Origin of the sequence: Sporanaerobium hydrogeniformans, from assembly GCF_002735925.1 — a bacterium.
GTDB lineage: Bacteria > Bacillota > Clostridia > Lachnospirales > Cellulosilyticaceae > Sporanaerobium > Sporanaerobium hydrogeniformans.
The window spans coordinates 57,672-115,342 of sequence record NZ_PEDL01000002.1 but is presented as its reverse complement, the minus strand read 5'-3'; the positions used below and the strand labels follow the sequence as shown (position 1 = coordinate 115,342).

Sequence of the window (57,671 nt, the reverse complement as noted above, 5' to 3'; positions counted from 1 at the left end):
GGTAGTCATAATGCTGTCTTTGTTAAGTTTAATCGTATCTTGCAACAAAGAAGTAAAAGCATTTGTAAATGCTATAATTTCTGTTGCCTCCACTTTTTGTGCCATGTAAACAATGTTATTTAACGTATTATAGATAAAATGTGGATTAATCTGAAGCATCAATCTATTAAGCTCCATCTCTTTTAAAATACGTTCTTTCTCTACCGATTCTTTCATTAAATTCTCTATGTTATTTACCATGTTGTTAAATGCATGCCCTAATACTTCCCACTCATCACAGGTATGAATATTTACTTGAAAACTAAAATTACCTTTTCCTACCTCTATTGCAGCCTGATGTAATTGCTCTACTGGATTCATGAGCTTCTTAATAAAGTAATAGAGGATGATATACACCAAGACTAACCCAATAATTCCTACCCCAACAAAAAAATATTGAAGATACTTTAGTTTGTCTACTAATAATGCCTTTGATATCTCACTAACAAATAGCCATCCATCTTTTAAATCAGTGTTAACCAATAGTATATTGCCATTTTCTAATAGTAACTCTTGCTGTTTGGTCGATAGACACTCTTCTATCGTGGCTGTAATAGTTCCCTTTTCTACTAATGCATCTCCCCATTTATCATATAGGGCATATCCACTTAATAGGGTGTCCTCTAATTTTACAAGACTCTCCAGTTCTTTATGTCCTACGTTTATAATAATGTCTCCTATAATATCTTGTGGAACATTCATATTACGATAGGTAATCAAATAACTTATTACCTGTTGTGGTATTTTTTCTTGCTCTAATCGATAACCATGAAGCCTAGAAAATCCTCCCTTTGGGTGTTTCTCCTTTAACTCGCCGTACCATGCTTCTTCTGCTGGATCAAATACAATCTCTTGTTGATTACTCGATAAAATTTCTGTATAAGGTGTTATAACAGACACGCTGTATAAATAATCTCTTACATTGATATAACTCATTAATTTCTTTTTTATATTTCCTTTAATAACAAGTTTATCAAATATATCCTTTTCTTCATATTGTGCGATTGCTTGTATTTCACTCTCTATAGACATCTGCCTAGCAAGCCGAATGACTTCATCTTGCATATTATTGACTTGTGTTACTACATACTGTAACTTTTGACTTTCATCTCTAACAGCTTGTTCTTTTAATAAATTAAAAAAATAGCTATAGTTATAAGTTGCATTAATAATCCAAATACAAGTAACAGTTAGTAGAACAGCCACCACTAGTTTGGCGCTAATAGAGTACCTAAAATACTTGCTTTTATTGTAAATTTTTAAGGTATTCACTTGGGCTAACTCCCTCTACTCTTTTAAATACATAGCTGAAATATTGACTAGAGGTAAAACCTACCTGTGTATAAATATCACTGATTTTATCCTCTCCAGCCTTCATCATCTCCTTTGCTTTAGCAATCCGATAATTGGTCAAATAATCAACTAATGTAATGTCTACTTCCTTTCTAAACAACTTACGTAAATGCCCTTCCGACAAATGAACTGCTTCTGCTATATCCTGTATTGCAATATTCTTTTCATAATTGTTATGTATATAGGTAAGTGCTGCTATTATTTTTCTAGAATAGGCTTTTATAGCTTGCTCTTCTTTTTCTAACCTTAGGTGGTGTAGCAAATCCAAAAATACATCTACTATTTCTTCTACCGTATAGATAGCTTGTGGCCAAGCATTGTAGGTACTATGAGACTCCGCAAAATATTTAAAGACTATCCATAGCTCTCTTATTCTTTCGTTAAAGCCTTGGAAATCATAACACTTTGCAAAATCTTCTATTGCCTTTTTAAGTATTTCGTCACTTTCCTCTTTCTGGTACGTAAACAGTTTTTCTACCCACTTCCTTATGTCCTGTGTGGTTCTAATCTTTATGGGGTCTTGCTGAGGTTCTACTATATCTTTTTGACGTATAACAACTTCTTTGCCATAACGAAATAAATAGTTACTCTTCTGTTCCATTTCTTTATAAAGTGTTGGAAGTTGAAAAAAACTACCTACCCTATCAGAGATGATACAGCTTACAGCCACATTTTTTTCGTTACAATAACCTTTTACTTTATTCGCATATTCTATTAATAATTGGCTACTATCTCCTACATCTTTCTGTATTATCATAATAGAACAACTGCTTCCATTCTCCATATGGATGGCATTGCGACAGCTTACACCTCCATCTACAGCTAAGTCTTCTAGTGCTATTGCATCTACTTCCTCTGTTCTCCTTACCCACTGGTCACTCCCAATGGGTCTACTGTATGCAATATAGACTAATGCGTATCCCACATCACCGTCCTCTAAATCACCTATCATTTCTTCTCCTTGAGATACCAAAAACCTTCTTAAGTTATACTGCGTATAACGATGGGATTTTTTTCTCTCTCCACTCAGTTGCTCACCTATCTTTATTAATTCTTCATCCACACTTTTTTGTGTTAATTCATTTTTTAATAGATAAGAAGTAACGCCTATCTCCATCCCTTTTTTTACATAGTCAAAATCTCTATAAGAGGTAAGTAAAATAATTTTTACAATCTTATTTTGTGCTAATATTTTTTCTGATAACTCTAGTCCATCCATTATAGGCATCCTGATATCTATAAAAACAATATCCGGTTTTAACCGTATGATCTGTGGCAATGCCATTGCACCATTAAAAGCTTCTCCTATTACTTGATAGAAAGGAGAAGCTTTTTCTAATAAACTTTTTAAATACTGTATCGCCATCATTTCATCATCGACAATAAATATCTTTAGCTTTCTATTCATGTACTTCCTCCTGTCCGAGCAAACTACATGAATATTATATCATATTCGCATTTATTTTTAAACACCTTGTACAATCATCATCCCTTTACTGCTCCTGCTGTTAGTCCTTTTATAAAACTTCTTGAACCACAAACAAACATAAGTAACAATGGAATAGTAGCAAGTACCAGACCTGCTAACTGTGCCCCATAATCTGTACGATAAGCATTTGCCAGTCCCTTAATGAAAATCGGAATGGTTGTTAAGTTAGCTTTATTAACAAATACCAGTGGTACTAAATAACTGTTCCATGACCAGAGGAAAATCAATAAACAAAGTGTCAAAATCCCTGGTTTAATACAAGGAAATACTATTTGGAAGAAAATCCTTGGCTCACTTGCTCCATCTATTCGTGCACTCTCTACAATTTCTAAGGGTAAACTGCCTTCAATAAATTGAATCATCCAGAAAGCCCCAAAGCCATTGGCAAACCAGATAAGAATCATGGGCCATAAAGTATTGGTTAAATGAAAACTCCTCATCTCAATCATATAACCAATAATCCCTATTTGGGTAGGTACCATCATAGTAAGCATGATAAAGGTTTTTAAGAATTTTTTATACTTAAAATTATAAACTGTTACAGCATAACCTACTCCTGCACTAATCAGTACGCATACTGCCATTGAGATACTCGAAATAAATAAACTGTTTCCATAAGCTTGAATGAAGTTAGATTGAAAAACTGTAGAGATATTCGTTCCTAAATAATCAGATGGAAAAAATGGAAGTCCTTTAAAGATTTGTTCTGTCTTATAAGTAGACATGGTTAGCATTAAGTAAAACGGTACTAAGGAAATAAAAGATATAAAGATTAAAAATAAATAAGAAAATCCTTTTATGAATCGGCTCATCTTAATTTTCCTCCTTTCCATTCATAAATTTCATCCCAATTAAAGAGATAATCACAATAATAATGAATAAGGTAGTTGCAATCGCTGAACCGTATCCTAATCGAGCTGTAGAACCAAATGCTACATCATAAAAATTCCATACCATTGTTAGACAAGATCTGTCTGGTCCACCTATAATACTTGTAGTAGATACATTAAACATGAGATTCGGTTCATCAAATAATTGCAGGGCATAAATAACACTGGTTAATACGATAAAGACTGTAATAGGTCTTAACAAGGGTACAGTAATCTTAAAGAAAGTTTTTATCGTACTTGCTCCATCTACCTTAGCTGCCTCATATATATCTTCTGATATGCTGGTGATACCAGCTAAATAGAGTGCCATATAGTATCCCGTACACTTCCAAATAATCATAAAACCAATAACTAATGGTGCAAACTTCGCATTTCCTAGCCAGTTCACTCCCTCTCCTCCAAAAGCTTCTATTATACGATTAATAACACCTGTATTCCAATCAAATAAGAAAGTAAATACAAGTCCAATAGCAACTGGAGTAGTAATATAGGGCAAAAAGTTTATAGTTTGAAAAAAGTTTCTAAATTTCTTTAAATTGCTTAAAAATGCAGCTATAATAAGTCCTAAAAAAATCGATACTGGAAATCCCAAAATCATTATATAAAGTGTATTCCACAAAGATTTTATAAACGTTTTATCCTTAGTAAATATCCTAACATAGTTACCCCATCCTACAAAAACTTTTTCTCCGACCCCACTCCAGTCAGTAAAACTTAGATAAAAAGAATACAGAATAGGATAGAGATTAAAAATTAAAAAGCATATCACAAACGGTGCAATAAATATGGTCGGCCACATTACCGTATATTTCTTGTTCGCCTTGCTATTCATCAGCCATTCCTCCATCATAATAAAAGGTGGAAAAGTGGTATGTTGCTCCCCCTCTTCCACCTTTATTCATTCTATTTTAACTGCTTATTATTCGATTACAATGCTGTCGTCCATAATTCTGTTTTGGCACTCTTCTAAACCTTTTTCAATTGCCTTTTCTACTGTCATGCTTCCATCTGACATAATTGCAGTCGCTAATAGATCACGGATATCAATTACTGTTTGATCATAGATAGATGGAGTTGGTAATTGGATACTTCCTGCAATCTCACCATATAAGAATCCTCCAATATCTTGACCAGCAAAGAATGGATCTTCACCAGATGCATAAGAAGCATCTTCATAGAATTCTTTTGTTGGTACGTAGTACTCTACTTCAGATTTCGCTACATCTACACCATCTTGTGTTAAAAAGGCCCAGTTCATAAATTCCCAAGCAGCTGCCTTTTCTGCATCTGTACTAGTATTTGTAATACCTATAGAGCATCCACCATGACTGTACCCACCTGTAGCTGGCATCATTAATCCCCAGTTACCTGATCCATCTGGGTCATTGGCTTTGATGTAGTAAGTGATTGCCCAGTTTGGACAAGGATAGAAGATATGAGAGTCTCCTGCATATGTAGCATTTGCCTGTGGTGTACCATTTTCAAATGTATCAACTACCTTGTTGTCTCTCATTTGAACAAGTAAATCCATAACAGGTGTCATTTTCTTTGTAAAATTAAGTGTTTTTCCATTTTGAAGATCTGTTGAATCTGCAAAGTATAACCACTCTGCTACTGCTCCACCTGAATGGAATAAGTAAGTTTTTCCACCTGATTTTTCTTGCACCTCTTTACCATATTTAATATAGTCTTCTGGTGTACTAAGAATTTTAGCTAACTCATTTGGATCATCTGTACCAAAGTACTCTTTTGCTAAATCTCTTTTGTAAGCAATTGCAGATGGTGATACAGATTGTTCAATACCAATTAGTTTACCATCTTCTGTCATTGCTCTATCTTTAATAAAGTCAAAGAACTTATTAGGGTCTACATTATAAGGAGCTTGTGTAAGGTCTTCAAAAACCCCCAACTCTTTGTAGTTTGCAATCAAGGTACAGCTTTGTTGTACCATAGTAGGTAACTCAGAACCTGATGCAATAGCTTGCTGAATTTTTGTAAAGTAGTCACTGTATGCAACATTTGTAACTTCAATTTTGATATTAGGATGGTCTTTTTCAAACGCTTTAATCATTGGCTCATACCAGTTTGTATCCCATCCCCAGTATGTAATAGTCGTTACATCAGAACCAGCATCCCCTGATGTATTTTGTTGCCCTCCTGCATTTGACTCTTGGCCAGTAGGTGTCTTTGCATCTGCATTGGAAGAGGAATTGCCACATCCAGCTAATGAAGTAGCTGCTAGCATTGAAGCAAGCCCCCATGTTAGAATTTTTCTTAATTTCATACTATCTCTCCTTATCATTTTATCATTACCTTCCTAACACCTATTATAATAGCTCTACTACTTTGCGTTAATTTCAGAATTCAATCATTAGATAAGAAATTCGAACATTATACTTATTTTTGCACTTTATACACAATAAATTTACTTAAAGCAATGACCCTACTATACATATGTGTCATATTATTTGCTATTTGTTCATTTTAGAATTAGCAAAACTTATGTCTTTCAATCAAAAAAATAAGTCAATAAAGTAGACATCTTTATTTCTCGTTTTTGTGTCTACTTTATTGACTATTATCCACTTTTTACTTATTTCGTTTCAATCTCCACAGCTTTAAACCCAAATGCTTCTATTTTTCCTTTGAATGTACCTGTGGGTGTAGTAACTGCTACCTCTTGGCAAGTATCTGATTGATTGATACATAAAAGCTTATTGATTTTCTCATAATAAGCACATTCTACATATTTATTATCTGTTATATAGTGATTATCCTCCTCAGTTGCCCATAGCAATAAGTTCTGTAACATACGATTGTTTTCAAGCGTTGTTTCAAACCCTCCCATGTAGATTCCTTTTCCACTACCAAAGTCATGTACTGTCATACCTATTTTTTCATTATTACCTAATACTACTTTTGTCCTCTCATTTGTCAAATAGATAGCATCTCCTGCCTCTACTTCACACCCTTCTACTAAAAAGGCTTCTTCTGTTACCTCATATTGCCATTTACCATGACAGATTCTAGCTCCTGTATCTTTATCTACACCTAGTACTTGAGCCATTCTAAAGTAAGTATCAAAGCCTTCTACAGCTGATGGTTCACCGACTCCAATAAAGATACCTCCATCATGTACCCATTTTGTGAGTGTCTCTACTAAGTAACTAGATTTCCAAGCCTCTCCACCACTCCAAGCCGTACCTGCATTACCTGCATTAATGATAACTTGAACATCAGGTAATCCGTTTTTCTCCACTTCCTCAAAGCTAAAAAATACTACCTCAAATGGCATTCCGGATAGTGCCTCATTTAAATGAATTAAATCATGCATATAGGTTTCATGGAAGTGCCCTGAAAGAGTCCATGGTCTAAGACTTCCCCACGCATGTAGTACCCCAATTTTAATGTTTTTAACCACAGGCTTCTCCTGCTGTAAACAAGATGCTATCACCTGAAATTCTTCCACAATAGTATCCATGGTATTGCAAAATGCTGGCTGTTCTTCTACTAAGTGTAGATAACCACCTAATCCTATACGTTGAATAGGCTCTCTTAAAAGTGCTCTACGTACTTGTAACCAATACTTCCTTGCATCCTCCTCTGGCTTACCCCCTTCTTGGAATGTAGGTGCACCACCTAATCCTACTGGGAAGAGGTATGGATGTAAGCGAATCTCATGGACTAGTACATCTACACCTGCACAGAGCCTTGCTTCATATCCAGAAAATACGCACTTAATCAGCCCATCAAAACCATACTCTTTAAAACGCTCACCATAAGGTTCTAATCCAACCCAGCTATCATCATAAAAAACATAGGCTTTTTTTCCATAGGCATGAACAATCTCTACAAGTTCTTTTCCAAAGGTTACTACCATATCCTGAATAAAGTTCATCCAATCTTTTGTATGAGGTTGGGGTACCATATGGGTTACATGGAACTTTCCTTGATTAATGAAGTCTTCTGCTGTTAATGCATATCCATATTGCTCCTCAAAATCTTTTAAAGCCTTAGAGGATACAGTAAAATCATAAGAACCCCAGTCCGTAAATAAGTGACGATTCCTTTCTGAAGCCCCCCACATCCATACAAAATTATAAAACAAAGAAGTAAATCGCACTACATTTGTATGAGGATGGTTCTTACACCAATTATGTAACCATTCTTTGAGATATTCCCTTACCGCTTCATACCTAGGTTCTATAGGAATAAGATGCTCCGCTTCCCAACTATTGGTTACATGGTTATACATAGAGATCTCTTCCCATATCCTATACGCTAGAAAACTAAGTGTATAGGTATGCCATGGTACAATATTTTTTAGTAGGACTACTTCTTTTTCTTTATCATATTCCCAGTTTGCTCTGTCTACTAGCTGGTTAGTCGTTCTGTCGTATACCTCCCAGTATCCCATTGCTTCTTCTGTATCATTTACTTTAAACTGCTCTTTAAAAAAATCCTTCATAATATCTATTTCAAGCTTGCTGCTTGTAGCAACAATCGGTGATGTCATTAAGAAAGTCTGCTGAATATATTCTGGATGCTGTTTGATCCACTCGTTATGTCCCCTAATAATACAAATAGTAGAATAGATATCGTAGCCAGCCTCTAAGATTTCTGGTGACAACTCTGTTCCATCACTATCCCTTATTACGTCTGCATGCCACCTTTTTGCTAATTCTAAAGTAAGTTTTTCATAGCCTGCCTCACCTGGTAAAGTAAAGCCTCCGGTAAATGTTGAATTTGTATGCATAGTCTCCTCCTATTATCCCTTTTGTATCCTTTCAAATAAATTTTCCTGATTAACTTCTATTTTATTTGAATTCAACCCTTAATTCTATTTAAAAATTCGAGCATTTTTATATAAATCCAAGCATTTATAGAGCTATTTGCTATCCGCATAAACCCAAGGCAAACAAGAATCCTATCTTAAAGGCTAAAGCTACTGAACCTATTCCTAATATTTTACTCTTTAACATCTATTTCACCTACACTTCGTTCTTTGTAAAAGCTCGTTGCTACAATATATCCAAATAATATCCTGAATAAACTCATGTAAGTAGATGGCTTGGTAACTAAAAAACTGCTAAAACGTCCTAGTGAAATATGGAATAGAAAGTAAAGGTAAGTTGCATAACCGAGTATAAGTGAAGGTATTCCCATAATTATAAGCTTACTTAAGTTAACCCGCCATCTTCCTTCCTTAACCTTTTCTTTTAAAAGATAGTCCGAACCAAGAAGAAGGCCAAAACCTATATATAACAGTGTAGAGGTTGCTAAAGACCAAATGATTGGGATTCTAAGAGTATCCTGCATATAATGCTCAATGCTATCTGAAGATAGCTTCCCTAAAAATATAAAGCAGCACATCAATAAAATAGAACCTACATATTTTAACGCTTTCTTTTTCATATCTTATACCCTCCTATTATTTAAAAATAACCCAGGCAAAAATTATCACTCTTATTCATTTTATACTGAGTATCCAAAGCTTAGTTTTTAGGCTTTTTATCCTTTATATGTTTTCATCTCTCTAATAATAACTTAAAATTCTAACAATTTCAAATTAATATTCAAGCTATTGGCCTGCTCTAGATTAACCTCCTATTTTTGCTTTTGTTTTTAAGAAAATGAAAAAACGTAAGCAATCAGTATCAGTAATAAAGTATGTTGTAAAATTAATAAAACATGCTGTTGCACTAAAAGTTAGTACAACAGCATCTTTGTATCGCAAAAAATCTATGATCAGTATAAACGTTCTCTACTCAATACGAATTGTTTCCATACATATACCCTTTCATTTCTTTTATTATAGCATCAAAGGTACACTATTTCTAACTGGGTAAATGGTACAGAGTCTTTCTTCTGAAGCATCCTATAAGAGTTATAATCTATTTTCTAGGCTTAATTATTTTACTCGTTTATATTTTATATTATTTATATTTAAAAATAAATATTCAAAACTCTTGACTTTGAGTTAACTCCAACATATACAATGAGTTTAAGATACAATTAAAACAATTTTAGGAGGTATTAACCATGTATTTTAATTATTGCATCCCAACAAACACTTTATTTGGAAACGGTCAACTGAATATATGATAGATTTGGCTAAGGCTCTAGGTAAAACAGATGCTACCTTTTTAATGAACTTTGTAATAGCCTTAATTGATTTGCAAAAAGCCTGCCATGTTGATCAGTTGAAAATGAGTGACTACGGCATTACTTATGATAAAGACAAATAACAATACCCGTTAAAGGAGAATTTTTATGGACTATATGAAAGTAACTGATGATTTAAGCTTTTCAAGAGTTATTGCTGGAATGATGCGAGCAAGTAGGGAAGGTCTTAGTGGCCACAAAATGACAGCGTTTGTTAATAGCTGCCTTGAAATGGGTATTACTACCTTTGACCACGCTGATATATACGGTTTAGGAGAAAGTGAGAGACTATTTGGTGAAGCTGTCTTAAAAAATAATACTTCTCTAAGAGATAAAATGCAGTTGGTTACTAAATTTAATATTGTACTCCCTACTGAAAAAAGTGATTTTGTACACTACTATGATTCTTCTGTACAGCATTTAAGGGAGTCTGTAGACGAGTCTCTTAAAAATCTTTGCACAGATTATATTGATGTTCTGCTTATTCACAGACTAGACCCACTACTTAATCCTGTGGAACTTGCAGAAGGGTTAGATACATTAGTACAAGAAGGGAAAGTTAGAAATATAGGTATTTCTAATGCAAGTTATACTTATTTTGATATGGTTAATACTTTTACAAAAACCCCTCTTGTGACTAATCAAGTGGAGGTCTCTACCCTTTATACGGATACCTTCTTTAATGGTATAATGGATAGTGCCTTAAAGCATGATATTCCAGTTATGGCTTGGTCACCTCTTGGTGGTGGAAGACTTTTTAGTCCTAAGACAGAGCAAGAAATAAGAGTTGTAAAAGTTTTAGAGACCATGGCTCAAAAATATCAAGTCGATTCTATTGATAAAATTGCCTATGCTTTTATCCTGAAGCATCCTGCTAAGATTTGCCCTGTTACAGGTTCAATGAAAATCGAACGTATTAAAGCTTGCGTAGATGCTTTGAAGATTCCTCTTTCAACCAAGGACTGGTTTATGATTCTAGAAGCTTCTCGTGGTATGGAAGTACTCTAATTCAATATTTTTAATAAAGTTACTGATGTTAACATCAAACAAAAATTCCTTTACTATTTTTTCTCTTTAAAATGAAAAAATGGGGAACAACTCTTTTTGTAATGAAAATAAAGTTGTTCCCCATTTTATTTATTTACTCTGCTATTTTGTCTTACTTTTTCCCTTACTCCTTATCCCCTTATTTCTCCTCTATCCCCTTTAAAATTCTGCTGAACCTGTCGTTCTTGGGAATGGAATAACGTCACGGATGTTGGTCATGCCTGTTAAATACATAATAAGTCTTTCAAACCCTAAGCCGAAGCCTGCATGGCGTGTGCCACCAAAACGGCGAAGGTCGAGGTACCACCAATAATCTTCTTCGTTAAGTCCAAGCTCTTTCATTCTTTCAAGTAGAACATCAAGTCTCTCTTCTCTTTGGCTACCACCAATAAGTTCACCAATACCTGGTACAAGAAGATCCATAGCAGCTACCGTTTTGTTATCTTCATTCATTCTCATATAGAAGGCTTTAATCTCTTTTGGATAGTCTGTAACAAATACAGGTTTTTGGAAGTGTTCTTCAGTTAAGTAACGCTCATGCTCTGTTTGAAGGTCACAGCCCCAGAATACTGGATACTCGAACTTCTTACTTGAGCCTTCAAGAATTTTGATAGCTTCTGTATAGGATACCTTACCAAAGTCAGCGTTTACGATATTTTCTAGTCTCTCTAGAATACCTTTATCTACAAACTGGTTAAAGAACTGCATTTCTTCTTTAGCATGCTCTAATACATAATTTATTACAAACTTCACCATATCTTCTGCAAGTTGCATATCATCATTTAAGTCTGCAAAGGCGATTTCTGGTTCAATCATCCAAAACTCAGCGGCATGTCTTGGTGTATTGGATTTCTCTGCACGGAAAGTGGGGCCAAAGGTATATACATCTCTAAAAGCCATGGCAAACGTTTCAGCCGAAAGCTGACCCGATACCGTAAGACTTGCCATTTTACCAAAAAAATCTTCTTTGAAGTTTACTTCTCCCTGCTCATTTTTAGGTGGATTAGCTGGGTCTAAAGTGGTTACCCTAAACATTTCTCCTGCCCCTTCACAGTCACTTGCTGTGATAAGTGGTGTATGTGCATACACAAAGTTTCTTTCTTGGAAAAACTTATGGATCGCATAAGCGGCTAAGGAACGTACTCTAAATACTGCACCAAAAGTATTGGTACGTGGTCTCAAATAGGCAATTTGACGAAGGTATTCAAAGGAATGACGTTTCTTTTGAAGTGGGTATTCGGGAGGACACTCACCTTCTACCTCAATTGAAGTAGCTTTAATTTCAAAAGGTTGCTTTTGACCAGGTGTTAAAACTAGTTCACCTGTTACAATAAGGGCTGCACCTACTCCTAATTTAGCAATTTCTTTAAAATTACTTAAATGATCTTCAAAAACCACTTGTACGCTTTTAAAGAAGGTTCCATCATTCACCTCAATAAATCCAAAGGTTTTTGAATCCCTTACTGTTCTTACCCAACCGGCTACAGTTACAGTCCCTACATAACTTTCTGGCATCCCATATAGGGTTCTAATTGATATTGTTTTCATCCTACTCTCTCCTTTAACATAAAATAAATGCTTCTATTTCTCCTTGCATCGATTAATCGTACTAGAAAATAAAAAAACTCCGTCCCTCTCTTTATAAAGGGACGAAGTGACTCCGCGTTACCACCCTAGTTGAACTTAAAAAAGCCCCACTCATACAAGATATAACGGTCTTACCCGGCTAGGCCTACTTAATTACTCGTTCGGTTAGCAACTCCAAGAGGTTCTTCAGTCACCATCGCCTACTAGCTTCTCACCCATCGCTAGCTCTCTGAAAGTCCGATTTGTGCTTACTCGTCTTATCATCGTCTGTACTTATTTAACTGCTTAAATTATAGGGATTTTAATTTATTTTGTCAAGCTACTGTCTTAAAACCTAACTTCATTCTTTAGGGATACATGACTGTGCATTGACCTCTAACTGACGCATTACTTCATAGATACAAATAGATGTGGCCACAGATGCATTTAAAGATTCACTTCCACCAGGCATGGGGATCATCATCTTGTAATCTGCTGCTTTTTTAATGTAGTCAGAAACACCATTTCCTTCATTACCAATGACGATGGCCAATGGATTGACAAAGTTAATATGATAAATAGGCTTTGCTTCCTCAAGTGCTGTGGCATAGATAGGTATCTCTGCTTGTCGTAAAACCTCTCTATATTCTTCTATCTCACAATCTACTACAAGTGGCACATGAAAAAGTGACCCCATAGTAGAACGTACTACCTTTGGACTAAAAACATCCACTGACCCTTTCGTAATCAAAATCCCATTTGCTCCAAAGGCATGAGCCGTACGAATAATCGTTCCCATATTACCTGGATCTTGAAGATTTTCTAAAATGAGATAAAAGCCTCTCTCTTTGAGTACTAAATCTTGAAGTTTACAATTTGGCATTTTAACCACAGCCATCACACCTTGGGGTGCTTCGGTTTCACTAATGGCTTTGTAGAGTGCTGTTGGAACTACGATCCATTTGCTTTTTTCTAGCCCTGGTAAATCCTTCACTTCTACCTCTTTGGTAGTGACATAATACTCTACCTCAAATTCCTTTGTAATTTCTCTTACTGCTCTAAGACCTTCTACTACAAAGAGCCCTTCTTTTTTACGGACAGCTTTCTTTTTTTGAAGCTGATTAATCATTTTTAAAACAGGGTTTTGTAAACTTGCTATTTCTTTAGGCATCATGACGTTTATTCTCTATCTCCTGTAAGGCTTTATTATCTCCAACTGCTACAAGTATATCTCCCTTATTAAATATATAATTAGGGCCTGGTGAAACAATAATATCTTCTTGACCTTTAATAGCAATAATATTGATATCATATTTCGTACGGATATTTAAATCCTTCATGCTTTGTTTTTCCCATTGTGGTAAAACTTCAACTTCCACAATACTATAATCTTTAGATAGCTCAATGTAATCAATAATATTTCCTGAGATTAAGTTAGTGGCAATACGCCTACCCATCTCATACTCCGGCAAAATAATACGATCCGCTCCTAGTTTTTCAAGTACACGTTGATGTATCTCTGTACTGGCTTTAGCTACTACATAAGGTATTCCTATTTCTTTAAGTAATAAGGTAATCATAATACTCGCTTGCATATCCTTACCAATAGCCACAATGGCTACATCAAAATTACGAATCCCTAGAGCACAAAGGGTATCCATATCCGTTGCATCTGCTTGTACCGCATGTGTTACTAAACTGGAAATCTCCTGTATTTTCTCCTCTGAAGGATCTACTACCATTACCTCATATCCTGCTTCCGAAAGGGTAGTTGCCACACTTACACCAAAGCGTCCTAATCCAAAAATCACAAATTGCTTACGTTTCATTTGCTTTCCTCCTCCATTTTAACCCACTAATACTTTTTCTTCTGGATATTGCAAGATGCCTTTATATTTGCTTTGTTTAATCATCAAAGCCACTGCCATTGTAATGGGACCTAAACGTCCAATAAACATCATAATGATAATCACGCCTTTTCCAAGGCTACTTAAATCAGGAGTTATCCCTAGTGTAATGCCTACTGTACCAAAGGCTGAAACCACTTCAAAAAGCAAGTCCATAAAACTTGCATTTTCAGTAAAAGTTAAAATAATCAACATAATAAAAATAGCCATCATACCAATTATAACAACTGTTAATGCACGTGAAATAATTTGTCTTGGGATACGCTTTTTGAAAACAACTGTTTCATCTTTTCCTTTAATAGTAGAAAGTGCACAAAGAATCAAAACACCTATCGTTACCGTTTTAATCCCTCCTGCAGTTCCCGCAGGTGAGCCACCTATAAACATAAGTAAGACTGTCATTAATTTAGAGGCGTCTGTCAAATCTGGAAGGGAAATGGTAAAAAAGCCTGCTGTACGTGTAGTCATAGAATGAAACATTGCACCTAATACCTTATCCTTTAAACTAAGAGGACCTAGAGTTCCAGGATTTGTATACTCTGCAAAAAAGAAAAACACAAACCCCAAAGTCAATAACCCTAAAGTAATGAGCCATACTAAACGTGTATGTACAGACATAGAATAGAGAGCTTGACTCCAATTAAGATTCTTTCCTTTTTCTTTTTTAAGCTTAAGTACCTTATACGTATCAATCCATACATTAAATCCTAAACCACCCATAATAACCAGCCCCATAACCGTTAAATTTAGAAGTATATTACCTCTATAGGGTGTTAAGCTATTATCACCAATCATATCAAAGCCTGCATTGCAAAAGGCAGAAATAGCATGAAAAACACTATACCAAATCCCTTTACCTAGACCATAATCAGGGATAAAGATAAAACTCATTAAAATAGCACCTGTTAATTCAACTAAAAGTGTTCCTATCACAATATACCTTGTAAAGCGTACAATACCTGAAGTCGTATTAAAATTAAATGCTTCTTGCATGATTAACCTGTTCTTAAGGGTAATACGCCTACCCATTATAATAAAAAGCATACTAACAAGTGTCATAAATCCAAGTCCCCCAATTTGGATACATAAAATAATAACAATTTTCCCAAAGGTGGACCAATGGGCTAACGTATTTACTACAGTTAGTCCTGTTACACAAACTGCTGATGTCGCTGTAAAAAGAGCATCAATAAAAGAGGTGTATTCACCACTCGTAGAGCTTATAGGAAGCATCAAGAGTATTGTACCTATTAAAATAACACACAAAAAACCTGTTACAAGCACCTGTGAAGGACCTAAATGACCAGATATGCCCGTACCATGTTTCATTTTAACAAATCCAGGGGCTTTTTGATTATTCATCGCATTCTCTCCTTACTTTTTATTTATCTCCTTATTCTAAACCAAAACCTTTGAAATTTCTACTTATAGTCTCTCTCTTTTTTAAGGGTTTTATGAAAAAATTTAAAAAGAGAATTGCTTGCAAGCAATTCTCTTTTTAAATCTATAGTGCACCATTATATACATAACCCTTTGTACTATCTACTGTCACAATCGTTGAATTTCTAACAACTTCTACGCAATTAGCCGCGCCAATAATAACTGGGATATCTAAAGTTTTGCCAACTATAACCGCATGATTACTCTCTTCTAAGCTTCCATCTTGTACCACGATGGCACTGGCTTTTTTCATGTAAGGTAAATAACTATTATCTGTTTTGTTAGCAACTAAAATGTCTCCCTTTTTAAAGTTTTTTCTTGCTTCATCTAATACCTTTACAACACTTGCCTTACCCGTTACAACTTGTTTACCATAGCCTTTTCCCTTAGCTAATACGTTTCCCACATATTGTACCTTCATAATATTCGTTGTACCTGCTACACCTACTGGGATACCTGCAGATAAAACAATAATATCTCCTTTTTTAACATATCTCATGGCTTCAATATGCTCTACTGTTTTAGAAAAAACTTCATCTGTTGAATCTTTTTCATCATAGCTTCCTAAAAGTGGCGTACAACCCCATACTAAATTAAGTTGACGCCATACTCTAGGATTGGTTGTACAAGCAATAATAGGGCAACTTGGCTTAAATTTAGATACAGAACGTGCCGTATGACCTGACTTCGTAATCGTTAAAATACATGCAGCACCTAATTCTTTAGCTGTATTACAAGTCGCATGACTTACAGCATTAGTCATACTCATGCCATAAGGCTCTGGCATTTGCACTTGCCCTCTTTGTCTTTGTTCTAATTCTGCAGCTCGAGCAATTCGGTCCATCATCCTTACTGCTTCTAACGGATAATCTCCCTTTGCTGTTTCACCTGAAAGCATAATAACCGATGTTCCATCAAAAATAGCATTCGCAACATCACTGGCTTCTGCACGAGTAGGACGTGGATTGCGAATCATGGAATCTAGCATCTGAGTTGCCGTTATAACAGGCTTGCCTTGTGCATTTGCTTTTTTTATAAGCATTTTTTGTACAATTGGTACTTCTTCTGCTGGAATTTCTACTCCCAAATCGCCTCTGGCTACCATAATAGCATCAGAAACCTCTAAAATCTCGTCAATATTATTTACACCATCACGATTTTCAATTTTAGCAATGATTTGAATATCCGCGCCACCATTCTCTTCAAGAATGTTACGAATAGTAATTACATCATTGGCACAGCGAATAAATGAGGCTGCAATATAATCGAAGCCAACCTTTGCCCCAAATTGAATATCCTCTATATCTTTCTCGGTAAGAGCAGGTAAATTTACAAAAACATCTGGAATATTAATCCCTTTACGTGAACCAAGCATTCCGCCATTTTCAACCGTACATTCTACTTCAGTAGGGGTAAGGTTTTTAACTTTCAGCTCAATAAGACCATCATCAATTAAAATACGACTGCCTCTTTTTAAATCAAAAGGAAGGTTCTTATAGGTTACACTTACCCTTTTACTATCTCCTTCAATCTCTTCTGTTGTTAATGTAATGGTATCCCCAATAGCTAAAGGGTAATCTTTATCATCTTTCATAACACCTGTACGAATTTCTGGGCCTTTTGTATCTAAAATAAGTGGTATCGGCTTATTAAGAGCTTCTCGCACTTTTTTAACACGTTTTACTGTTTCACCATGAATCTCGTGATTATCATGTGAAAAGTTAATACGTATTCCATCTATTCCAGCTTCTAGCATTTCCTCGATATGATTTATGTCACGCGTCTTAGGTCCTAGTGTTCCAATAATTTTGGTTTTACGCATCTTTACTCTCCCCTGATTAGTGTTAGATTAATAATTGACTTACTTCATACATATAATCATCAATATTTTTTTTCATCTTAAGCGCTTCATTAATATCATAGTCCACATACTGTCCATTTTTAAAAGCAACGACTCTCTTTTGTTTACCTTCACAAAGTAAGTCTACTGCCTTAGCTCCCATCATGGATGCATGAATACGATCTACAGCTGTAGGTGAGCCCCCTCTTTGTAAATGACCTAAAATACTTGCACGTGTTTCAATACCTGTAGTAGCTTCAATCTTTTTGGCTAAATTATAAGATCCTCCAATACCTTCTGCTACAATAATAAGGAAATGTTTTTTACCTTTATGTTTGTTTTCTAAAATTGTTTTTATAATCTCTTCATCAGTTGGTCTTTGTTTTTCAGGAATAAGTACCATTTCAGCTCCAGAAGAAATACCACACCATAATGCAATATACCCGGCATTTCTCCCCATTACTTCAATAATAGAACATCTTTCATGGGATGTGGATGTATCACGAATCTTGTTAATAGCATCCATTGCTGTATTAACAGCTGTATCAAAACCGATAGTATAATCTGTACATGCAATATCAAGGTCAATTGTTCCAGGTACGCCAATTGCATTAATGCCTAGGTTAGCTAATTTTTCAGCACCTTGAAAGGAACCATCTCCGCCAATTACTACAAGTCCATCAATACCAAATACCTTACACATTTCAGCACCTCTGGCTTGACCTTCTGGTTTAACAAAATCTAAGCAACGTGCAGTTTGAAGAATGGTACCACCTCTTTGCACAATGTCAGATACACTTCTTGCATTAAGCTCTCTTACATCACCTTGAAGTAGACCATTGTAACCTTTTTGAATACCCATTACTTTTAGCCCTCTTGCAATACCCGTTCTTACTACGGCACGAATCGTTGCATTCATTCCTGGTGCATCACCACCACTTGTTAAAACACCAATTGTACTTACTTTGTTACTCATCCTAAATAACCCCCTTTAGTAATATATATTTACCGCTAATTTGTTTGACAACATTTGTACACTTTATAAGTTGGTTCCTAGTTTACTTTGTTAAATATTTATCATTTAATATTTAACCTTTTTCATTGTACTTAAAACTCTTTAAAATAGCAAGTAGTTACGACAATTTATGGACAACCATACATTTCTCACCTACTAATTGACTAACTTCTTGTATAAGTTCATCAGTTAATGCCACATTATAGCGCTTTGGGAAGATTTTTTGTGTGCCATCTTCTTTATTCTGAACTATAATTTTAGCATTCCCTTTGTGTTTTTCAAATATGTGTAGCAATTTTTCTCGCATAGCTTGAGTACGTTGATTTTTATCAAGATGAAGGATAAGACCTTCCTCACATTGGGGTGTCATAAGTATTTCTAATGTTGTTAGTTCATCGGCTAAAATCACTGCTGCTGTTTCTTCTTTAATTGAAATACGTCCTTTCACCATATAGACACTATCTTCTGGGAAGCTGGCAAACTGATCATACAAGGTTGGGAAAATAATGATCTCCATTGTACCAGTTAAATCTTCTAACGTAACAAAAGCCATTTTTTTATTATTTTTTGTATAAATAACTCTCTTTTCTACCAGGATTCCTCCTACAATAACTCGTTGACCATCTTGTACATTTTCATCCTCTTCTTCTTTTAAAATGAAATCACTACCTGTATGGGATATATAGCGTTCTAACTGACCTCTTACTTTATCCAAGGGATGTCCACTTAAATAAATACCTAAAACATCCTTTTCATAAGCTAACATATCTTTCATTTCAAATTCTGGGATATCCGGCAAATGATCATAGTCTTGTACTATTTCTTCATTTTCTCTTCCTAATGCAAATAAATCCATTTGCCCTGCAATATTGTTTTTACGGCTTAAGTTAATTCCTGATGAAATTTGCTGATACACAGCCAAATATTGACTGCGTCTACCACCTAATTTATCAAAAGCCCCTGCTAAAATCAAACTTTCAATACTACGTTTATTCGTATCTTTTGTATCCATTCGATTATAAAAATCGGTTAAGCTTTTAAACTTACCACCTCTCTCACGCTCTTCTACAATATGGTCAATTACATTTTTTCCTACATTTTTAAGTGCAGCTAAACCATAGATAATCTGGTTATCCTTGGCATCAAAATAAGCATAGCCTTCATTAATATCTGGAGATAAAACCGCAATCTCCATTCGACGACATGTTTCCATATAACCAGTAATTTTAGTAGATACATCCATAACAGATGTCATGAGAGCTGCCATAAACTCTACTTTGTAATACTGTTTTAAATAAGCTGTCTGATAAGCTACCACAGCATATGCTGCAGCATGAGATTTATTAAAAGCATACTTTGCAAGTCTACCATATCATCAAAAATCTTTTCTGCTATTTCCTTTGGTATACCCTTTTTAATACAACCAGGTATACTTTCTCCATCCCCATTTAAAAAGATGTGACGTTCTTTATTCATAACTTCTGTTTTCTTTTTACCCATGGCACGGCGCAGAAGGTCACTTCTCCCTAGACTATAACCTGCAAGGTCTCGTACAATCTGCATAACCTGTTCCTGATAAACAATACAGCCATAGGTGTTTTTCAAAATAGGTTCGAGGCTTGGATGAGTATAGGTAATGCTGTTTTTATCTCTTTTTCCTTGTACATATTTAGGAATAAAGTCCATAGGTCCTGGGCGGTACAAAGAGATTCCTGCAATGATATCCTCCATACTACTTGGCGCTAGCTCCTTCATAAAGCTCTTCATCCCTGCGCTTTCCAGTTGGAAAACACCTTCTGTTGCTCCTGAGGCAATTAGCTCATATACTTTTTTATCATCATAATCTATCTTCTCAATATCTAATTGAATCTTATGATTTTTATTAACAAGCTTTACAGCATTGTCTATAACTGTAAGCGTTCTTAAACCTAAGAAATCCATCTTAAGAAGTCCTAATTCTTCTAAAGTCGTCATAGGAAATTGAGTGGTCACAACCCCCTCACTGGCACTTAATGGCACATACTCTCCAACTGGTGCTTTTGAAATGACAACTCCAGCAGCATGCATAGAAGAATGTCGTGGTAAGCCCTCTAATTTTCGGGCAATATCAATAAGGTACTTCACTTCCTCTTGACTTTCATAAAGATCTCGTAATTCTGCATTCATCTCTAGCGCTTTATGAATCGTAATTTTTAATTCATTTGGAATCATCTTAGCTATACGGTCTACCTCTTGATAGGGCATATTAATGGCCCTACCCACATCACGAATAACACCACGCGCTGCCAGTGTTCCAAAGGTAACAATTTGAGCCACCCTGTCTTCTCCATACTTGCTAATCACATAATCAATAACTTCTTGACGTCTCTCATAGCAAAAGTCAATATCGATATCAGGCATACTGACACGTTCAGGATTAAGAAAGCGCTCAAACAAAAGCTGATAGCGAATAGGATCAATATTTGTAATTTCTAAAGCATATGCTACAAGACTTCCTGCTGCTGATCCTCGTCCTGGTCCAACGGGAATACCTTGCTCTTTAGCATACTTAATAAAATCACCTGTAATTAGGAAATAGTCCACAAATCCCATTTGGATAATGACACCTAGTTCATACTCCATTCGCTCTTTAAGTTCCTGTGTAATAGGTTCATAGCGCTTAGCAAGCCCCTCATAGCAACGCTCTCTCAGGAAGTCTTCACTGGTTTTACCATCTGGTACATCAAAAACGGGCAGTTTTAGTTCATGAAATACAAATTCTACATTACAGCGTTCTGCAATCTTTTGAGTATTGAGTAAAGCTTCTTTCGCATAAGGGAAAAGCTTCTCCATCTCTTCAGGACTCTTAAGGAAATATTGACCTCCTTCGTAGATCATACGGTCCTCATCCTCCATAGTCTTACCTGTTTGTATACACAGTAGGACTTCATGTGGATGAGCATCTTCCTCTGTAATGTAGTGCACATCATTGGTAACAACAAGAGCAATTCCTGTTTCTTCTGCAAGACGTAAGGTCAGCTGATTGACCTTAGCTTGTTCTTTCATACCATGATCTTGAAGCTCCAGATAAAAATTATCTTCACCAAAGATATCTTTTAAACGAAGAGCTACTTCTTTAGCTTTCTCATACTGATCTTCTAAAAGAAGACGGCTTACTGGTCCTGCAAGGCAGGCTCCTAAAGCAATAAGCCCCTCATGATGGTTTTCTAAAAGTTCATAATCTATACGTGGTTTATGATAAAAGCCTTCTGTAAAAGCTGTAGATACCATATGAATTAAGTTTTGGTAGCCTGTTTGATTCTTAGCAAGTAAAACTAAGTGATTAGAGCGTGCATCTATAGGCTCTTTATCCTTTCTTGTCCTTGAAGCTAAATAAACTTCACAGCCAATAATGGGCTTAATACCCATATCTTTCGCTGCCTTATAAAAATCAATGACACCATACATCACACCATGGTCTGTAATAGCTAAGCTATTCATTCCTAGTTCCTTGGTACGAGCTAATAAATGCTTAATTTTTGCCGAACCATCTAAAAGACTGTATTCTGTATGTACATGTAAGTGTGTAAACGGTACTGGCATTTGTCCTTAGCTCCTTTCTTCGCTTTGGTGTTATTATAACATAGGGGGCACTCTTTTATTGCCCTTTAGCTATTTTATATTCTTTATAGCTTTATTTTACCTTGTAAATACATAAAAAAAAAAGCCCCCCAGGTGCGAAATAAAAAGAACTTCCCTTTTAGCAGATAATATAGACTCTAGAAATACACTGCTGGGTCTACAAAAACGTCTTACTACCTTCAAATAAAGTAGTAAGACGTTTTTATTTTATATAGAATGTGATTGCCATTTGAAAGAAGCAAAATCACAATAACCACTTGAAGTTTCATTATTATCATTGCTACAAAATAGCATGAGTTTAGCGCCAACCCATGTTCCTTTTGTTGCTTTAAAATAATCTGTTTTCTGTGGCATTGTATTTTGAGCCCAATAGGTGAACTGATACAGTCCTTGTTTAAATAGTATCTTAAAATATAAAGTTGTATCTTCTAGTATTCCAATACAAGTTTTCTCTTCTGCTACTAAGCCTTCTTTGCTTGTTTCTAATACATTACCCTCTAATAATTCAAGTTTTAAACCATCTGTTTTTCTTACGAGTGTTAGTGCCTTATACTGATGACCTAATAGACCTATGCCCATTCTATCTCCCACCAATAAACCACTTATATCTATTTCTACCTCTACTTCAAAGTCTGGTCCCTCTATCATTTGGGTAAGGAGATGGGGGGCATACCAAAGCAGATTCTCTCTCCCCGCTTTATTAGGCATAGCATAAAGCCTCAAATAATTAGGTCTTTCTGTTAAGCTATACCACTTTTCATTTGGATTAGCTTGCCATTGCCATTGCAAACCTAAAGAGGTTTGGTTAAAGGTATCACTTTTTATTAAATTGTAAGGTGTTTCTTGTAAAAGTGTATTTGTCCTTTCCCATTCTACAACTGGCTCACCTATTCCATCTCCATTCAATTCTTGCCCGATAAAAGGCCAGTCATTATACCAGCTCATAGGCTGTAGATGAACAATACGCCCATAGTAATTCGCATCTTGGAAATGTACAAAATAACACTCATCTTCGGTAAGTTCTACATAGCCCCCTTGATGCGGACCATTTACTTGTGTTTCACCTTGATGAAGAACTACTTTTTCTTCATAGGGTCCATAAAGTTTTTTTGAACGTAAAACCACTTGCCAACCTGTTTCTACACCACCTGCTGGCGCAAAAATATAATAATAGCCATTTCTCTTATAAAGTTTTGGGCCTTCTATAGTCGGATTTCTTTGCTCTCCATCATAAACAATTTTACCTTCATCTAACAGCTCAGTAGCCTCTTCATTCATTTGACAAATAGCTAAGCGATGTTTAATACCACATCTACTTTTAGCAAAGGCATGAATCATATAAGCTTTACCATCTTCATCCCAAAAAGGACAAGGGTCAATCCACCCTTTTGTACTTTTTAGACAGTGAAGAGGTGACCACTCACCATAAGGATCCTGTGTTTTAGTTACAAAAATGCCCTCATCTGGGAGAGGGACAAAAACATAAAACCATCCCTTATGATAACGAATAGCGGGTGCCCATGTACCTGCTCCGTGATTGGGCTGATTATAGCATTTAAAAGGTAGAGAACGTACACAATAATTGATGCGCCTCCAATGTATTAAATCTTTTGAATGAAGAAGGGGTATCCCTGGTAAATAGGTAAAGCTCGACGCCACCATATAAAAGTCATCTTCTACTTTTATAATATCTGGATCACTAAAATCCGAAAAAATTATAGGGTTTTGCCAACGCATTATTTCTCATCTCCTTTACACCTTGACTAACAAGGAGGTTACATCTTTCTCTTCTTGAGGTGCCAACTGGATAGTGAGCTCTTTTTTGTCGTAATGTAATTTTAACTTCGTTTCCTGATGGGCTAACCCATAAGCTTTTATACTTGTTAATTTTCCTTGTTGCCATGCTAGATCTAAAATAACTCCACCGTTTACCTTAACACCTTTTAAAAAGCCACTCCCTAGCTCTTTAGGACAAGCTGGTAGAAGTACTGTACGCTTCTCATTGCTTTGTACAAAGAGTTCTAAAATCCCATTAGCTCCCCCTAAATTACCATCAATTTGAAAAACCTCTCCATTGGGTCTTGGATGATTACAAAGTAAATTGCTAAAAGTAGATTGGGTTAAAAGCTTTTTAAACAGATCATAAGCATGAGCTCCCTCCCACAACCTTGCATAAAAATTCATAATCCATGCACAGCTCCATCCTGTATGACCACCTCCCCATTTAAGACGTCTTGCTAATGTTTTTTTAGCTGCATCTGCAAATAGTGGAGTTCCATCTACTGTAATTTGGTGTGAAGGATGAAGACCGTAGAGCTGTGAAATATGCCTATGCCCAGGCTCTTCTTCCTCATAATCTTCTAGCCATTCCATAATCTGTCCATGTTTACCAATTTTTAAAGGCGGCAGTTTCTCTAAGACTTCTTTAGCCGCTTGCACATTTTTTGAATCTTTATCCAATAGCTTTGCTGCACTTATATAAGCTTCAAATAGATCTCTTAAGATTTCATTGTCAATGGTTGATCCAGCACATATACAACCTTTTGTACCGTTCGGTAAAATATATGTGTTTTCCGGTGATACAGAAGGGCAAGTAAGAAGCTGTCCTTCTTTTTCAACTAAAAAGTCAAGAAAAAATAGTACTCCTTCTTCTAATAAAGGATAAGCTTCCTCAAGCCAAATTTTATCTTGTGTATATTGATAATGCATCCATAGATGGGTACACAGCCAAGCTCCCCCCATTACCCAGTAGGTAGCTGGAATATAAATATCTTGTGGAGCAGTATCTGCCCAAATATCTGTATTATGATGTGCCACAAAGCCTCTACAGCCATACATCTCCTTAGCCGTCTGCTTTCCACTTTTTACAAGTCTTTTGATTAAATCCAAAAGTGCTTCATGACATTCAGGGAGTTGACAGCTTTCTGCTATCCAATAATTCATCTGTGTATTGATATTAATTGTGAACTTAGAATCCCAATTTGGTTTCATTTCCGCATTCCATATGCCTTGTAAATTAGCAGGCAAAGTCCCTTTACGACTCGAAGAAATGAGAAGATAACGCCCATAATCAAAATAAGTTTTTACTAATCCTACATCTTCTAATCCTTGTTGCATGCGTGCTAAGCGCTCATCGGTGGGTAATGACTCATATTCTAGTTGATTTTCAAATTCTAATAAAACACGTTGATACAATGTCTGATAATCTTTTACATGATCTTGTTTTAAAAGCTCATATCCCTTATGACTAGCCTTTTCAAGTACTTTTAAAACATACTCTTTAAAATGTGAATGATAGAAAGTGCTCGTAGCTGTTAAATAAATAATAGCTTCATCTGCCTCTGTTACTATAAGATGTTCACCTAAAATTTGTAAACTCCCGCCTTTTGTCTCCACCTTACATCCTATAGCAAACTCCGATCCCTCTTTACCTAAATCTCCTGTTAAAAGGAGTGTATTTCCTCCTACAGCATCTACTCTTTTATAAAAACGTTCTCTTGTTAATAAAATATCAAAAGAAAGACTACTTGCTTTTGTAGCCGACAGATGAATAACTAACACCTGGTCAGGTGTGGACACAAAGTATTCTCGCTTATATTGTACATCCTTCATTTCATACTCTACAGAAGCTACTGCTGTATTTAAATCCAACTCACGTTTATAAGCACTATAAGACATATGAGTATGCTTAAAACGCATCTTTATATCCCCTAAACTTTGATAAGGACGCTGACTTTGGGGTGTTCCTGAAAAGGCATACCTTAAAAGCTCTTCTGCCTCTTTTATTCGTTCACTAAATATAAATTCTCTTACTCGTTCAAGATTTCTTTTAGCTGCAGGGTTTATACGATTTTGGGAACCTCCATACCAAATACTATCCTCATTAAGTTGAAGATGCTCAGTTTCTACTCCTCCAAATAGCATTGCTCCTAACTTACCATTTCCCATTGGAAGTCCTTCATTCCAACTGATAGCAGCCTCTCTATACCATAATTTACTCACTCTGAATCCTCCTTCTTTTTTGACTTAACCTTTTAACCCACTTGTTGCAATACCTTCTACAAAATACTTCTGAGCAGAGAAGAAAAGGATAATTAAAGGTGCAACGGTTACAAAAGCCATGGCAATAACTTGTCCCCATTGTACATTAGCTTCTGCATCAATAGCCATTCGAAGTGCAAGTGAAACAGGATATTTTTCAACACTGTTGATAAAAATGAGAGAGTTGAAGAAATCATTGTATGTCCATAAAAACTGGAATAAACCTGCTGAGAATAAAGCGGGTTTTAATAAAGGTACTAAAATGCTCATAAAGCAGCGAAAAGTACCACATCCATCCATATAGGCCGATTCATCTAATTCCTTAGGAAGCCCTCTAATAAATTGAATCATCATAAATATAAAAAAAGGGTAGCATGCAAGTAATGCGGGTACATAAAAAGGCATATAGCTATTAAGCCATCCTAATTGGTTAAATTGTGCATATCTTGGAATAATAATAACTGTATTAGGAAGCATCAAAGTAGAAATAAGTACAACAAACAAAATACGCTTAAAAGGAAACTTAAAACGTGCAAAACCATATGCTACTACTGCACATGAGCAAATGGTAAACAGTGTAACAGGTATAACTAATTTAAAGGTATTCATAAAATATCTACTAAAACTATATTTACCAATACCTCTCCAACCATTTATATAGGCATCTAAACTAAAACTTTCAGGTAATAATTTTAAAGAACCAAAAATTTCTGCATTCGTCTTAAAGGTGGCAAGTACCATCCATACAATGGGATAGAGCATAAAAAGTCCTACTAACCCAATTAGTCCATAGCTTACTACAAGCTTTAATGTTTTTTTATGATTATTCATTATATCCCTCCTAGAAGTCATCGCCATCTTCGTAATATACCCATCCAGATGAAAATCTAAATAGGAGTAAAGTTATTATCATAATTAAAATAAAGATTATCCAAGAAGTCGCACTGGCATAACCCATCTTATAGTGTGAAAATGCATCTGTATAAAGCTTCATCCCTAATACATAAGTAGCTTTATTGGGACCTCCTGTCGTCACAACAAAAGCCGAAGTGAAGTTTTGAAGTGCTGATATAGTTTGCATAATTAAATTAAAGAAGATAATCGGTGTAATTTGTGGAATGGTTATTTTAAAAAAGATTTTAATCTTTCCTGCTCCGTCAATTTGAGCTGCTTCATAAAGCGATCTTGGTACTTGTTTAAGTGCAGCTAGGAACATAACCATAGATGAGCCAAATTGCCATATTTCTAGTAAACAAATTGTTTTAAGTGCTACATCTGGATTACCAAGCCATTCTACAGTTGGTAAATGTAAAAATTGAAGAATGTTATTAATAGCACCATCGCTCATAAACAAGAGCTTCCATAAAATAGCTACAGCTACACTCCCACCAAATAAAGAGGGTAGGTAATAAATAGTCCTTATAAAATTAATACCTTTTAAATTTTTATTTAAAATAACAGCTATAAAAAGAGCCATGATCAATTTACCTGGTACAGTATAAAGAGTATAGATAAGGGTTACTTTTAAGGAATTAAAAAATTCCGGGTCAATAGTAAATAGCCTTATATAGTTTTTAAGTCCCACTAATTTAGGGGTGTTAAAAAAGCTATAATCGGTAAAAGAATAATAGAAAGAAGTTATGAAAGGATACAGTTGTAAAAGTAAAAGGCCTAATAACCAAGGCAGTATATACACCAATCCCATATAATCTCTTTTGCAATAATGCTGTCTTGATCTCTTCATCGTCTAACCTCCTAGTCTAAAAAAACTGCCATAAAAAGTTTACAAGAAAACTTGTAATAACATCTATGGCAGCATACTTTTTCACCTTAAATAGGTATTATTTATCAGAAAGCACATGTGTAAACATTTTGACTGCATTATCTACTGCTTCCACAGTACCTGTCTTTCCATAAATAACTGATTCTATCATATCATCCATTACAGCTTCAATTTCTCCATCGGTTGTTAAGCCCATTTCATTTGTACCATTTAACTCAAGTGCTTTGTCAACAGCCTCTTTTACAAGAGGACTAATAAGTGCCTTTTCTTCACAAATTTCTCTTGCCTGTGCTGTTGGAGGAACAGAACGTAGATCCTTTAATATCTCTGCCGCTTCTGCATTATTATAGAAATAATCTAGGAAAAGAACTGCTTCTTCAATATGCTTACTTGCTTTATTAATACACATCAACTGAGGTGGATTCGCATAGTACCCATCATTTTTCTTGTCTTGTAATTGTGGCATAGAAGCAATCATATATTCCACTTCCGTATTAGCACTTGTCATAACATCTACTCTTGAAGAGTCTGTCAGAATCCCTACGAATTCACCTGCTATCCACTTTGGATTGGTCTGAACTGCATCTTTAAAAGAAGCACTTTCACTAGCTGGCTGTACCACATTATTATCATATAATGCTTTAATGTAATCCATTACCTGAAGCAACTGTTCATTTGTAAAGCTTGGCACTTTTGCTTCATCATCGATGAATGGAGTACCTGTTAATTGAAGAATATAAGGTCTTAATACGTGTGTTTTTAAAGTTGAAGAATCCATATTGAGTAAATAAAGGTTATTATCATATTCTTTTACTTTTTTACCAAGGGTAATTAAATCCTCCCAAGTTAAATCTTGAGGAACCTCTAACCCAATCTTAGTTGCCAATGTTTTATTAATAAGAAAAGTAGGTCCAGCGATACCTGTTGGTAAGCCAAGAAGCTTTCCATCAAAAGTTCCTACGTTCTCTAAATACTGTGCATCAAAACCAGATAAATCAATTTGTTCCTTATATGTATTAAAGTCAATAAAGAAATCCCCTCTAGAAACAAAATCTGGCATCCAACCTGTTCCGTTTTGAATAATATCTGCTGCTGCATTTCCTGCTAAAGAAGTAGAAAGTTTTTCTTGATATCCATCACTTCCTCCAAATTCAGGTTCAATGGTAATATGAGGATATTCTGCCTCAAACTTTTCAATAACCTTTAATGTAGCTTCATTCCTTTCATCTCCTCCCCACCAAGAAAAACGTAACGTAACAGGTTCTTTACTTGTTTCACTAGGTGTTTTTGATGCTTCTAATTGAGGGGAAGCTGGAGTTGCCTCTTGCTTACTCCCTCCATTACCACATCCACTTATTAAACCTGTTGTTAATAAAACTATTAAACCTAATGCTAAACTTTTTTTCATCTTTTAACCTCCTCATTTTATCTCTTTCTGTATTTCTTTTATGTTTACAGTATAGTCAGGTTCAAAAATTAGCTCAATCCTTTTACCTACGTTTTATCTTCTTTAAGTACGTTGTTTTCTTTACTTGTCTTCACTGGCTACGTTTTATCTTCTTTATCTACTTAGTTGACATAGTTTTGTCATTGAAAGTTGCTAAATTTATGATTTTTACCTATAATAATGAATAATATCTTATTTCTATTTGTAATTTACAAAGAGGTGATAGAACTTATGTATTCACTTATAATTATTGATGATGAATTAAATATACGTGAAGGACTTACTCATCTTTTCCCTTGGGATAAAGTAGGTTTTAAAATTATCGGACAGTTTTCAAATGGCCTCCAAGCCTTAGATTTTATTAAAACGCATCCTACAGACGTCATCTTAACGGATATAAAGATGCCTGTAATGACTGGCATTGAACTCAGTAATCATTTAGTAAAGGATTACCCCCATATCAAATTTGTTTTTTTAACAGGCTATCAAGATTTTTCTTATTTACATACTGCCATTATTAATCATGCCAGTGATTATCTTCTTAAACCTATTCATTATGAAAAGCTCTATGCCTGCTTTGAACAGCTCAAAATTACTCTTGATCAAGAAAACCATGTTACCGAAGCCATTCAGGGTCAACCCTACTATGATAAAATTATTTCTACAATTTGTTCCTATATTAAAGAAAATTTTAGAAGTGCTACTTTAGAAGAAGCAGCTATTTTGGTAAACTTAAGCCCTAATTATCTTTCTAAGCTCTTTAAAGATAAAGCAGGCACTAGTTTCTCTGACTATTTATATGAAATACGCATGAAAGAAGCTGCTAAAATGTTAGATAATATTCAATACAAGCATTACGAAATTGCTTATTATGTAGGTTATGACAATCCCAAAAATTTTTCTCGTTCCTTTAAGCAGTATTATAAAATGACACCTACTGAATACAGAGAAAAAAAATATCCTGAGAGGTTTTACTCATGATGATGAAAAAATTTTTTTTAAAACGCTTTCGTACCTTTTCTTTAATTATGCTCGTTCCAACCTTTTATTTTGTTTTATTGCTATTGTCTTTATTAGTATCAATAGTTCCATTAACATTCATCAACAGTCTAAAAATACACTTAGTCGCTTACAAGAAAACTTTGAGTTTGTTATTAGCAACTCAGCTTATCAATATGAACTTTTAACTTATAACCCCAGACTTGTCCTTTCTTTAGAAAAGCTTCTTTCGAAGCAACATTTTGAGTATGAGGATGTGGTTTTCTTAAATAGTATGAAAACAATCCTCAGTACTGTTGCTAATTCTCACCCTGATATTGATTCTATCTATCTCTATTTAGATGGCTTAAATACCTTCTTCTCTTCTAAAAACGGAATTAATACATTAGCTACCTATCCAGATCGTTCATGGCTAGATGAGTATGAACAAAAGGGCTCTTTAAAAAAACAATGGATTAAAAAGCGCTCTTATAAAGAATTTAATTACATACCTGAGAAAGAAGTCATCTCTATTTTTCAACCTATGCACAATATTTCAGGACTCATTGTCATCAATATCAATTCTTCACAATTTATAGATACTTTAAATAGTAGTACTTCGGATAACGCTGAATTTCTTTATCTCTTAGATGCAGAACATCATATACTTACCTCTAATGATAATGGAGCTCCTCTCCTTGCTCGTTCTTCGGGTAGCCTTCAGAATCTTATTAATAGTGTAGAAAATCTCTCTTCACTTAATAATTCCTGGGTCACCATTCATCAAAAGCTTTACCTCTTTCAAAGCTTTACCTTAAAGCAGTATGATATTTCTTTTTTATCTCTTGTTCCTATTGAACGATTTTTTGAGCATGGAAAGGATACCTTTTTAACTTTTTTATGCGTCCTTATAGGAAACTGCCTTGTCACTCTTATTTTGTCCTATATTACTACCAAGAAAAACTTTCAACAAATTGAGCATATTGTAAATGTCTTTGAGTCAGCTGAAAAAGGTATTGTTACACCCTTACCCTCCCATGCTACTAATGATGAATATGGACTTATTTTAAATAATGTAATTAACATTTTCCTAAAATCTAATCAACTTCATCAACAACTTGCCCAAAAACAATATAAGCAAGAGATTGCAGAGCTTGCTGCTCTTCAGTTACAAATTAATCCTCACTTCCTCTTTAATACCTTGCAAGCTCTTGACTTTAATGCTTTAAGACTCACTGGAAAACCTACACAATTAAATCAAATGATTCGTTATTTATCAGACATTTTAAAGTATGCACTGGAGGATGCAGCCACTGGCACTTGTTTACAAGATGAACTCGATTATCTAAAAAAATACACAGCTATTCAAAAAATGCGTTATGGAGAGCAGTTCATCATTTATTATGAGGTAGATGATACAATCCTTTCCTATAAGGTCTTTCGACTTATGCTTCAGCCCTTAATTGAAAATAGTATTAGTCACGGTATCCGCCCACTAGAACATACAGGTTATATTAAACTAAAGGCTTATGCTAGAGAAAACCATCTCTACTTTACTGTAATTGATTCAGGTGTAGGACTTACTAAAGAAGAAGTCAAAAACTTATATGCACGTATCCAAAGTGAAAAAAGTAAAAATATTGGTATCACTAACCTGAATCGTCGTCTTATGCTCACCTATGGTTTTGAGTATCAACTTAAAATTCTTAGCAAAAAAGGCATGGGTACTTGTATCTCTTTCCGCATTCCTTTAGAAAACATATAGAAATATGTAGCTTTTTATCTATATTTTATTGCACTAAAAAAGATGGTTCTTTTACTGTAAGAACCATCTTTTTGTTCTATTTATTAGTTGCAATTAACTACAAGTTATTCTTTCTAAGCTTTAACCTAAAACTCTATTCTCCTATACTTTTATAAACCCCTACTTAACCAATAAAATCTTCGCGCATAGGAGTGAATACATCTAAAAGAATGCCTTTTTTAAGGCATTTACAGCCATGCATAATGCCATTTTCCTTTAACATTGTGTCACCTTTTGTTACTCGTTTGGTTTCTCCTGAAATAGTGAATTCAAATTCCCCCTCTACGACATAAGTAATCTGCGTATGGGGATGATTATGCATTGCCCCAATAGCTCCTTCCTCAAAATGGTTTTCTACACACATTAAGCATTCACAAAAAGCTAAAACTTTACGCTCTACACCCTCTGCTACTTGTTCACCTGCGTAATCTTTATTAAATACCCACTTTTGTCCTTGATGACACTTTTTCATTCTCTTCTTCCTCTCCCTTTTGTTTTAAGTTTTTCTTTCTTTTCACTCTACCATATTTCTTTTTAGATATAAATAGTCAATACTTACCTCTTTATTGTTTTTATTTCACCTTTAAACATTAAAAAGTAGCCTTAAAATGCAGGCTACTTTGTTAGATTATCCTTTATTCTTCTACTTTTCTATAACTTGTTTTTTGCTTAGGTTCTCCATGATTATTTTGCTCATCATGCAATTTTTGTCTACGCATCCCCTTTTGCTGAGGATTATTGGAACCTGGTTTGTTGGGCATTGTGACACATCCTTTCTTATCTAAATAGGTTAAGCTAAAACATTCTTTTTTATACACAACTAAGTTCTACATCATGGTAAAAGCTTCATTAAACCTAGGAAGTAAATAGCCCATACTCATGAAAACTGAATTCCAAATAGCTACCCCTAAGCTAGAGTAAAACATATAGGTTATAAAATTCATATTTAAAGTACCTGCTAGAATACCGATTAAAGTGCGTACAATAGGTATAAGCTTTGCCACTAATATAATTTTTGTTCCTTGTTTTTCAATAAGCTGTATACATTTTTCTACATAACGTTGCTGTTTAGGCGAACGTTTAGTTAAAAATAAGAGGATACGTTGTCCCCCTAATTTGCCAATGCTATAGGCAAAAGCACTTCCCAAAGCTCCAGCACTAACACTTACAAAAAGGGCTAACCAAAAGTTCATATTCCCCTGACGAATCAAAAAACCTGCAGCTGGCAAAATCATCCCCGCAGGAAAACCAGGTATATTGAGATATTCTAAAAATACGAGGATAAATAAGAGGACAAAACCATATTCATATAAATACATAGTTAGTGCAGTTAAATCCACTTTAGCCTCTCCTTTTGCCATCACTACAATGAAGTACTTTACTTTTATCTTTAAAATTTTATATCCTTTGTAGTATATGTTTTTTAAAGGGTACATTATTCTACAAAATAATTCCTTTCAAATAAAAAAGCAAATGTCCTTGATTACCAAGAAAACATTTGCTTTTTAGTTATTTTATTATTGATCTCTTAATTTAGCACCACAATTCATTTCAAGACCACTTAATATCTTCTTCATTACCTTTTGGATTTCCTCATCTGTTAACGTATGATCATCTGCTCTGAATGTGAGTTTATAGGCCACAGACTTATAACCCGCTTCAATTTGTTTTCCTTGATAAACATCAAAGAGCTCTAGCTTCTCAAGTAATTTACCACCACGCACTTTAATGATTTTTTCCAGTTCTCCTACAAGTACATTTTCACCTACTAGCATAGCAATATCACGTGCAGTAGCTGGGTATTTAGGAAGGGCTTTGAAGGTAATATCTCTATGAATCCCTCTAAGAAGAGCTTCTAAATCTATCTCAGCCATATAAACCTTTGTACCAATGTCATAGTTTTTAGTAACTATAGGGTGCACCTCACCAAAGAAACCTGCCTCCTTACCGTCTATAAGAAGGTTTGCACAACGTCCTGGATGCATATAATCAAGCTCTGTCTGGCGCTCTACTTCCCATGTTTCAATGTGAAGATGGTCAAGAAGTGCTTCAATCATACCTTTTAAGCTAAAGAAATCTGCATTTTTGCCATATAAACCAATGGTTAGTTTTTTGATTTCTGCTGGCAATTCTTTTCCTTCTTGCTTCAAGTAAACCTTACCGATCTCATAAAGAGCAGCTTCAGCTACACGTCTATTGTAGTTGGTAGCTAAAGAAGAAAGAATACCATTTAGCGTCGTCGTACGCATAATGCTAAAATCTTCTCCTAATGGATTTGTAATAACTAATGGATTGCGTAGTGCACTATCTGCTGCAATATTTAATTTATCAAATACCTTTGGACTTTCAAAAGTATAGGTAAGTGCACCATGCACACCGTACATACTCATAAATTGACGAATAGCATCACATACTAACTGGTCAAATTTTTTACGTCCTCTAGTAGGTCTACCTCTTTCAAGGGTTGGTTCAATACGATCATACCCATAAAGTCTAGCTACCTCTTCAGCTAGGTCCGCCATCATGGTGACATCTGGTCTAAAGGTTGGTATGGTAACTGTTTGGCTTTCTTTATGAGGAATAAATTCTACCCTTTTAAAAAGCTCAAGCATCTCATCTTCACTTAAACTTGTACCTAAGAAATGATTAATCCACTGTACATCGTAAGGAATAGTCCATTCTTCACGTTTTCTCGGATACACATCAATAGTCCCTTTTACAACTTCTCCAGCTCCTGTTAAGTTAATAAGTTGGGCAGCTCTTTCAAGAGCTAATGTAATATTGTTAGGATCTAAGCCTTTTGTATATTTAATAGAAGAGTCACTACGAAGTCCTAGTTTTTTGGAGGTTTGACGTATACTGTAACCACTAAAATTTGCACATTCAAAGAGAATAGTTTTTGTTTCTTCCGTTACTTTTGAGTTATTCCCTCCCATTACACCTGCAATAGCCACTGCTTTTTCTGCATCTGCAATCACTAGCATAGAGGAATCTAATGTTTTTTCCTCTTCAAATAAGGTAATTAGCTTTTCGCCTTCCTTAGCATTTCTTACGATAATTTGATGACCTGCTAATTTATCATAATCAAAGGCATGCATAGGTTGACCAAATTCAAGGAGCATATAGTTGGTAATATCTACGATATTGTTAATTGGACGAAGACCTGCTGAAAAAAGACGGTCTTTAAGCCATTTAGGAGATGGACCTACCTTTACATTTTTAATAAGTCTAGCTGCATAGCGTGGGCAAAGCTCTTCATTCTCAATTTGAATACTTGCAAACTCATTAATATCTCCATCTATTTCTTCTACTTTAATCTCTGGAAATTTAAAAGGTTTATTAAAGGTTGCTGCTGCTTCTCTCGCAATCCCCAAAATACTAAAACAATCTGGACGGTTAGAAGTGATTTCATATTCTACCACTTGTTCACCTAAACCAAAGTAAGGTTTTACATCTACTCCAAGGGGCATATCTGCTGGGAAAATATAGACACCGTTATGTGGTGCATCTTCGATGTCTTTTTCATCAAAGCCAAGTTCCTCTACAGAACAAAACATCCCCTCCGATACTTCACCTCGAAGTTTACCTGATTTGATTTTAAGTCCATCTGCAAGGGTTGCACCATCTAAAGAAACAGGTACAATATCCCCACATTGTACATTAGTGGCAGCGGTTACAATTTGGAGAGTCCTTTCTCCTTTAATATCTACTTGCATAATACGTAATTTATCTGCATTAGGATGTGGCTGAACATCTATAATTTTTCCAGACACAACCTTTGTAATTTCTTTTCCTGTTTCTTCTACTGCTTCTACTTTAGAGCCGGACATCGTCATACGGTCTTCAAAGGTCTTCATATCCACATCTATATCTACATATTGTTTAAGCCATGACATAGGTACATTCATTGTTTTTTCTCCTTTCTACCTTCCCTTAAAATTGTGATAAGAAACGTACATCGTTTTCATAGAATAGTCTTAAATCATTGATAGAATATTTAAGCATTGTTAAACGCTCAAGTCCCATCCCAAAAGCAAATCCAGAATAAACTTTTGAATCAATACCAGCCATTTCCAGCACCTTTGGATGCACCATCCCACAACCTAATACCTCTATCCAACCTGTTCCTTTACAAATGTTACAGCCCTTACCTCCACACATTACACAACTTACATCAGCTTCTGCACTAGGCTCTGTAAATGGAAAATAATGAGGACGGAATTTAACTTCTGCCCTATCCCCAAAGAAAGCTTTGGCAAATTCAGCAAGAACCCCTTTTAAATCACCAAAGGTAATATTTTTATCGATTACTAGACCTTCAATTTGGTGGAAAACAGGAGAGTGTGTAGCATCTACTTCATCTGAACGGTATACGCGGCCTGGTGCAATCATACGAATAGGAAGCTCTTGTGTTTCCATGGTATGCACTTGTACTGGCGAAGTAGCTGTACGAAGTACTAAATTACTATTAAAGTAGAAAGTATCTTGTTCATCACGTGCAGGGTGTTCTTCTCCCAAATTAAGCGCATCAAAGTTATAGTAGGCTGTCTCAACTTCACGACCATCTACAATTTCATAACCTAAACCAAGAAAGATACCTTTAACTTCCTCTAGCGTCTGTTCAAGTGGGTGCATATGTCCATAGCTTAATTTTTTGCCTGGCATAGTAATATCTAAAATTTCTTCTTGTAGTTTTTGATTTTGTTTAGCTTTTTCAAGATTCTCTTTTTTACTTACTAATTTGTTTTCAATTTCTTCACGTACTGTATTAGCAAGTTGACCAATAAGAGGTCTTTCTTCATTACTAAGATCCTTCATGTTACGAAGTACACCTGTGAGTTCACCTTTTTTTCCAAGGTATTGCACTCTTAATTCTTCAAGGACTTCTAAAGCACCTGATTCTTCAATAGCACTTAATGCCCTATTTTTTATTTGCTCTAATTTTTCTTTCACGTTAAAAACTCCTTTCTAAAATGTAACATCACCTAAACGCAAAAAAGCTCCATCCCTTCTATATAAAAGGGACGAAGCTGTACTCTCCGCGATACCACCCTGATTTTTATGCCTTAACCAAAAGCATAAACACTTCATTAAGCTGTAACAGTGCCACTGTCACCTCTTACTTACTTCAGAAGTGAAGCTCCGATGTGAATTTCAAAAAACTTTAGTGCCAAAAGGTACTTGCAGCCGGTGATACCTTCTCTCTAGTGGATAAAGCCTCTTTACTATGCATCTTCATAGCCTTTGAATTATTAATCTAAATTCTATTTTACCTTTAAATTTTTCTTTGTCAAGCCAAAATACCAAAGGATTTGACCTTATCTCTCACTTTTGCTATGATTAAGTGTGCAAAATACACAGGAAACAATCGAAAGGATTTTTATCATGACTCTTAAATCGAAAAACTGCATCGTTGGTCAATCAGGTGGCCCTACTGTCGCAATCAATGCATCCCTTAGCGGTGTTCTTCAAGGTATTTTAGAAAGTAACCATTATGATACCGTTTATGGTATGGTTAATGGAATAGAAGGTTTATTGCAAGGTAAGTACCTTAACCTTTCTCAACGATTTGACTCAATAGAAAAATGTCATCTACTTACCCACACCCCTGCTATGTATTTAGGCTCTTGCCGTTTCAAGCTTCCTACTTGCGAACATTCAGAAGAGCTTTATGAGGAACTATTTAACTTCTTTGAAGAAAAAGAAATTGGCACTGTTTTTTATATTGGTGGGAATGACTCTATGGATACTGTGCTTAAGCTTTCACATTATGCTAAGACCACTAATAAGGCTGTTAATATCATTGGTATTCCTAAAACCATTGACAACGATCTTCCTGTTACTGATCACACCCCAGGTTTTGGAAGTGCCGCTAAATTCATCGCTACTTCTCTCCTTGAGATTGCTCACGACACTTATATTTATAACATTCCTTCTGTCACTATCGTAGAAATCATGGGACGTAATGCAGGCTGGCTCACTGCCGCTAGTGCCCTAGCTCGTACAAGCTATAGCCCTGCACCGGATCTTATTTATCTACCAGAGGTAGCCTTTGACAAAGAACAATTTCTTGAAGATTTAAAAGCACTCCTAAAGGTACGTAAAAACATTATCGTTGCTCTCTCTGAAGGCATTAAAGATTTAGAAGGACATTATCTATCTGCTTCAAGTAATGCTGTAGATGCCTTTGGTCATAAGCAACTTTGTGGTGTAGGTAAAACTCTCGAAAATTTAGTAAAGGCTGAACTGGGCTGTAAGGTTCGTTCTATCGAGTTAAATGTATTACAACGTGCAGCTACGCACTGTTCTTCTCTCACCGATCTTGAAGAGGCAGTAGCCATTGGAAAATATGCAGTAACTTTAGGCGCTCAAGGCGAAACGGCTCAAATGGTATGCTATCACCGTATAAGTGATGCACCTTATGAAATTGCTTTCAAAGGTCACCCTATTTCTGAAATCGCCAATCTAGAAAAAACTGTACCACCCCATTGGATTACAGAAGCTGGTAATGATATTACTGCAGAATGTCTTAACTATCTTCTTCCTCTTGTACAAGGCGAGCCAACTATTCCTTACAAAAAGGGTATACCTCTTTATGCATCCATTGACCATTTGCATACTAAAGGTTATTTCAAAAAGAACTAAGCTTATTCTATGTACTAAAAATCACCTCAAATAGTATGATCACTACTTGAGGTGATTTTTTACACTGCTTCTTTTAATCGTTGTTTTCCTCTATGCTCTGACTTTCTTCTCCCTCTATCTCTTCTACATACTCTTCTTGACTTGCAGCTGCCTTCATCCGTGGATAAATAACTAGAAAATAAAGTACTATAATAAGCACAGCCATTTCTAGTCCCTTCATGAATTGAGGATGATAGGGTATATCCATTATATGCATCACTACTGGCACAACTATCAAAATACTGGCTGCCACAATACAAATTCCCCATCTTACCTTGTCTGTTATTTTCATTTTTTCTCCTTTACCTTCCTGTAAAACAATCTTATTAACACTATTTTTCAACTTTACTCTCTTTAATAATTTTATTTTATCAAATTAAAATTATTTAGTCTACTCTATCACTCACCCTTTCAAGTATTTAAGGCTCTTATAAGAACATGCTTGAGACAGTATAGGACTTAAAGTCCTTGCAATTCCGCTTGTATTTAAAACTCCCCTCATTGACATACTAAAAATACAAGGTGTACAATAAGTGAGAGTCATTAAGATGGCAGTTTTTTCGCTTATTTATATCTCAATTTGGAGGTTTTTAAAATGATTATTGTTATGAAGCATCAAGCAACACCTGGAGATATTAAGCTTGTTACAGATAAAGTAACAGATGCTGGCTTACAGGTGCATATATCTGAAGGCTCCCAAGTCACCATTATTGGTGTTGTCGGAGACAAATCAAAATTAAATAGTGATTTCATCTCTTCTCTTCCTTGTGTTGAGAAATTAGTTCCTGTTACTGAAACCTATAAATTAGCTAATAAAATGTTCCACACGAGCCCTTCTGTCATTGATCTTGGCAATTGCCAGATTGGTGGTAAAGATTTAATTGTTATGGCTGGTCCCTGTGCTATCGAAAGCAAAGAACAACTTTTTGCTTCTGCTGATAGTGTAAAAGCCGGTGGTGCTACTGTTCTTCGTGGGGGTGCTTATAAACCTCGTACTTCACCTTATTCTTTCCAAGGTTTAGAAGAACAAGGTCTTTTGTATATGCTTGAGGCAAAAAAACGCACAGGCCTTTCTATCGTTTGTGAAGTAACAAGTATTCATGCGGTAAATGCAGCTGTGAATTACGTGGATATTCTTCAAGTAGGTGCACGTAATATGCAAAACTTTGAGCTTCTTAAAGCTGTAGGTAAGACCAACTTACCTGTTCTTCTAAAAAGAGGTTTATGTGCGACTATTGATGAATGGCTTAATGCAGCTGAATACATTATGAGCGAAGGCAATCAAAATGTTATCTTGTGTGAACGTGGTATTCGTACCTACGAAACGGCAACGCGTAATACCTTAGATATTAGTGCCATTCCTGTTATTAAATCGAAGAGCCACTTACCTATTATCGTTGACCCTAGTCATGCTTCTGGTAAAAAGCCCTATATACCTGCACTTTCTAAAGCAGCTATTGCTGCAGGTGCTGATGGACTTATGATTGAAGTACACCCGAATCCTAAAGAGGCACTCTCTGATGGTCCTCAATCTCTTAACCCCGAAGAGTTTAAAAATCTTATGAATGAATTAAAAGCCATTGCAGAAGCTTGTGGGAGAACCCTTAGTTGCGTATAGGTATTATTGGTCTTGGACTTATGGGGGGATCGCTTGCAAAAGCGATAAAAAAGGTTCATGCACAAAATAGTTATATTATCGGTTACGATACATGCCCTGACTCCTTAAGAGCTGCCTATGAAGATGGGGCAATTGATGATATGGCAGCAGACAGGCAAAATGCTTTTAGTAGTTGCAACGTGATTTTTATTTGTACGCCTGTTTCTCGTACCTATGGCATCGTGGAAGATTTATTACCTTATGTAGCAACTGATTGTATCATTACAGATATAGGCAGTACAAAATACGAGGTTGTCACACAAATTGATAGCCTTCTTAAGACGTCTACTAAACGTGCATACTTTGTAGGTGGACATCCTATGACGGGCTCTGAAAAGTTTGGCTACAGCTCTGCTACTTCTTATCTTTTTGAAAATGCCTACTATCTTCTAACGCCAATGAGTGATACGCCTGATTTCATCCTTTTTATTTTACAAAAGATGATTGAACGTATTGGGGCTATTCCGCTTATTTTATCTGCCTCTTACCATGATTTTGCTACAGCAACCATCAGCCATTTGCCACATATTGTAGCAAGCTCACTGGTTCATTTAGTAAGAGAAAATGATGGTGATAACTGTCATCTTCATGCATTAGCAGCTGGAGGTTTTAAAGATATTACACGCATTGCCTCCTCTAATCCTGCCATTTGGTCAAGTATATGTCTGTCTAACAAAGAACAGCTTCTTAAAATCTTTGGGCGTTATCAAATCATTTTAGACCGTTTTTTAGAGTATCTTAAAGAAGAAGATGAAGGTGAACTTTACCACTTTTTTGATGCTGCTCGTATTTATCGTAACACCTTCAAAGAAGGCGATACCCATAGCTCTTCTAAAATTTATGCCCTTCAGGTAGATGCCAAGGACGAACCTGGTAGCATCGCCTCTATTGCAAATCTTTTAAGTGAGCATCACATTAACATCAAAAACATTGGCATTGTCAATGACCGAGAATTTGAAGCCGGTGTCCTTAAAATTGTAGTTGAAAATAAAGCATCGCTTTTAAAAGCTACAGAAGTTTTATCTAAGCATCACTATACTATTTATTATTAAAGGAGGCACTTATGCTTATCAAACCTCATCAACAACTTAGAGGAAGTCTATCCATTCCTTCTGATAAATCTATTTCTCATCGCAGTGTAATGTTCGGAAGTTTAGCTAAAGGGGAGACGATCATCCACAACTTCTTAATGGGTGATGATTGTTTATCTACCATTCATGTCTTTAGGCAACTTGGTATCTCTATCACTCTAGAAAAGGATACTGTCTATGTAAAAGGTAAAGGACTTCATGGGCTTTCTGCTCCTTTAGCACCTTTAGATTGTGGAAATAGTGGTACAACGGTTCGTTTACTTTCCGGTATTTTATCTGCTCAATCATTTTCCAGTACCTTAACAGGAGACGCTTCTATTCAAAAGCGTCCGATGGCTAGAGTCATTACTCCCCTTCGTCAAATGAAAGCGACTCTTTCTGCTAAAGAAGACCGTTTTTGTCCCTTACATATAGAAGGTGGCCATTTAGAAGGAATACACTATGTATCACCCGTTGCCAGTGCACAAGTTAAATCTTGTATTTTACTAGCTGGTCTCTATGCTAGCTCTCCTACAACAGTAACAGAGCCCTTTATTTCAAGAGATCATACAGAGCGTATGCTAGAAGCCTTTGGTGCTAAAGTCACACGCCTAGGAACCAGCGTTACTATCTCACCTTGTGAGGAGCTTTATCCTTGTGAGATTACTGTACCAGGAGATATTTCTTCAGCTGCCTTTTTTATGGTAGCTGGCCTTATCACCCCGAATTCTGACTTAACTATTCGTAATGTGGGTATTAATCCTACACGTCGTGGTATTTTAGATGTCCTTCTTGAAATGGGAGGAGATATTAAAATTCTTAACGAACGCCTCGTATGTGGAGAACCGGTTTGTGACCTTCGTGTACGTACCTCTTCTCTTCATGGAGTTACGATAGAAGGGGCTACTATTCCAACTCTTATTGATGAGATTCCTGTTCTTGCTGTGGCAGCCTGCTTTGCTAAAGGAAAAACTCTCATTAAAGATGCCAGTGAGTTACGTGTTAAAGAATGTGATCGTATTGTAGCTATTCATACTGAACTTAGTAAAATGGGGGGAGCTGTTCTAGCTACTGAAGATGGTTTGATTATTGAGGGTGGCAAACCTCTTCATGGTGCTACCTTAGAAACTTATCATGATCATCGCATGGCTATGGCTCTCACTATAGCAGCCCTTAATGCTACTTCCCCTTCTCAACTTTTAGGTGAAGAGTGTGTACGTATTTCCTTTCCTAACTTCTTTGAACTTTTAGCTGAACTTTCTTAGCTGAAGACTATGCCTTATTAGAACTCCTAAGCTTTGCTCGTTTAATTATTTAAAAATCTATATGAGAGGTCCATTTTAGACCTCTCTTTATTTATTTTAATAAATATGCTATGCTAAGAGGCGAAAGGCGGTGCAATGTGAAAAGAAAATGGATTGTATTATTTACCTTATGTCTTCTTTTGGCTCGACCTCTTTGGGCGTCCCCTCCACCTACTATTTTACTAAATGATATGCCCTATGTTGCTAAAGAACCTCTTTATATGCAAGATGGCATGCTCTATGTTTCTTTAGAAGATTTAATGAGTCTTACTTACGGAACGTCTATTCAAACTGACCCAACTTATTCACTTTACTTACAAAATCAAACGCTCACCTTTACTCCTGGTGAACGTATCATTAAACTAAATGGTAAATCCATAAGTACCTCTTACCCTTCTATCTTATATGGAGAGGTAGTTTACATCCCTTTTTCCTTTCTAGAGGTAATGGGATATAGCTATACACAGAATATTTCATCTAATAGCTGGGGCATTTCCCCTTTATTACCTTATTCTAAAACAAGTGATGACTATAGCAGCCATAAATTCCTAGCTAGTCCCTATGAAAAACTAGCTCTATTACTTGCTAAGCAAGTAGGTGAGAAGGAGGCTGTTTCCCTTATTGAGCTTGCTAAAAAAGAGGATTGTTATATTAGTTTTATTGCTAATGAACAAAAAGAAAGTTTACTTATTGAATTAAGAAATGTGATGAGTCAAACTCCTCGTATCCAAGTAGCTTTTCGTAATATTGACCTTTTTTCTCCGACTCATAATCTTTCAACCTTAAATATACTACCAGCTACTCTTAAACTTGAAGGTGATTACTTAATTCTTAAAATAGGGACCCAAACCTTACGCACTAATTGCTTTTGGACATCTTATTATCCTACCGATACGAAGAACAAACTAGATGTTTCTCAAACACTTGATGCAACTATTATGCAACTTCTTTACAAATATTATAGAGACCAAATAGACTTTAAAGATGACCGTTATATATCTCCTATTATGACTATAAAAACAGGGCGCACAAAGATTTTTTCTCATGATGTGTATTGGGACAATGAAATCGATGAAAATGCTCATTATACGGTTTCTATTTACCAAACCTATAACAATGGTCTTACTACATATTACGTAGATTTAAAAGGTAAATAATATCATCAAACATATGCTATTATTCTACATTTTTCACAAAAACACACCTCTTAGGGTAGATAGTTTTATTATTTAACTCATCTGCCTTAAGAGGTGTGTTTCACTCATTTGACCTTTTTTGCTACTTATCTTATATCATATTGATCGTTCTTTTCATCATTACGTCCTACAATACTTATATCTACATTCTTCCATTTCCAATTCTTAACCCCTGCTATACGCCCAAACTCTTTTGCTTCTATGTATATATCTTCTAGGCAAACATTTTCGATAGGCTTCTCCTTAAACCCATCTACTTCAAAGGCTCTTGACGGTCCCATATAATTGGGTTCATTTCTAGCAATCACATGACGAATAATCATATTTTTAATCTTTGGTATTCCCTGCTCTTCTGAAACCTTCGCTGTTAGTGTGTGCCAGTGGGCTGGAATTTCTCCCTCATAGTGATCTGGTATCTTACAGTAGCTATATGCTGGATGCCAGTCTAAACACATATTTATAGGATACTTTACATTAATCATCTCAAGGTTTTCAACAAGTACTTCCTCTATTAAGCCCCCTCTCGTCCTTGCAGATTTCATACGAAAACCACAATCTGTATGATAATACTTTAAATTTCTTATGGTGATATTTTTCATGCCACCTGAAGTTTCACTTCCTAGTGTTACACCACAACCTGTTAGAATTTCGCATTCTTGAATCAATACATTTTGACATATCCTATTTACTCTAAGACCATCTGCATCACGCCCAGACTTAATACAAATGCTATCATCATTGCAAGCTACTCTACAATGCTCTACAATCACTTCATTACAAGAATCAATATCTATGCCATCTGTGCTTGGGCCAGCATTATCATGAATATATAAATGATGGATATGCACATGCTCTGAGTAACATACATGAATATTCCAAAAGCCAGAACGCACACTTTCAAAGCCCTCTAATTCTATATGCTTACTTTCCATGACAACCATATTTCTTACACGCTTGCAATCGTAGTCTACACACCAACGTAGATCTTTATGGTCATAAATTTTACGCATGCCCCCTTTCTCATCTTCTCCCCAGTATTTATTCCACCAATAAGGTCCTTGCCCATCAATCTTACCTTTTCCTGAAACTTTAACATGCTCTTGATGGTTAATATTGAGAATACCCACGTACCAATCCATTTCAATTCCTGCCACTCGAGTAGGTAGCACAGGGTATTGACTTTCATCTATCGTCCCTAAAAGTATAGCCCCTTCTTCCATATGAAATTCCATATGACTTCCTAAAAATAAAGAGCTAGTTAGATAAGTACCTGCTGGTACACGTACGATTACTTCCTTTCCTTCTTTTGCTGCCTGAGCAGCCTCATCGATAGCTTTCTGAATAGCAACAGTATCAAGCGTAATTCCATCTCCTACTGCGCCATAATCTTTAGGATTATATTCTTTTTTCATACTCGACCTCTTCCTGCTTCATTTTTTCTATTTCTATTCCTGCAAGCATCACAATTCCTGTTCCTCTTTAAAAGGTCTTATCCACATTTTAGGCTGGTCTACTCGCCAGTAGTCCGTTCCCACTGCTGTTTCTATAGGACTTTTAAAGTCTATTAACTTTTCTATTTCTGGTAGGTGCTTAAATGGCCCTGCATAAAGCCATTTAAGTTCATATGTTTTTGCCAATGGTACCTTCATTTCCCTATTCATTTAGTACTAACGCAGTGACATCTCCTCCAAAAAAGGCTATCACATGGCTACCACCTTGTAAATAGATCGTCTTAGAATAAAGTCCTTATGTTTCTTGAATACACGAATGAAATTCTGCACATTGCTATAGCTAAGACGCTCAGCAATTTCTGCTATTTGGTAAGGTATCTCAGCTTACTGGACTCTTCTATAACTATTAGGAGATGCCTCTGATGCCATTGAACATGTTGCTAGAGGCTCATTGTAAAGGGAACGTGGAATAAATACCGTTTAGAGTCAGAAAGTTTGATGGTAAATGTAATCTGACCTTATGAAAAATGTCCGAAAAAGTGTTGACATTCCAAAGTATAGTGTATCCTCTTTGGCATACAAAAAAGAAGCTATGCACTAAATGATTTAATGTCACAGCTCCTTTATTCTTATTTCTCATCCTAAGATTGCCTATCCTTTAAGACACCTTGGTAATTAATAAGCTTGGTTAATTCAATAAAAACCAAGTCATACAGAAAATCTTGCCCCTTTTGATTCAAGTTTAAGCCGTCTTCTAATAAATAACCTTCTCTCTCTTCTTTTTCTACAAGCAGGTTAAAAAGGTCAATAAACGGCACATCATAAGCTTTTGCTACTTGCTTAATTACATAAACATATTGTTTTAAACGATTATTAGTACGCCCTCTATTAGAAATACTTTCTCTAATAGGAGGTGGTGTTATCAAAATAGGGATAGCCTTACAACCATTTAATCCCGTTCGATTATTATGAACTTTAATTCGTTTTACTAGTTCCTGTAAATTATTTTCAAACTCATTAAGACTAATCAGCTGACAACCTAAATTATAGCTATCTTTAGAGGAGATATGAACAAAGACAACATTGGGATGATGACAAAGTACCTTCTCCTCTAACCACCTAAGAAGTTCCCTTGTTGTAGGTTCCTTCAATGGAGCTTTATGTACATGCCAAGAAATCTTAGGGTAATAAGCCGGCAAATACTGGTCTAAACGGTAGCTATAAGTTTCTAGTAGTTTGATATGGGGCTCCCCATATCCAATAATTGTCGTCTTAATCATGTATCTACTCCTTTAGTTGTTATTTCATATGTTCAACATATTTTTCCATTACCTGCATCTGTGTTTTTTCTAACTTACTGACAACAAAGATACATACTATTGCTACTAAAAAGCCTGGAACAATCTCATAAAGTCTAAAGAGTGCTATATTTTCTAAACCACTTACTTTTTGAAAAAGTGGCCATAAAATTGTGGTAATTCCACCAGCGATCATGCCTATAATGGCACCATTTCTAGTTGTCTTCTTCCAAAATAAAGAGAGCAATACAACAGGTCCAAAGGTTGCTCCAAAGCCCGCCCAAGCATAAGACACAAGATCTAACACAGAACTATCAGGGTTAAGAGCTATACAAAGTGCGATAGCTGCTACTATTATAACAGTTAAACGACTTACCCATACAAGCTCTTTCTCCGAAGCTTTAGGTTTAAGTACCCCTCTATAGAGATCTTCTGAAATAGCTGATGCCGTTACTAAAAGTTGTGAGTCTGCAGTGCTCATAATAGCCGCTAAAATAGCCGAAAGAAGTATCCCACTTAAATAAAGAGGTGCATATTCTTTAACTAATGTAATAAAAATATGTTCTTTATCAAAGTTAGGAATACTCCCTGCCTCTATTACTGCACTCCCTAAAACACCTAAAAAAACGGCTCCTGCTAAAGAAATAATAACCCAACCAATAGCAATATGTCTAGAACGTTTAATCTCTTCTGGATCTTCAATCGCCATAAAGCGACATAAAATATGAGGTTGACCAAAATAACCAAGTCCCCATGCCAGTGAAGAAAGTATACTTACTATAACAAAGCTTATACTTCCTGTTCCATTTGATAAAATCTCTATATTAAGTAAGTTAAAGAAACCTTCTTGGATGTTAGGTGTTATAACTCCCATTCCACCTGCTTTAACAATAACAACAATTGGCAAAATAATAATGGCTATAAACATCAGTATTCCTTGAATAAGATCGGTCCAACAAACGGCTAAAAAACCTCCTAAAAAGGTATAGGAAATAATAACAAAAGCACCAATAATTACAGCCCACGCATAATCCATACCAAATACACTATTTAAAAGTTTCCCCCCTGCTACAAAACCTGAAGCTGTATACACTAAAAAGAAAATCAAAATAAAAAGTGAAGAAGCGATACGAAGTGTTTTTGACTTATCATCAAAACGATTTTCAAAGTAAGAAGAAAGAGTAATAGAATCATTAAACTTTTCAGTATAAATACGAAGTTTTTGAGCTACAATCTTCCAGTTTAAATATGTTCCAATAGCAAGTCCAATAGCAATCCAAGCAGCACCTGATACACCACTTATATAAGCTGCTCCAGGTAGTCCCATAAGGAGCCATCCACTCATATCAGAGGCTTGTGCACTTAATGAAGTTACCCACTTGCCTAACTTTCTACCACCTAATATGTAATCAGATAAATTATTGGTTTTAAAATAAAAATACCATCCAATACCAAGCATAATACCTAAATACAAAATAAAGGTTATTAAAATCATTACATTTTTGTCCATCTATTTTCCCCCTTAGTATTCTATTGTGTTGTATTATACAATATTTTGTATATTTTATCAATTACAACTTATTAATATACTTTTACATTTTAAGATTTCTCATGAAAAAAGCTACCTTTTAGGTAGCTTTTTGTATATTTATCCAACATATGCTTTATTTTTATATTATTTCTTCTTGTGGGGGAAATAATATCCCTTGTACGTTCTGTATAATCTCTTCCCTTGCTGTGATTACATCATAAAAACCTTTGGCTGGATAAAGGCGCTGAATATCCACTGTCCGCATATCACCTACTTGTAGTCTAGTGATAAAGCAGTTTGGGAAATCTTTGACTTCAATATCCATTTGAAATTCCCGATCTGGAGGTAATGAATCTACCTTTACAGATGTAGTTGGGATAATAACAAACTTTGTTTTAAAATGCTTCAGCACGTAACACCAATGCCCACCATAAAGTTCTTTCGGAAAACCTCTTGTTAAATTAAAATAAGCAATTTGATGAATACGAGGAACTTGCTTAGGTCTATAAAAAGTTGTGGAAGGTTCTCCTGTTTGATTGGGTGTTAATTCATCGTAGAAATACTTCATCTGACCAATATGATAATTTAAATCTTCAAGAAAGCCCTTTTTCTGGTCGTAGTTTTTAATACTACTAAACTCGAGCATAATCTTCTTCATAAATTCATCATTTTCCACCACTAATCCTCCTTCTTATTCATTACTTCTCTATTCTTCCATGTCCTACCATTTTATCATAAAAGATAATAATTTCAAAGCTTTTTTAAATAATGGTATAAAAATTGAAATTTTAATTTTTCTTGCTTGTAGCAAAAGGTTGTCACACCTTTAACTTTTTTATGGTGACAACCTTTTTTATTTATAAAATTTATGCCTGCTAATGTTTAAAATGTCTCATCCCTGTGAATAGCATAGCAATATTATGTGCGTTACATACTTTAATCGAATCCTCATCTCTTACCGAACCACCTGGTTGGATGATAGCTGTTATCCCATATTCAACTGCTGCTTTTACACAATCATCAAAAGGGAAAAAGGCATCTGAAGCAAGTACACTTCCTTTTACACCTTCTTTACCAAGGAACTCTAGACCATGTTCAAGAGCTTGTTTTGTTGCCCAAATACGGTTGGTTTGTCCTCCACCCATACCAATAGATTGCCCCTCTTTAGCAAGTGCAATACCATTTGATTTCACATGCTTAACAAGCTTCCAAGCAAATAAGAGGTCTTTCATTTCTTCTTCAGATGGTGCCCTATCTGTTACAACCTTTAAGTCTTCTTCTACTAATAGTGTAAGATCTTTATCCTGTACGATTAGCCCACCACCTACTTTTTTCATATCTAACATATGTGGATTCACATAGTCTATATGATCTAACTGTAATACACGTAAGTTTTTCTTTGCACAAAGTACTTCAAGGGCCGCTTCATCATAGCTTGGAGCAATAACAATCTCTAGGAAAATTTTAGCCATCTCTTCTGCTGTTTGCTTATCAATATTTTGGTTAGAGACAACAATCCCACCAAAGATAGAAATAGGATCTGCTTTATACGCTTTTTTATAAGCTTCAAAAATAGTTTTTCCACTACCTACCCCACAAGGGTTAGCATGCTTAACAGCTACAATAGTAGGCTCTGTAAATTCCTTTAAAAGCTCTAAAGCACCATTTGCATCATTAATATTATTATAGGAAAGCTCCTTACCATTGAGCTGTTTGGCAGCAGCAAGCGTACCTTTTGTAGCACCTACTTCCTGGTAGAAAGCAGCTTGTTGATGTGGATTCTCTCCATAGCGCATATCTTGCACTTTTTCAAAAGTCATAGTGAATTTTTCTGGAAGTGAATAGTCACCTCTTTGTTTACGTAGGTAAGTCGCAATCATACTGTCATAATTAGCTGTATGTTCAAATACTTTTGTTGCTAAGTAAAATTTTGTTTCAGTAGAAACTTCTTTGTTAGCCTTTAATTCATTTAATACAACAGCGTAGTCAGCTGGATCTACAATAACTGCTACATCTTGGTTATTTTTTGCAGCTGAGCGAAGCATAGTAGGTCCACCAATATCAATGTTTTCAATAGCCTCCTTCAAGGTTACGTCTGGCTTTAAGATAGTTGCTTTAAAAGGATAAAGATTAACAACAACCATATCTATATTTTCAAGACCCAGTTCCTTCATTTGCTTTTGATGCTCCTCATTGGCACGAATATTTAAAAGGCCTGCATGAATGGCTGGATGAAGTGTTTTTACACGTCCATCTAAACATTCTGGAAAGCCTGTTACCTCTGAAATTCCTATCACTTCTACTCCCTCTTGTTGAAGTGTGTGATAAGTTCCCCCTGTAGAAATAATTTCTACACCTAACTCCCTTAATGCCTTAGCAAATGCTACGATTCCTGTCTTGTCAGATACACTGATTAATGCTCTCATTTTCATTCTCCTTTTCCTTTTTTATGAATAAAAAAAACCGTCTGAGCCTTCTTTTTAATTAAAGAAGTGCCCAGACGGTCGGCTTACAACTTTTCATACTCCCTGCAGTTTACCTGCTTATCCGTCAGTTATATGAAAAGGAATGCTTTATACTTATATCTATTTGTATATTAACTGAATTTTCTAAGAAGGTCAATAGGTTTTGTATTCCTTAGTGAATAGCTGATGAAAGGACTAACTTAGCTACAAATAATGCTGCTAAAACATACATCATCACACTAATATCTTTTTTCTTACCTGTAAAGAATTTTACTACTACGTAAGCAATTCCTCCGAAAATAATCCCTTCTGAAATACTTGCTGTAAAAGTCATCATTGCTACTGTTAAGAAAGCTGGTAATGCTTCTGTAATGTCATCAAAATCTACTTTCACAATACTTCCAATCATAAGTACACCTACAACAACAAGGGCTGGTGCTGTAGCAAAGCTTGGAATAGCCATGAAAATAGGAGCAAGGAATAATGATAAAATAAAGCAACCTGCTGTTGTAAGAGCTGTTAAACCTGTACGTCCACCCTCCATTACACCTGCTGCACTCTCTACATAAGTTGTTACTGTTGAAGTTCCTAAGAGAGCCCCTGTAGTTGTGGCAATGGCATCTGCAAAGAAGGCTTCTTTAATTTTAGGAAGTTGACCTTTTTCATCTAAATAATCTGCTTTTTCTGCTACACCCATCAGTGTACCTAATGTATCAAATAAATCTACGAATAAGAAAGAGAACATAACAACGATAAACGTAAAGAGACTTTCTGCGCTACCAAAAATCTCATTCATACTTGGGAATTTAAAAGCTACTTCACTTAAACCACCAAATAAAGATTGTCCTGAAGTAAAATTAGGAATAAGAGAATAAACACCTGCTTCAACATCTACTTGATACCAACCAATAAGCTCAGCCCCAACACCTAAAAGCCAAGTTACAATAATACCAATAAGCATGGCGCCTTTTATATTACGTTTCATCAAAATAACAATTAATAAAATACCTACCATGCATAATACAGTTTGTGGCTGTAACATATTGCCTAGTGTCAAAAATGTACTTGGGTCAGCAACAACTACCCCCGCTCCCTTAAAGCCTAGGAAAGCAATAAAAAGACCTATACCTGCACTTACAGAAGCTTTCATACAACCTGGAATCGCATTAAATAACGCTTCACGTACATTACATAAAGTTAATAAAATAAAAATAATACCTTCTACAAAAACTGCTGCTAAAGCAAACTGCCAAGAATATCCCCATGTAAGTACAACGGTGAAAGCAAAGAAGGCATTGAGCCCCATACCTGGCGCTAAAGCAAAAGGATAGTTTGCGAGAAGTGCCATTAAAACTGTACCAATAACTGATGAAAGAATTGTGGCTACAAATACACCATGTTGATTCATTCCTGCTGCACTTAGAATGTTAGGATTAACGGCTAATATATAAGCCATTGTCATAAAAGTAGTAATACCTGCCACTATTTCTTTTTTAACTGTTGTTTTGTTTTCCTTAAGTTTAAAGAATTCCATTGTTACCTCCTAAGTAAAGTTATTTTTAATCATGTAATAAAATGTGTTATGTGTAGATTTTATGTCGTTTTCCGTTATTTCATGTTTATATTAGCGTAGATTAAGACATAAGTCAATACTAAATCCGAACTTTTTATGAATTAAATTTATTATTGTTCGACTCTGGTTTGTGGCTCATCTCTTTCGCTTACACACCTTAGCACGAATAGCTGTCTTTCATTCTGTTTATACTTTGAATAAGGCTTAGCTTTAGTTTTTAAATATGCTATACTTATATAAAGATAGCCTTAACTATCCTATTCCTTCTAGAAAAGAGGTTACTATGATAAATTTAAAACTAATTATTGCCTATGATGGTACACGTTACAATGGCTTTCAAAAGCAAACTTTGCACCCTGAACGTACTATTCAAGGGAAGCTTGAACATGTTCTTTCTAGGCTTTTTGATAAACCAATAGTCCTTATTGCTTCTGGACGCACAGACAGTGGGGTTCATGCAAAAGGACAAGTTTGCAATTTCCAGGTGGAGACAGAACTTACACCTGAAGAGATTGCAAACTATCTGTCTACTTATCTACCTACTGATATTTCAGTTTTACAAATCACCACTGCTTCTTTACGTTTTCATTCACGTTATAATGCAGTAAAGAAACGTTATTGCTATACTATTGATAATCATCTTTTTGCTAATCCTTTTACACTTCGTTATGCCTATCATCTCAAAGAACCTTTAGACGTAACGAGTATGAAGGAAGCTTCTAAATGTTTACTAGGTACCCATGACTTTAAGAGCTTTACTTCTTTAAAATCTAAGAAAAAATCTACAGTTCGTACTCTCTACTCCATTGATTTCATAGAGGAAGATGGTCTACTTAAGATTTACTATGAGGGTGATGGTTTCCTTCAGCATATGGTACGTATTTTAACAGGTACTCTTATTGAAGTAGGACTAGGTCAAAGAGATCCTCTATCTCTGGTCTCTCTCTTAGAGCAAAAAGTACGTGCAGATGCAGGTATGACAGCTCCTCCCCATGGCCTTACACTAGAAAAAGTTTATTATGATTAAGGAGAACGACTATGGAAGTTTTTGAAATTACCTCTCGCAAAGAATTTATGTCTCAACTTTTAAAATCTGACTTATTCGATACTTTTGAAGTCCGAGAAGTCGTTATTCATAGTGCTTTCAAAATACTTTTAGATGGCAAGCGCAATAGTGACTTTTATGATACAGAAGAAGAAGTAGCTTCTTCTGATTATGTCACCTGGCGAGAAATGAAAAAAAAGGTTTATGAACTTATGCAAGGAGCGCGTATGCCTTCTTATTTCAAAATCATTCTTTCTACCAATAAAGAAAAAACCTCGGCTCTCTCCTCTGAAGTAAGTACCTTTTTCTTAAACATTCAACTTAAGGATAATCAAACAACTTGTAGCACAGGATGCGCTTATAAAGGTTTTACATTAGATAAAAGTGTAGATAAAATATGGGATGAGCGTATCAAAAAATTTCTCTTTAAATACCAATTTATTTAAGAAGGTGACAATCTTGAATTATAATAAATTACAACTGAGCTTTATTTTACTTTTAGTTATGGCCATCCTCCAGCTTTTTACAGCTCTCTTTATTGTACATAAGCTTTGGCTCATTTGCTTATCTGTTTTAGCTATACTACTTTGCCTTGCAGGCCTGTTGTATGTAAGCAAACATACAAAATCTTGACATCTTCCTTAAAATGGGTAAACTTAGGAGTGACATCATGATTTCTTCAAATCTTTATGTTATTATACGAATATAATTAATAATCAATCAAGGAGGGACGCAATATGTCCAAACAAGGAAACTTATCTATTCATAGTGAGAATATCTTCCCCATTATAAAAAAATGGCTTTATTCTGACCATGATATTTTCACACGCGAACTTATTTCAAATGCATGTGATGCTATCCTTAAATTTAAAAAGCTTTGTGATTTAGGAGAGGCAACTGATACTGTAGGGGAACCTTTTAAAGTAACAGTAACTGTAAATGAAAAAGAAAAGATACTTGTTTTTGAAGATAATGGGATTGGTATGACGGAGGAGGAAATCGAAAAATATATCAATCAAATTGCCTTTTCTGGTGCCGAAGATTTCCTTGAAAAATATAAAGATAAGATGGACCAAGATCAAATCATTGGTCACTTTGGTCTTGGTTTCTATTCTGCTTTTATGGTAGCTGGAACCATTACTATTGATACCGTATCTTACCAAACTGGAACAGCTGTAAAATGGACTTGTGATGGTGGAACGACTTATTCCATCAGCGAAGGAAGCCGTGAAACACGTGGAACAACCATTACCCTTCATATAACAGAGGAAAGTAAAGAGTTCTTAAATTTCTATACGCTTTCTCAAACCATTGAAAAATATTGTTCTTTTATGCCTCTTCCTATTTATGTGGTGGATGCTTGTAGAGAAGAAACAGCAAAGGACGAGCCTACCCCTGAAGTAAATGAAGAAGATAACGAGGTAAAGGCACCTGAAGTAGTAGAGCCAAAGCCTATTAATGATACACATCCTCTTTATACTAAACAACCTAATGAATGTAGTGTTGAAGAATACAAAGAATTTTATCGTAAGACCTTTATGGATTTCCATGAACCTCTTTTTTGGATTCACCTCAACATGGATTATCCTTTCCGTTTAAAAGGAATTTTGTACTTCCCTAAGCTTTCTCATGAATTAGAAACTATTGAGGGACGTATAAAGCTTTACAATAACCAGGTTTTTGTAGCTGAGAACATTAAAGAAGTTATTCCTGAATTTTTACTTCTTCTTAAAGGAGTTATTGACTGCCCAGACTTACCACTTAACGTGTCTCGTAGTCTTCTCCAAAATGATGGCTTTGTAAAGAAAATTGCGGATTATATCACTAAAAAGGTGGCAGATAAGCTTATTTCTCTTTATAAAAAGGAAAACGAAGATTATAAAAAATTCTGGGATGATATTGCTCCATTTATCAAATACGGTTGTCTACGTGAAAGCAAATTCTATGATAAAATGAAAGATTATCTTCTTTTCAAAACGACAGACGATACCTATGTTACCTTAAGTGAGTACTTAGAGACAGCTAAAGAAACCCATGAAAATAAGGTTTTCTATGTTTCTAATAAAGACCAACAATCTCAATATATCACACTCTTTAAAGAAAATGGTCTAAGTGCAGTATACCTTGAGCATTCTATCGACAATCCATTTATTTCTCATATGGAAATGCATAATCAGGGTGTGAAATTTATGCGCATTGATGCAGACATTGCAGGTGCTCTCAAAGGGGAAGAAGCTGATAAAACCCATGAAGAAAAGCTTACAGGACTTTTCAGAAAGGTACTTAATAATGAACAGCTAAAAGTATCTGTTGAAAACCTTAAATCTCAAAGCGTCCCTTCTATGATTCTTGTTTCTGAAGAAAGTCGCCGTATGCAAGAAATGATGAAAATGTATGGTATGGCAGGTATGGGAATGCCTATGGGACAAAACGAGCTTACTCTTGTTCTTAATCAAAATCACCCACTTATTGACTCCTTAGCTCATAAAGATTTAGACGAAGAAACAACCTCTCTTCTTTGTGCACATCTTTATGACTTAGCCTTACTTGCTAATCAAACCTTAAGTCCAGAAGCAATGCACAACTTCCTAGAACGTAGTAATAAGCTTCTTGGTATGATTCTTTAATAAAAGCAGTAACTAAAAAGGGTAGTACAGTTTGCAACTGTACTACCCTTTTTAGTTACTTGTGTCTATTCCTTTAATTCTAATCTTTAGTGGTAAGACCTGTCTATTAGTAGTTAGCACCTTCAAAACCACCAAAATCTCTTCCAAAATGATTATAACAATTATTAGGACACTCTTCCTTTTCATCAATAGCAGCAATCACAATAAGTACCTGACCAATGAGTAGAAGCATATTACCCCATGTATCCTGCTGCTCATTATTAAGACATCTCGAAAATAGTACAGTGAGAAGAACAGCAACTAAGGTTGCATTTCCCCCGCAGCTTAAACAATTAGACATATCTATCACCTAGCTTATTAGTTATCTGCTATAGTATATTATCTATTTCCATTTTTTGTTAACTTTTTCTACTATTTTACTTTTCCTAAATAGGCTTCACGAATGCTTTGATTTTTAAGAAGCATTTCTCCAGGCCCTTCCATAACAATGTTTCCGGTTTCTAGAACATAGCCTATGTTGGCTGTTTTCAAAGCTAAATTCGCATTTTGTTCAATTAATAAAATCGTTACCCCTTGTTTATGAATCTCTTTAATGATATCAAAGATTCCTTTTACAATAAGTGGTGCAAGCCCTAGGGATGGTTCATCCATCATTAGTAGCTTGGGTTTAGAAAGAAGAGCCCTTGCTACAGCTAACATCTGCTGCTCACCACCTGATAAGGTTCCTGCTAACTGCCAAGAGCGTTCCTTAAGTCTTGGAAAAAGATCATACACCCAAGCCAGATCCTCACTTAAGTCATCTCTACGCATATAAGCACCGATTTTAATATTTTCTACTACGGTTAAGTTAGAGAAAATACGTCTTCCCTCTGGTACTAAAGTAATTCCCTTACTGACTATTTGATCAGGGGATAAACCAGCTAGACTTTTACCATCAAAAAGAATTCTACCTTCAGATAACTTTGTTAAACCTACAATACTTTTTAATACAGTGCTTTTTCCTGCACCATTAGCACCAATTAAGGTAGCAATGGTATGATCTGGTACTTCAAAGTCAATTCCTTTTACTGCCTCGATGCCACCATAAGCTACTTTTAATCCTTCTACTTTAAGCATCCTCTTCCACCCCCAAATAAGCAGCAATAACCTTTTCATTTTGTTGAATCTGATCTGGCGTCCCCTGTGCAATAAGCTCCCCAAAGTCCAGTACATAAATAGCATCTGAAATCTCCATAACCAAATCCATATGATGCTCAATCATAAAAACAGTCATGTCAAACTCATTTTTTATATTTTTGATAAAATGAGTGAGCTCTGAGGTTTCTTGTGGATTCATACCTGCTGC

General features: G+C 35.5%; 47 protein-coding genes, 1 pseudogene, 1 riboswitch and 2 other annotated features (2 of these 51 cut by a window edge). Of the genes and pseudogenes, 13 read left to right on the top strand and 35 right to left on the bottom strand.

Annotation, left to right across the window (positions count from 1 at the left end; translation table 11 throughout):
• The 7 genes from CS063_RS03430 to CS063_RS03400 all read right to left on the bottom strand — a co-directional run.
• Nucleotides 1-1,311: the 5' portion of a sensor histidine kinase gene (locus tag CS063_RS03430; RefSeq protein WP_099448289.1), read on the bottom strand. The gene continues 459 nt to the left of window position 1, outside the view; the window shows 1,311 of its 1,770 coding nt (coding positions 1-1,311); its start codon is at nucleotides 1,309-1,311; its stop codon lies off the left edge, out of view.
• Nucleotides 1,286-2,800, bottom strand: a complete 1,515-nt coding sequence (locus tag CS063_RS03425; RefSeq protein ID WP_099448288.1) for a response regulator transcription factor — start codon at nucleotides 2,798-2,800, stop codon at nucleotides 1,286-1,288. Before CS063_RS03425 ends, CS063_RS03430 begins: the two co-directional genes overlap by 26 nt.
• 77 nt (nucleotides 2,801-2,877) lie before the next feature.
• Nucleotides 2,878-3,693 carry a carbohydrate ABC transporter permease gene (locus CS063_RS03420; protein WP_099448287.1) on the bottom strand — a complete coding sequence of 272 codons (816 nt, stop codon included), beginning with the start codon at nucleotides 3,691-3,693 and terminating at the stop codon, nucleotides 2,878-2,880.
• Between the two features lies 1 nt (nucleotide 3,694).
• Complete coding sequence (locus CS063_RS03415) at nucleotides 3,695-4,603, bottom strand: carbohydrate ABC transporter permease (protein ID WP_099448547.1); 909 nt, start codon at nucleotides 4,601-4,603, stop codon at nucleotides 3,695-3,697.
• 87 nt (nucleotides 4,604-4,690) lie between these two features.
• Entirely contained in the window at nucleotides 4,691-6,055 is a 1,365-nt protein-coding gene (locus tag CS063_RS03410) for an ABC transporter substrate-binding protein (RefSeq protein WP_180270660.1), read from the bottom strand.
• A 309-nt stretch (nucleotides 6,056-6,364) separates the two neighbouring features.
• A complete protein-coding gene (gene gnpA / locus CS063_RS03405; RefSeq protein ID WP_099448285.1) occupies nucleotides 6,365-8,527 on the bottom strand; it encodes a 1,3-beta-galactosyl-N-acetylhexosamine phosphorylase in 2,163 nt (720 codons plus the stop codon).
• 212 nt (nucleotides 8,528-8,739) lie between these two features.
• Nucleotides 8,740-9,186: a hypothetical protein gene (locus CS063_RS03400; RefSeq protein ID WP_099448284.1), complete on the bottom strand. Its 447-nt coding sequence runs from the start codon at nucleotides 9,184-9,186 to the stop codon at nucleotides 8,740-8,742.
• Nucleotides 9,187-9,872: 686 nt separating this feature from the next.
• Here CS063_RS03400 and CS063_RS03395 point away from each other — a divergent pair.
• Both CS063_RS03395 and CS063_RS03390 read left to right on the top strand, forming a co-directional pair.
• Entirely contained in the window at nucleotides 9,873-10,019 is a 147-nt protein-coding gene (locus CS063_RS03395; RefSeq protein ID WP_143452437.1) for an iron-containing alcohol dehydrogenase, read from the top strand.
• 25 nt (nucleotides 10,020-10,044) lie between these two features.
• Nucleotides 10,045-10,944: an aldo/keto reductase gene (locus CS063_RS03390; RefSeq protein ID WP_099448282.1), complete on the top strand. Its 900-nt coding sequence runs from the start codon at nucleotides 10,045-10,047 to the stop codon at nucleotides 10,942-10,944.
• Nucleotides 10,945-11,142: 198 nt separating this feature from the next.
• On the opposite strand, the gene asnS is transcribed toward CS063_RS03390, so the two are convergent.
• From asnS to CS063_RS03330, 12 genes and pseudogenes are all read right to left on the bottom strand, one after another.
• A complete protein-coding gene (asnS, locus tag CS063_RS03385; protein WP_099448281.1) occupies nucleotides 11,143-12,531 on the bottom strand; it encodes an asparagine--tRNA ligase in 1,389 nt (462 codons plus the stop codon).
• 94 nt (nucleotides 12,532-12,625) lie between these two features.
• Nucleotides 12,626-12,843, bottom strand: a binding site (T-box leader).
• A gap of 67 nt (nucleotides 12,844-12,910) precedes the next feature.
• On the bottom strand, nucleotides 12,911-13,723 hold the full coding sequence (locus tag CS063_RS03380) for a TrmH family RNA methyltransferase (protein ID WP_099448280.1): 813 nt from the start codon (nucleotides 13,721-13,723) through the stop codon (nucleotides 12,911-12,913).
• On the bottom strand, nucleotides 13,713-14,378 hold the full coding sequence (locus tag CS063_RS03375) for a potassium channel family protein (protein WP_099448279.1): 666 nt from the start codon (nucleotides 14,376-14,378) through the stop codon (nucleotides 13,713-13,715). The genes CS063_RS03380 and CS063_RS03375 overlap by 11 nt, the downstream gene beginning before the upstream one ends.
• An 18-nt stretch (nucleotides 14,379-14,396) precedes the next feature.
• Complete coding sequence (locus tag CS063_RS03370; protein WP_099448278.1) at nucleotides 14,397-15,818, bottom strand: TrkH family potassium uptake protein; 1,422 nt, start codon at nucleotides 15,816-15,818, stop codon at nucleotides 14,397-14,399.
• Between the two features lie 142 nt (nucleotides 15,819-15,960).
• Nucleotides 15,961-17,718: a pyruvate kinase gene (gene pyk / locus CS063_RS03365; RefSeq protein ID WP_099448277.1), complete on the bottom strand. Its 1,758-nt coding sequence runs from the start codon at nucleotides 17,716-17,718 to the stop codon at nucleotides 15,961-15,963.
• 22 nt (nucleotides 17,719-17,740) lie between these two features.
• The gene (gene pfkA, locus CS063_RS03360) at nucleotides 17,741-18,712 is read right to left on the bottom strand and encodes a 6-phosphofructokinase (RefSeq protein ID WP_099448276.1); all 972 of its coding nucleotides are present in this window, start codon (nucleotides 18,710-18,712) and stop codon (nucleotides 17,741-17,743) included.
• A 157-nt stretch (nucleotides 18,713-18,869) separates the two neighbouring features.
• A pseudogene (locus CS063_RS03355) lies at nucleotides 18,870-22,333 on the bottom strand (DNA polymerase III subunit alpha).
• Between the two features lie 246 nt (nucleotides 22,334-22,579).
• Nucleotides 22,580-24,109: a glycoside hydrolase family 43 protein gene (locus CS063_RS03350; RefSeq protein WP_308415416.1), complete on the bottom strand. Its 1,530-nt coding sequence runs from the start codon at nucleotides 24,107-24,109 to the stop codon at nucleotides 22,580-22,582.
• 15 nt (nucleotides 24,110-24,124) lie between these two features.
• The gene (locus tag CS063_RS03345) at nucleotides 24,125-26,374 is read right to left on the bottom strand and encodes a glycoside hydrolase family 95 protein (protein ID WP_099448274.1); all 2,250 of its coding nucleotides are present in this window, start codon (nucleotides 26,372-26,374) and stop codon (nucleotides 24,125-24,127) included.
• 24 nt (nucleotides 26,375-26,398) lie between these two features.
• On the bottom strand, nucleotides 26,399-27,244 hold the full coding sequence (locus tag CS063_RS03340; RefSeq protein WP_099448273.1) for a carbohydrate ABC transporter permease: 846 nt from the start codon (nucleotides 27,242-27,244) through the stop codon (nucleotides 26,399-26,401).
• 10 nt (nucleotides 27,245-27,254) lie between these two features.
• Nucleotides 27,255-28,157 (bottom strand): carbohydrate ABC transporter permease, encoded by a 903-nt coding sequence (locus tag CS063_RS03335; protein ID WP_099448272.1) that lies wholly within the window; start codon nucleotides 28,155-28,157, stop codon nucleotides 27,255-27,257.
• 97 nt (nucleotides 28,158-28,254) lie between these two features.
• Nucleotides 28,255-29,604 (bottom strand): ABC transporter substrate-binding protein, encoded by a 1,350-nt coding sequence (locus CS063_RS03330; RefSeq protein WP_099448271.1) that lies wholly within the window; start codon nucleotides 29,602-29,604, stop codon nucleotides 28,255-28,257.
• A gap of 270 nt (nucleotides 29,605-29,874) precedes the next feature.
• Here CS063_RS03330 and CS063_RS03325 point away from each other — a divergent pair, with 270 nt between their 5' ends.
• Nucleotides 29,875-30,624 (top strand): response regulator transcription factor, encoded by a 750-nt coding sequence (locus CS063_RS03325; RefSeq protein ID WP_099448270.1) that lies wholly within the window; start codon nucleotides 29,875-29,877, stop codon nucleotides 30,622-30,624.
• 292 nt (nucleotides 30,625-30,916) lie between these two features.
• Entirely contained in the window at nucleotides 30,917-32,386 is a 1,470-nt protein-coding gene (locus CS063_RS03320; protein WP_143452436.1) for a sensor histidine kinase, read from the top strand.
• Between the two features lie 163 nt (nucleotides 32,387-32,549).
• On the opposite strand, the gene CS063_RS03315 is transcribed toward CS063_RS03320, so the two are convergent.
• The 5 genes from CS063_RS03315 to pheS all read right to left on the bottom strand — a co-directional run bounded on the left by CS063_RS03315 (nucleotide 32,550) and on the right by pheS (nucleotide 37,378).
• Nucleotides 32,550-32,897 carry a cupin domain-containing protein gene (locus CS063_RS03315; RefSeq protein ID WP_099448268.1) on the bottom strand — a complete coding sequence of 116 codons (348 nt, stop codon included), beginning with the start codon at nucleotides 32,895-32,897 and terminating at the stop codon, nucleotides 32,550-32,552.
• A 163-nt stretch (nucleotides 32,898-33,060) separates the two neighbouring features.
• A complete protein-coding gene (locus tag CS063_RS17815) occupies nucleotides 33,061-33,186 on the bottom strand; it encodes a clostri-philic family protein (RefSeq protein WP_308415415.1) in 126 nt (41 codons plus the stop codon).
• A 66-nt stretch (nucleotides 33,187-33,252) separates the two neighbouring features.
• A complete protein-coding gene (locus CS063_RS03310; protein ID WP_180270659.1) occupies nucleotides 33,253-33,765 on the bottom strand; it encodes a DedA family protein in 513 nt (170 codons plus the stop codon).
• 177 nt (nucleotides 33,766-33,942) lie between these two features.
• Complete coding sequence (gene pheT / locus CS063_RS03305) at nucleotides 33,943-36,333, bottom strand: phenylalanine--tRNA ligase subunit beta (protein WP_099448266.1); 2,391 nt, start codon at nucleotides 36,331-36,333, stop codon at nucleotides 33,943-33,945.
• 25 nt (nucleotides 36,334-36,358) lie between these two features.
• The gene (gene pheS, locus CS063_RS03300; protein WP_099448265.1) at nucleotides 36,359-37,378 is read right to left on the bottom strand and encodes a phenylalanine--tRNA ligase subunit alpha; all 1,020 of its coding nucleotides are present in this window, start codon (nucleotides 37,376-37,378) and stop codon (nucleotides 36,359-36,361) included.
• Nucleotides 37,379-37,442: 64 nt separating this feature from the next.
• Nucleotides 37,443-37,673, bottom strand: a binding site (T-box leader).
• 137 nt (nucleotides 37,674-37,810) lie between these two features.
• Here pheS and CS063_RS03295 point away from each other — a divergent pair.
• Nucleotides 37,811-39,070: a 6-phosphofructokinase gene (locus CS063_RS03295; RefSeq protein WP_099448264.1), complete on the top strand. Its 1,260-nt coding sequence runs from the start codon at nucleotides 37,811-37,813 to the stop codon at nucleotides 39,068-39,070.
• A gap of 73 nt (nucleotides 39,071-39,143) precedes the next feature.
• Here CS063_RS03295 and CS063_RS03290 read toward each other — a convergent pair whose 3' ends face one another.
• Entirely contained in the window at nucleotides 39,144-39,401 is a 258-nt protein-coding gene (locus CS063_RS03290; RefSeq protein ID WP_143452435.1) for a hypothetical protein, read from the bottom strand.
• A gap of 303 nt (nucleotides 39,402-39,704) precedes the next feature.
• Here CS063_RS03290 and aroF point away from each other — a divergent pair, with 303 nt between their 5' ends.
• The 4 genes from aroF to CS063_RS03270 all read left to right on the top strand — a co-directional run bounded on the left by aroF (nucleotide 39,705) and on the right by CS063_RS03270 (nucleotide 44,297).
• Nucleotides 39,705-40,727, top strand: coding sequence for a 3-deoxy-7-phosphoheptulonate synthase (gene aroF, locus CS063_RS03285; RefSeq protein ID WP_099448262.1), 1,023 nt, complete (start codon nucleotides 39,705-39,707; stop codon nucleotides 40,725-40,727).
• Nucleotides 40,718-41,818: a prephenate dehydrogenase gene (locus CS063_RS03280; RefSeq protein ID WP_099448261.1), complete on the top strand. Its 1,101-nt coding sequence runs from the start codon at nucleotides 40,718-40,720 to the stop codon at nucleotides 41,816-41,818. Before aroF ends, CS063_RS03280 begins: the two co-directional genes overlap by 10 nt.
• A gap of 11 nt (nucleotides 41,819-41,829) precedes the next feature.
• Nucleotides 41,830-43,101 carry a 3-phosphoshikimate 1-carboxyvinyltransferase gene (aroA, locus tag CS063_RS03275; RefSeq protein WP_099448260.1) on the top strand — a complete coding sequence of 424 codons (1,272 nt, stop codon included), beginning with the start codon at nucleotides 41,830-41,832 and terminating at the stop codon, nucleotides 43,099-43,101.
• 137 nt (nucleotides 43,102-43,238) lie between these two features.
• Nucleotides 43,239-44,297, top strand: coding sequence for a stalk domain-containing protein (locus CS063_RS03270; protein ID WP_099448259.1), 1,059 nt, complete (start codon nucleotides 43,239-43,241; stop codon nucleotides 44,295-44,297).
• 125 nt (nucleotides 44,298-44,422) lie between these two features.
• Here CS063_RS03270 and CS063_RS03265 read toward each other — a convergent pair whose 3' ends face one another.
• The 7 genes from CS063_RS03265 to CS063_RS03235 form a co-directional block, all read right to left on the bottom strand.
• Complete coding sequence (locus CS063_RS03265) at nucleotides 44,423-45,748, bottom strand: glycoside hydrolase family 28 protein (protein ID WP_099448258.1); 1,326 nt, start codon at nucleotides 45,746-45,748, stop codon at nucleotides 44,423-44,425.
• Between the two features lie 48 nt (nucleotides 45,749-45,796).
• Entirely contained in the window at nucleotides 45,797-45,973 is a 177-nt protein-coding gene (locus CS063_RS03260) for a hypothetical protein (protein ID WP_180270658.1), read from the bottom strand.
• 455 nt (nucleotides 45,974-46,428) lie between these two features.
• Complete coding sequence (locus CS063_RS03255; protein ID WP_099448256.1) at nucleotides 46,429-47,067, bottom strand: GDSL-type esterase/lipase family protein; 639 nt, start codon at nucleotides 47,065-47,067, stop codon at nucleotides 46,429-46,431.
• 19 nt (nucleotides 47,068-47,086) lie between these two features.
• Nucleotides 47,087-48,595 carry a sodium/proline symporter PutP gene (gene putP, locus CS063_RS03250; RefSeq protein ID WP_099448255.1) on the bottom strand — a complete coding sequence of 503 codons (1,509 nt, stop codon included), beginning with the start codon at nucleotides 48,593-48,595 and terminating at the stop codon, nucleotides 47,087-47,089.
• A gap of 160 nt (nucleotides 48,596-48,755) precedes the next feature.
• Nucleotides 48,756-49,292 carry a hypothetical protein gene (locus CS063_RS03245; RefSeq protein ID WP_099448254.1) on the bottom strand — a complete coding sequence of 179 codons (537 nt, stop codon included), beginning with the start codon at nucleotides 49,290-49,292 and terminating at the stop codon, nucleotides 48,756-48,758.
• Between the two features lie 199 nt (nucleotides 49,293-49,491).
• On the bottom strand, nucleotides 49,492-51,042 hold the full coding sequence (gene purH / locus CS063_RS03240) for a bifunctional phosphoribosylaminoimidazolecarboxamide formyltransferase/IMP cyclohydrolase (protein WP_330400962.1): 1,551 nt from the start codon (nucleotides 51,040-51,042) through the stop codon (nucleotides 49,492-49,494).
• Between the two features lie 61 nt (nucleotides 51,043-51,103).
• A riboswitch (ZMP/ZTP riboswitch) is annotated at nucleotides 51,104-51,184 on the bottom strand.
• Between the two features lie 69 nt (nucleotides 51,185-51,253).
• Nucleotides 51,254-52,615 carry an NCS2 family permease gene (locus tag CS063_RS03235; protein ID WP_099448252.1) on the bottom strand — a complete coding sequence of 454 codons (1,362 nt, stop codon included), beginning with the start codon at nucleotides 52,613-52,615 and terminating at the stop codon, nucleotides 51,254-51,256.
• Between the two features lie 325 nt (nucleotides 52,616-52,940).
• Here CS063_RS03235 and truA point away from each other — a divergent pair, with 325 nt between their 5' ends.
• The 4 genes from truA to htpG all read left to right on the top strand — a co-directional run bounded on the left by truA (nucleotide 52,941) and on the right by htpG (nucleotide 56,326).
• Nucleotides 52,941-53,681, top strand: a complete 741-nt coding sequence (gene truA / locus CS063_RS03230; RefSeq protein WP_334293214.1) for a tRNA pseudouridine(38-40) synthase TruA — start codon at nucleotides 52,941-52,943, stop codon at nucleotides 53,679-53,681.
• A gap of 11 nt (nucleotides 53,682-53,692) precedes the next feature.
• The gene (locus CS063_RS03225) at nucleotides 53,693-54,145 is read left to right on the top strand and encodes a DUF5721 family protein (RefSeq protein WP_099448250.1); all 453 of its coding nucleotides are present in this window, start codon (nucleotides 53,693-53,695) and stop codon (nucleotides 54,143-54,145) included.
• A gap of 13 nt (nucleotides 54,146-54,158) precedes the next feature.
• Nucleotides 54,159-54,332 (top strand): hypothetical protein, encoded by a 174-nt coding sequence (locus CS063_RS17565; RefSeq protein WP_180270657.1) that lies wholly within the window; start codon nucleotides 54,159-54,161, stop codon nucleotides 54,330-54,332.
• A gap of 104 nt (nucleotides 54,333-54,436) precedes the next feature.
• Nucleotides 54,437-56,326: a molecular chaperone HtpG gene (gene htpG / locus CS063_RS03220; RefSeq protein WP_099448249.1), complete on the top strand. Its 1,890-nt coding sequence runs from the start codon at nucleotides 54,437-54,439 to the stop codon at nucleotides 56,324-56,326.
• 106 nt (nucleotides 56,327-56,432) lie between these two features.
• Here the strand turns inward: htpG and CS063_RS03215 are convergent, their stop codons facing one another.
• The 3 genes from CS063_RS03215 to CS063_RS03205 form a co-directional block, all read right to left on the bottom strand.
• Complete coding sequence (locus CS063_RS03215) at nucleotides 56,433-56,666, bottom strand: hypothetical protein (RefSeq protein ID WP_099448248.1); 234 nt, start codon at nucleotides 56,664-56,666, stop codon at nucleotides 56,433-56,435.
• Nucleotides 56,667-56,737: 71 nt separating this feature from the next.
• Entirely contained in the window at nucleotides 56,738-57,442 is a 705-nt protein-coding gene (locus CS063_RS03210; protein WP_099448247.1) for an ABC transporter ATP-binding protein, read from the bottom strand.
• A protein-coding gene (locus CS063_RS03205) for an ABC transporter ATP-binding protein (protein ID WP_099448546.1) crosses the window boundary here: on the bottom strand, nucleotides 57,435-57,671 show its end. It continues 504 nt past the right edge of the window; only the last 237 of its 741 coding nucleotides appear in the window; its start codon lies off the right edge, out of view; the stop codon is at nucleotides 57,435-57,437. The genes CS063_RS03210 and CS063_RS03205 overlap by 8 nt, the downstream gene beginning before the upstream one ends.

What these genes read in the sequence shown, in the direction of transcription:
- CS063_RS03410 (WP_180270660.1), bottom strand. Translation starts at nt 6,055, where the DNA reads ATGAAATTAAGAAAAATTCTAACATGGGGGCTTGCTTCAATGCTAGCA.
- CS063_RS03375 (WP_099448279.1), bottom strand. Translation starts at nt 14,378, where the DNA reads ATGAAACGTAAGCAATTTGTGATTTTTGGATTAGGACGCTTTGGTGTA.
- CS063_RS03395 (WP_143452437.1), top strand. Translation starts at nt 9,873, where the DNA reads ATGATAGATTTGGCTAAGGCTCTAGGTAAAACAGATGCTACCTTTTTA.
- CS063_RS03340 (WP_099448273.1), bottom strand. Translation starts at nt 27,244, where the DNA reads ATGAATAATCATAAAAAAACATTAAAGCTTGTAGTAAGCTATGGACTA.
- CS063_RS03235 (WP_099448252.1), bottom strand. Translation starts at nt 52,615, where the DNA reads ATGGAATTCTTTAAACTTAAGGAAAACAAAACAACAGTTAAAAAAGAA.
- aroF (WP_099448262.1), top strand. Translation starts at nt 39,705, where the DNA reads ATGATTATTGTTATGAAGCATCAAGCAACACCTGGAGATATTAAGCTT.
- CS063_RS03290 (WP_143452435.1), bottom strand. Translation starts at nt 39,401, where the DNA reads ATGAAAATAACAGACAAGGTAAGATGGGGAATTTGTATTGTGGCAGCC.
- CS063_RS03210 (WP_099448247.1), bottom strand. Translation starts at nt 57,442, where the DNA reads ATGCTTAAAGTAGAAGGATTAAAAGTAGCTTATGGTGGCATCGAGGCA.
- CS063_RS03315 (WP_099448268.1), bottom strand. Translation starts at nt 32,897, where the DNA reads ATGAAAAAGTGTCATCAAGGACAAAAGTGGGTATTTAATAAAGATTAC.
- CS063_RS03425 (WP_099448288.1), bottom strand. Translation starts at nt 2,800, where the DNA reads ATGAATAGAAAGCTAAAGATATTTATTGTCGATGATGAAATGATGGCG.
- CS063_RS03325 (WP_099448270.1), top strand. Translation starts at nt 29,875, where the DNA reads ATGTATTCACTTATAATTATTGATGATGAATTAAATATACGTGAAGGA.
- purH (WP_330400962.1), bottom strand. Translation starts at nt 51,042, where the DNA reads ATGAGAGCATTAATCAGTGTATCTGACAAGACAGGAATCGTAGCATTT.
- CS063_RS03335 (WP_099448272.1), bottom strand. Translation starts at nt 28,157, where the DNA reads ATGAAGAGATCAAGACAGCATTATTGCAAAAGAGATTATATGGGATTG.
- CS063_RS03265 (WP_099448258.1), bottom strand. Translation starts at nt 45,748, where the DNA reads ATGAAAAAAGAATATAATCCTAAAGATTATGGCGCAGTAGGAGATGGA.
- CS063_RS17815 (WP_308415415.1), bottom strand. Translation starts at nt 33,186, where the DNA reads ATGCCCAACAAACCAGGTTCCAATAATCCTCAGCAAAAGGGGATGCGT.
- putP (WP_099448255.1), bottom strand. Translation starts at nt 48,595, where the DNA reads ATGGACAAAAATGTAATGATTTTAATAACCTTTATTTTGTATTTAGGT.
- CS063_RS03400 (WP_099448284.1), bottom strand. Translation starts at nt 9,186, where the DNA reads ATGAAAAAGAAAGCGTTAAAATATGTAGGTTCTATTTTATTGATGTGC.
- CS063_RS03330 (WP_099448271.1), bottom strand. Translation starts at nt 29,604, where the DNA reads ATGAAAAAAAGTTTAGCATTAGGTTTAATAGTTTTATTAACAACAGGT.
- CS063_RS03370 (WP_099448278.1), bottom strand. Translation starts at nt 15,818, where the DNA reads ATGAATAATCAAAAAGCCCCTGGATTTGTTAAAATGAAACATGGTACG.
- CS063_RS03390 (WP_099448282.1), top strand. Translation starts at nt 10,045, where the DNA reads ATGGACTATATGAAAGTAACTGATGATTTAAGCTTTTCAAGAGTTATT.
- CS063_RS03295 (WP_099448264.1), top strand. Translation starts at nt 37,811, where the DNA reads ATGACTCTTAAATCGAAAAACTGCATCGTTGGTCAATCAGGTGGCCCT.
- gnpA (WP_099448285.1), bottom strand. Translation starts at nt 8,527, where the DNA reads ATGCATACAAATTCAACATTTACCGGAGGCTTTACTTTACCAGGTGAG.
- pyk (WP_099448277.1), bottom strand. Translation starts at nt 17,718, where the DNA reads ATGCGTAAAACCAAAATTATTGGAACACTAGGACCTAAGACGCGTGAC.
- CS063_RS03320 (WP_143452436.1), top strand. Translation starts at nt 30,917, where the DNA reads ATGAAAACAATCCTCAGTACTGTTGCTAATTCTCACCCTGATATTGAT.
- CS063_RS03215 (WP_099448248.1), bottom strand. Translation starts at nt 56,666, where the DNA reads ATGTCTAATTGTTTAAGCTGCGGGGGAAATGCAACCTTAGTTGCTGTT.
- htpG (WP_099448249.1), top strand. Translation starts at nt 54,437, where the DNA reads ATGTCCAAACAAGGAAACTTATCTATTCATAGTGAGAATATCTTCCCC.
- CS063_RS03415 (WP_099448547.1), bottom strand. Translation starts at nt 4,603, where the DNA reads ATGAATAGCAAGGCGAACAAGAAATATACGGTAATGTGGCCGACCATA.
- CS063_RS03420 (WP_099448287.1), bottom strand. Translation starts at nt 3,693, where the DNA reads ATGAGCCGATTCATAAAAGGATTTTCTTATTTATTTTTAATCTTTATA.
- asnS (WP_099448281.1), bottom strand. Translation starts at nt 12,531, where the DNA reads ATGAAAACAATATCAATTAGAACCCTATATGGGATGCCAGAAAGTTAT.
- CS063_RS03350 (WP_308415416.1), bottom strand. Translation starts at nt 24,109, where the DNA reads ATGCGTTGGCAAAACCCTATAATTTTTTCGGATTTTAGTGATCCAGAT.
- pfkA (WP_099448276.1), bottom strand. Translation starts at nt 18,712, where the DNA reads ATGAGTAACAAAGTAAGTACAATTGGTGTTTTAACAAGTGGTGGTGAT.
- pheT (WP_099448266.1), bottom strand. Translation starts at nt 36,333, where the DNA reads ATGAATGTACCTATGTCATGGCTTAAACAATATGTAGATATAGATGTG.
- CS063_RS03255 (WP_099448256.1), bottom strand. Translation starts at nt 47,067, where the DNA reads ATGATTAAGACGACAATTATTGGATATGGGGAGCCCCATATCAAACTA.
- aroA (WP_099448260.1), top strand. Translation starts at nt 41,830, where the DNA reads ATGCTTATCAAACCTCATCAACAACTTAGAGGAAGTCTATCCATTCCT.
- CS063_RS03380 (WP_099448280.1), bottom strand. Translation starts at nt 13,723, where the DNA reads ATGATGCCTAAAGAAATAGCAAGTTTACAAAACCCTGTTTTAAAAATG.
- CS063_RS03225 (WP_099448250.1), top strand. Translation starts at nt 53,693, where the DNA reads ATGGAAGTTTTTGAAATTACCTCTCGCAAAGAATTTATGTCTCAACTT.